We start from the raw sequence: 57,671 nt of genomic DNA on the forward strand, positions 1-57,671 counted from the left end.
AGCAGTTTTAGCCGCTGGCTTGGCAGCTGGTTTGGCAGCTGGTTTGGCAGCAGCAGTTTTGGCAGCTGGCTTGGCGGCGGGTTTGGCAGCAGCGGTTTTAGCCGCTGGCTTAGCGGCTGGTTTGGCAGCGCTGGCAGCAACTTTTTTCGCTGCTGGTTTAGCGGCCGCTTTTGCAGGCGCCTTGGCGGCTACTGCTTTGCTGGCTGGCTTTTTCGCCGCGCTGGCGGCAACGGCTTTAGCCGGAGCACGGGTGCTCAGCACTTTGCCTACAGCTTCCTTCACACGACCAACACCCTGAGCCAGTTTCAGGCTCTCGGAAGCATCACGCTTGAGTTGGGAAATGTAGGTGCGGGTTTCGGATTGACGATCCTTGAGGGCATCGAGCAAGTCCTCAAGTTCTTTGACAGCGTCCTTGGCCTTGGCTTGTGCCTTGGCTTTGCCAGCGGTCGCTGCGCCTTGGAGTTTGGTACGGGATTTGTGCAGTTTTTCCTGAGCTTTGCCGCGTTGTTTTTCAAGCTTGGCGAGCAACTTCTCAGCATCAGCCAAGGCTTGTGAACAAGCGCTTTCCAAATGTTCGAGCAGGCTGCCCGAAAGTTGTTGGAGCAAATGCAACGGGGTATTTACAGGCTTCTGTTTGGCCGACATGGTTTACCTCCTGGCTGACGTGGGTGCGGCTCATACTAGCCCTCTGCTCTTACCGCCGCTAGGGCATGTTGACAGTATCGATTGGCTTGCGTTGCACCGCACGAAAATTCTTATTGATATAACGAAAAACCACGCCACTTTTTAAGCATTCACACTGGCATAATCCATCGCACTTTCGGCTGGAGAACGCCCCATGTCGCGTTACCTTTTTTTAGTGTTGAGCGTGGCGCTTTCAGTGGCCAACGCGAGCGAGAAACCCCCGTCCAAAGATGACCACGACCTGGCCTATAGCCTGGGCGCGAGCCTGGGCGAACGCCTGCGCCAGGAGATGCCGGGGCTGCAGGTCGAAGCGCTGATCGAGGGCCTCAAACAAGCCTACCAAGGCAAGCCTCTGGCCCTGGACGACACGCGTATCGAACAGGTCCTTGCCCAGCACCAAGCGCAAAACGCGCCAGACAATCGCCCCCCACAAAGTGAAAAGGCACTCGCGGCCGAGCAACAATTTTTAGCGGCAGAAAAAGCCAAAAGTGGTGTGCGCGAATTGGCAGACGGCATCCTGCTGACCGAACTGAGCCCCGGCAGCGGCAAAAAGCCTGCGGCCGATGATCGTGTGCAAGTGAATTACGTTGGGCGACTACCTGACGGAACAGTCTTCGACAAGAGCACGCAACCTCAGTGGTTTCGTCTGGACAGTGTGATCAGCGGCTGGCGTAGTGCGCTGCAACAGATGCCGGTGGGCGCGAAATGGCGGCTGGTCATTCCATCCGACCAGGCCTATGGCGCTGATGGCGCCGGCGAGTTGATTCCGCCTTATACGCCCCTGGTATTCGAGATCGAATTGCTCGGCGCGGGTGCCTGACCCCCAACGAAAAACGGTGCGCAATGCGCACCGTTTTTTTGTGTAGCCACGAGTCAGGCTTTAGCCGTCAACTCTTCCTTGTGGGCGTTGTGCAGCACTTCGATCAGGCAATCTTCCAGCTCGAAACGCTCATGCAACAAACCGCCCAACTCTTTGAATTTTTCTGCAACACACTTGCCGGCATCACACAGGTCGTTGAAGGCCAGCAGCTTCTCGGTGATGACGTCGATGCGCGGGTAAATCGTTTCCGCCAAGTCCAGGCCTCGTTGATCGTCGAAGGCCTCGGCCTCTTTGGTCAACTGCTCGTAGACACCGAAGTGCCCCGCCGAGACGTAGTCCACCAGTACACCGCAGAACTCCTGCAATGGCTTGCGGTTCTCACCTAGCGCTTCGGGCTTGGCACCGAGAGCATCAAAGGCTCGAACCAGTTCGTGACGCGCTTTCAACCAACCATCGATCAGTTTGTGCACCCCACCCCAGCGTTCCTGAGCATTCTGACAACTTTCCAGCATGATGATCTCTCTTCCCTATAGGGGCGCCGCCCGCTGCCCGCGCAGCACTTCAAGGTTAAAGCGGCAACCGGGCAAAGGTGCATCGAACAGTCTGTTTCAATAACGCGTGCGGGCCAGATTATGCCCGCATGACTATGGCATCAAGGTACGCAGGAGAGAAAGTTCATACAAGTGTTTAATCCCTTCCTACAACCCGTGGGCACCTGTCAGTGCCGTGCAAGACCAAAACGCTGGCTCAGCAACAAGCGCGAGAACTGCGCTACACCCAGGATCAGCATGGCCACGAAGAACAGCAGGCTCCACTCGGGAATGCTCAGGTCGAACAGCGTCCAGTTGATTTCCACGCAGTCGACAGTGCCTTTGAAGATCAGGGCCAGCGTCTCCCTCAGCGACAGATGCTCGACCATGTATTGAAGACCGGGCCAACAGGTAGGCAGCTCTTGCGCCGGCGTATTTTGCAGCAGCACCTGGCGTATCGCGGTGAAAGCCCCCAGCAAGGCACAGCCCGTACTCGCCAGCCAATACAGGTAGATCCCGGACCGCCTGGGCCCATGAATCGCCGCCACCAGATTGATCAGCGTGAAGCCGGCCACCAGTATTCGTTGCACCTGACACAGGAAACAAGGACGTAAAAGCGCGGCGTATTCCAGGTAAAAGGACGCGCCCAGCGTCAGCGCACCAGCCAGAAACGCCAGGAGGAACAGGAAGCGTGAGGGGGCCAAAGACATTGTTTATCCGCAACGCAAGAGATAGGTAGTTACGGTAGAGGAAAGGCCTTACCCCTTTCAATACGCGCCGGAGCAGACGATTCCGCGAGAGCGTAGGGATATCCCGTCAGAAGGTGAGCGATTAAACGCCCGTCTGCGTAGGAGTTTACTACAAGCCGTATTGACTACAGCTATCAGGAGGGATTGAAGGGTTGGCCGCCAGACAATTCTGAGCCAACCCCGGTGCTGATTCCTACGTCAGACCCGTACCGGTACCGGCAGCGGTGCCGCCAGCAAACGCTTGTCCAACAAGCCCAGGCCTTCCTGGAACAATTGGTTGCTGCGCTCGGTGTCGCCCAACTGCGCCAGCAGGCGCGCCAGCTCGGCACAGGCTTCGGGATTGCGCTGCACCTGCAAGCTGCTTTCCAGGTAGTCCCGTGCCTTGCCCCACAAGCTGTTTTGCAGGCACAGCCGCCCGAGGGTCAGCAACAGGCTGGCATCGCCCGGATGGTCCTTGAGCCAGCCTTCGGCAAACTTCAACTGCTTCGCCGGATCGCTGCCACGCAGCAGGCCGTAGAGTCTGATCAGATGGCTGTCGTACGCGCGCTTGAGGGCGCCGCGCAGCACTTCTTCGGCCTTGGCGTCCGCGCCCAGTTGGCGCAGTTGCTCGGCGTAAGCCAGCACCAATTGCGGCTCCTGGCGCTGGGCAGACGTCAGTTGCTGCCACGCCCGCTCAAGGGATTGCTGGCCAGCCTCGCCTTGCTCTTCGCGCTGGGCAGCCAGGCTCAGGTTCTCGCCCCAGGCACGACGCTCCAGATCAGCCAGCTCGGCAGGCGGCAGCACCTTGTCCTTGCGCAGCTCTGGCAGCAGCCGGATCACCGAAGACCAATCTCCACGTTGTTGATACAGACGCTGTAGTTGGCGCAGTACCTGAACGTTATGGGGATGACGCTCATGCATGGCCTGCAAGGTGACCAGGGCGCCATCGGTGTCGCCTCGGTCCATCTGCAACTGCGCATGACTCAAGGCCACCGCCAGCTCGGCCTGGGGCTGGCGCTCAAGCGCCCGCTCCAGCAGGCTGTCCGCCTCTTCATAACGTCCCTGCTCATTGGCCGCGCGGGCAGCGCCGAGGTAATACAGCAATGGCTGGCGTTCCGCCTCGGCAGCGCGGTGCAAGTGACGCTCGGCACTGGCCCAACGCCCTTCGGCGAGGTCCATCTGGCCCTGTTCAATGGCAACCTGGACCCGACGGCTGCGGTTGCGCCGCGACCACGGGTTGACCACGCCACCCGAGGTCAGCACCAGGCCCAGCAGCGCCCTGACCAGGTAGATCGCCAGGCCGATAACAAACAGCGCCACCAGCGTGGACCACAGCCCGGACTCGTAATGCAGTACATGGGGATAGGTAATCAGCACGTAACCGGTGTGTTTCGAAATGCCCACAGCCAGTGCCAGGGCGATCGCAATCGCCAGCACCAGGATCACATAGAAACGCTTCATCGGCTTTACTCCTGGGTCGCCGGCTTGCCAGCAGAAGCCTTGGCTTCTTCGGCAGACAGGTGGCGACGGTCAAGGTAAGCCTGCACGGCGGCCAGGCTCGCGGCCAGGTCCGGCGTCACCACGGAGACGGCCTTGGGCTCGAGCTCGGCAATGCGCGCCAGCATGGTTTTGCTTTGCGGGTTGTCTTGATTGAAGTTGTCCTGCAAGACGCTCCGCGCCTCGCCCAGGGAGCGGCTGTACACCGCCGGCTCGCCATTGAGCGCCGCCCATTGCGCCTGCTCCAGCGCCAGGTTCAGGGCCAGGCGCACCTGGTTCAGGCCTTGGCCTGCCAAGAGCGGGCGAATATTGTCGTCCGGGTTGAAGTCGATGCGGAAATACCGCGAGATCTGCTCCCACCACTGGCTCCAGCGGCTGTCCGTATCGGTGGTCGGACGGCCTTCATTGGCCGCTTCCGGGAGTTGGTATTCCGGAGCGATAGCCGCCAGTTGCACGACCTGATCACGCAATGCAGCCAGTTGCAGGTACAACCCGGTACGGTCCGGCTGTTCGACGTTGCGCAACGCAGCGAGGCTCTTGGCCAACTGCTCGCGGGCAGCGTACGAGCCCGGGTCACTTTGTTCACGCAGGATTTCGTCAGCACCCTGGACCAGCGCCTGAGCACTGTTGATGTCCTGCAAGGCGGAAAGGCGCAGGCTGGCCAGGCGGATCAGGTGCTCGGCCTCGGCCAGGCGCCAGTCCTGGCGGCTGGCACCGAGCACGGTTTCCAGGCGCTGGCTCAGACGCTGTTGATCACCCTGCAATTGCGCCACCAGCCGGCGGCGCTCTTCCAGTTCATCGGCGCCCGGCAGTTGCCCCAGGCGTGCCGACAACTGCTGCTGGCCCTGCTTGAGGCTCTGGGATTGGTCGTCCAGGGTTTGTACTTGGCCCAGCTGTTGCTGGCTGCTCGCCTGCAGTGCGCGGACCTGCCAGATCCCCCAGCCACCGGCGGCAACGCCAGCGGCACCGAGCAACAAGGCCACGATGGCCAGGCCGTTGCCACGGCGCGGAGCGGTGACCGGTGTCTCAACAGGCGCATCAAGCGCGGGCTGAGCTTCATCTTTAGGCAAGGCTGTTTCGCTCACGTATCCATCCTTTGCGTATTAGAGAGTGGGAACGGAAAGACTCCGTAACGCCACTAACAAAGCCGCGGCACTGGCGCCACGACAATCCACAACTTCTTGCGCGCCAGCGGCACGCGCCATTTCGGCGACTCGCGGGCTGGGCACGAACAGCGGCAGCTGTGCCACCAGGGCCCAATCAGTGCCGGCCACGGCTTGCAGGTGTAAAAAACCCTGCCCACTGCTGACCACCACGCCGTTCAAGCGTTCCACGTTTATGCGTTGGGTCAGGGTTGCACTGTCGTAATCCGGCAGGAAACGGCGATACAACTCCAGATAGTCGACACTAGCACCTTGCTCGCGTAAACGCTCAGCCAGCAGCTCGCGCCCGCCCTCTCCCCGCAGGATCAGTACCCGGGCATCCGGCCGTGCGATAGCGTCGCGCAAGGCGGGCAGCTCAAGCAAGGCCTCACTGTCATCGCCCTGCTCGGGATAGCTGACATCGAGGCCGTGGTCGGCCAGCACCTGCGCCGTAGCAGCGCCGACGGTAAACCACGGCAACGCGGGTGGTTGTGGCCAGTGTTGAGCCAACAACTGCAAGCCCAGGCGCGCCGCCGGTTTGCTCACCACGATCACCGCACAATAGCGGCCCAGATCGCGAAACGCCGCGTGTTGCACCGGCGTGACGGGCAGCGCCTCGATCTCCAGCAGCGGCAGGCTGCTGCTGAAAATGCCTTCCTCGGATAACGTCACCGCCAGGGCTGCCGACTCCTCGGCAGGCCGCGTCAGCAGCACACGCCATTGCGTCACTGCGGGCCGGCCTCACCGTACACCGCTGCCAGAATGGCGCCGGCGCCTTTTTCCAGCAGCGCCTCGGCGACCTGGATGCCCAGGCGGGTTGCCTCGCTTTGTGGCCCGCGAATCTCGGCAGTGAGCAGCAACCCACCACTCGGGTCGCCCACCAGGCCACGCAACCAAAGGTTCTCGCCTTCCAGCACGGCATAACAGGCGATCGGCACCTGGCAACCGCCGTTGAGGTGCTTGTTCAGGGCCCGCTCGGCGGTGACGCGAATTTCAGTGTCGTGGTGATCCAGCGGCTTGAGCAGCGCATGAATTTCACGGTCGGCGGTGCGGCATTCGATACCTACGGCGCCCTGCCCGCCAGCTGGCAAGCTGTCTTCGACGCTGATGGCCGAGGTGATGCGGTCTTCAAAGCCCAGGCGGATCAGGCCGGCCGCCGCGAGGATGATCGCGTCATATTCACCGGCGTCCAGCTTGGCCAGGCGGGTATTGACGTTGCCCCGCAGGAAGCGGATTTGCAGGTCCGGCCGGCGGGTCAGCAACTGCGCCTGGCGACGCAGGCTGGAGGTGCCGACGACGCTGCCCAGCGGCAGTTCATCGAGGGAGGCGTAGGTGTTGGAAACGAAGGCATCACGCGGGTCCTCACGCTCGCAGATGCAAAACAGGCCCAGGCCTTCAGGGAAGTCCATGGGCACGTCTTTCATCGAATGCACGGCGATGTCCGCTTCGTTCTCCAGCAGAGCTGTTTCCAGCTCTTTGACGAACAGGCCCTTGCCGCCGATTTTCGACAGCGGCGAATCAAGCAGCTTGTCGCCGCGACTGACCATGGGCACCAAGGACACCGTGAGGCCGGGATGGGCTTGCTCAAGGCGTGCTTTGACGTACTCGGCCTGCCATAAGGCCAGGGCGCTTTTACGGGTGGCGATGCGGATTTCGCGAGAGGACATGGATCAATCCGTACTGAATAGATACGGCAGATAATAACAGCTCAGGCAAAGGCGCTTTGATTTGAATCAGCAAGTGCGGGGCCTCCCTGGCCACGTCGCACCGGGATATGGGCGGTGAAGCTCGCGTCAGCCCTCGGACTAAAGCTGCTGCATCATCTTGCGCACACCGGCGACATGGCGCCGGCTGACGATCAAGGCATCGCCATTGAGCCCCTTGAGGAACAGCTGAAAGTGGCCAAGCGGCGTGCGTTGCAGGCGCTCGATACGCTCGCGAGCCACCAGCGCATTGCGGTGGATGCGCACAAAACGGTCGCCAAACTCGTCTTCCAGGGCCTTGAGCGGCTCATCGAGCAGCACCTCACCGGCCTCGTGACGCAAGGTCACGTACTTGTGATCGGCGATGAAATAGACCACCTGGTCCAGGGGAATCAGCTCGATGCCCTTGCGGGTGCGGGCGCTGATATGGCTGCGCGGCCCGTTGCCGCCCTGGGCTGCGGGCTGGGTCAAGGCGGCGAGCTGGACCCGATTGGGACGCTCGGCCTTTTTCAAGGCGCGAAGCAATGCATCGGCATTGATCGGCTTGACCAGGAAGCTGACACCGCTGGCATCCAGCGCCTCGGAAGAGAACTCATCCTGGGAGGCGCACAGCACCACGGAAGGCGGCGATTCTCGCTCGCTCAGGCGGGCTGCAACCTGTAAGCCGTCAAGGCCGGGCATGCGGATGTCGAGCAAAACGACATCGGGCTTGAGGCTGTCTATAAGGGCCAAGGCTTCCTCGCCACTGGTGGCGCTCGGCTCAAGGACACTGTAACCCTCGAGTTCACTGACCAAACGGCTCAGTCGTTCGCGGGCTTGGGGTTCGTCATCAACGATCAGGACATTCATATTGCGCTGGATTCCTGCGTGAGTCTCGCACAAGGATAGCGTAGACAGGTGCGGTGACTTCCGTCACGGCGATCCACGCTAAGACTAGCGCGAGCGGCAAAAAGTGCCCCGAGAGTGGCACCAATATTTACCCGGACCTGTTCAATCGCGCCCAAAGCCTGCTGCTTTCGGGCATCGTCGTAGGGTTTGCTGATACACAATACGAACACCCCCTCTCTAATGGATAGCCTGGAGTTCGACCTCATCGCCTGGCATTGGTGCAGTGCACCTTCTGTCAGCGCGACGCTCTATCAGTGCAACTGTAGACGCTCGCGAAGACGATATTGCTCAATCGTCAAATATCGTTTCAATAAACACGCTTTGTTTATCCAAGGACCGCACGTTTTAAACCCCCATTCGGTCCTGGCTCCAGTCTCGTCCTGCGCGCGGCCGGGAGCAAGGCACTTAGCCATCCTGGAAACAAATAAAAATGCCGCACCCCGCCATCATCGCCTCCGGGGGCAACCCTGTTATTATCGGCGCCACACTTTCATGCCCTCTTTCCAGCAGATCACGAGCGAATCCATGAGCACCGACAAGACCAACCAGTCCTGGGGCGGCCGCTTCAGTGAACCCGTCGACGCCTTCGTCGCGCGCTTCACCGCCTCCGTCACCTTCGACCAGCGCCTCTACCGCCACGACATCATGGGCTCGATCGCCCACGCCACGATGCTGGCCAAGGTCGGCGTGCTGACCGACGCCGAGCGCGACAGCATCATCGACGGCCTCACCACCATCCGTGGCGAGATCGAAGCCGGCACCTTCGACTGGCGCGTCGACCTGGAAGACGTGCACATGAACATCGAGGCCCGCCTCACCGACCGCATCGGTGTGACCGGCAAAAAACTGCACACCGGTCGCAGCCGTAACGACCAGGTGGCCACCGATATCCGCCTGTGGCTGCGGGACGAGATCGACCTGATCCTGGCGGAAATCACCCGCCTGCAAAAAGGCCTGCTGGAGCAGGCAGAGCGTGAGTCCGGCACCATCATGCCCGGTTTCACCCACCTGCAAACCGCGCAGCCCGTGACCTTCGGCCACCACCTGCTGGCCTGGTTCGAAATGCTCAGCCGTGACTACGAGCGCCTGGTGGACTGCCGCAAGCGTGCCAACCGCATGCCCCTGGGCAGCGCTGCACTGGCCGGCACCACGTACCCGATCGACCGCGAATACACCGCACAACTGCTGGGTTTCGACGCCGTGGGCGGCAACTCCCTGGACGGCGTGTCGGACCGTGACTTCGCCATCGAATTCTGCGCCGCGGCCAGCATCGCGATGATGCACTTGTCGCGTTTCTCCGAAGAGCTGGTGCTGTGGACCAGTGCGCAATTCCAGTTCATCGACCTGCCAGACCGCTTCTGCACCGGCAGCTCGATCATGCCGCAAAAGAAGAACCCCGACGTGCCGGAACTGGTACGCGGCAAAAGCGGCCGTGTCTTCGGAGCGCTGATGGGCCTGTTGACCCTGATGAAAGGCCAGCCATTGGCCTACAACAAGGACAACCAGGAAGACAAGGAACCGCTGTTCGACGCCGCCGATACCCTGCGCGACTCGCTGCGGGCCTTTGCCGACATGATCCCGGCGATCAAGCCCAAGCACGCCATCATGCGTGAAGCGGCCTTGCGCGGTTTCTCCACCGCCACCGACCTGGCGGACTACCTGGTACGCCGTGGCCTGCCGTTCCGCGACTGCCACGAAATCGTCGGGCATGCCGTGAAATACGGTGTGGACAGTGGCAAGGACCTGGCGGAAATGAGCCTGGAGGAACTGCGCCAGTTCAGCGACCAGATCGAACAGGACGTGTTTGCGGTATTGACCCTGGAAGGGTCGGTGAATGCCCGTGACCATATCGGCGGGACTGCGCCGGCGCAGGTGAAGGCTGCCGTTGCTCGCGGCCAGGCCCTGCTCGCCAGCCGCTAACCCAAAGGTAAGTGCCCCGGCAAATAAGGGCGAACACTGAACCTGTGGCGAGGGAGCTTGCTCCCGCTGGACTGCGCAGCAGTCCCATTTTTGGGGCCGCTTCGCTGCCCAACGGGAGCAAGCTCCCTCGCCACAAAAGCAGTCTTTATTTCTTGGCAGCAATCATCGCCATAAACGCCGGCATCGCCGCCTCCTTGTCCGCCGCCACCCGCTGGGCATTCGGCAGCGCCTGCAAGCGCGCCAACAAGTCCTTGGCCTTCGGCAACTCAGCCAGCAAGTCCAGCCCGAACAGCTTCCCGGCCACGGCACAGGCCAGGTCCACGCTGTACACAAAATACAAATCCGCAATCGTGAAGCTGTCCCCCGCCACATACGGCGCGAACTTGCCGTGTCGCCCCAACGATGCGATCCCCAGCAATAACTCCGTCCTGGATTTTTCCTTGATCGCCTCCGGCACCGGCATTCCGAAAAACGCTTCGGCGAAGCACGCCCGGGCTGGCAGCTCGATGTACAACTCAATTTCCCTGCACAACGCCAGCACCTGAGCGCGCTGGAACGCATCGCTCGGCAGCAGCGAACGGCCGCCCTGGGTCTGTTCGAGGTATTCGAGGATCACGCTGGTTTCGTTGATGAACCCTTGCTCGACACCCAGCACCGGCACCTTGCCCCGCGGGCTCACGGCCAGGGCTTCAGGGGTCTGGCCTGCGTAGAACGGCACCTCTTCGAAGGGCAGCCCTTTCTCCAGCAGCGCCAGTTTGACCATGTTGTAGTAGTTGCTGACCGAAAATCCATAAAGCTTGAGCATCACAAAGCCTCCAGGCCGTGTAGGGGGTTGGCAGCAATGGTTATAGATCGGGATGCCAGGCCTGACCAGCAGCATCACCCGAGTGAATGGGGGTAGACTGGCGCCCTTTCCTCCAGGAGCCTGCCATGAGCGAGCCAACCGATATCGACAACGACGAAGAAGAGTTCGCCGAGACCACCTTGATTGAAGCGATCGAAAACCAGATCGAAAGCGACACCCCCCCCGCTGCCAAAGCCACGTTCAACAAGTTGACCCTGGTGGGCTACGAGCGCGAAGACATCTTGCAAATGATGGCCCACGTCCTCGCCATCGAAATCGACGCGCTGCTCGAAGAAGACCGCGCCTTCAATACCGAATGGTATGAAACTGCCTTGCGTGCACTGCCAGAGCTGCCGCCCGAGAAGCAATAACACCCAAAATTCCAGGCCGATGCTGCCCTTGTGGGAGCTGGCTTGCCTGCGATGGCATCACCTCTGGGCAACCGTTAAACCGAGTCGCCAGCATCGCAGGCAAGCCAGCTCCCACAACCGACTGGACAGCTCGCCAAAGTGCGTTCACCTTATGGCTGCTAACGTCTAAAAATTCCTAGAAAGTCTGGAGTCCTTATGTCGTATACCCCTGAGTTGGTTGCCGAACTGGAAATCCTTGCACTCTTCAACCTGGGCAGCTCCCAGGAAGGTCTGAAAGTTCATCAGACTGCCGCTCCCACTGCCATTGCCGCTGCCCGGCGCCTTTACGAAAAAGACCTGATCGACCAGCCAGACGGTGGTTACCTCACCAGCCTCGGCCGGGATGCTGCCGAACACGCACAAGGCCTGCTGACTATTCTGACAACCAGCAAAGAAGCCGCCTGACACCTCGTATCGCCCACGGAATCCTCTTTTCACGGATTCCGCGGGCATTTCTGCGCCCGGGATAAAATTCCGGCGTCAAAAACAAAATCCCGCTAAACCTCCTACGCTACTGGCTGTAAACTCCCACACGGCCGCCCACGTCGGGCCCTGCGAGCCACCGAGTTCGACATGACCCGCACCCACGAAATCCGCCCCGACCTGGACGAAGGCATCGACCGCAAGGTGCTGGCCCAGTTGCGCGCGCGGTTTCTGGCCCTGAACGAGGGCCGTATGGCCCGGGCCGTCGAAGGGCTGACGCCGCGCCAGCAAAGCGTACTGACGCTGCTACCGCTGTTTTTCCACGTCAATCACCCGCTGCTGCCAGGCTATGTATCGGGCAGCACGCCGGCCGGCCTGTCGAATTTTGAACCCGACACGCAAGCCTTGGCCGAGGCCCAGCGCCTGACCCGTACGTTCTCCTACAAGCCCCGGCACGGCAACCCGCCGCGCCCGATTCATGGCTTGTTCCTGATGGGCAGCCTGGGCACGCTGGCCCAGGCCGACCAAAGTGATATGGACGTGTGGGTTTGCCACGCCGCCGACCTCAGCGAGAGCGAGCTGACCGAGCTGCGCAAAAAATGCCAATTGCTGGAAACCTGGGCCCTGAGCATGGGCGCCGAGGCGCATTTTTTTCTGATCGAGCCCACGCGGTTTATCCAGGGCGAGCGCGACACTCAACTGAGCTCCGAAGACTGCGGCACCAGCCAGCATTACCTGCTGCTGGACGAGTTCTACCGCACCGCCATCTGGCTGGCCGGGCGTACGCCGATCTGGTGGCTGGTGCCGGTGTACGAAGAAACCCGCTACGCCGAGTTCACCCATGCGCTGATCTCCAAGCGTTTTATCCGCGCCGACGAAACCCTCGACCTGGGCCACCTGGCCCACATCCCGCCCGGTGAATTTATCGGCGCCGGCCTGTGGCAGCTGTTCAAAGGCATCGAATCGCCCTACAAATCCGTACTTAAACTCCTGCTGACCGAGGTCTACGCCAGCGAACACCCGAAGGTGCAGTGCCTGAGCCTGCGCTTCAAACGCGCGGTGTTTGCCAACCAGATGGACCTGGACGAGCTGGACCCGTACATCGTGGTCTACCGCCGGATCGAGGAATACCTCAAGGCCCGCAACGAGCCGGAACGCCTGGAACTGGTGCGGCGCGCCCTGTACCTGAAGGTCAACCGCAAGCTCAGCGCCGGCCAGCGCACCGCCAGCTGGCAGCGCTTGCTGCTGGAACGCCTGGCCAATGAGTGGGGTTGGGACCAGCGTCAGTTGGCTCTGCTGGACAGCCGCAGCCAGTGGAAAGTCCGCCAGGTGGCGTCCGAGCGTCGTGCCCTGGTCAACGAGCTTAATTACAGCTATCGCTTCCTGACCCAGTTTGCCCGCACCGAACAGACCGTCAGCCTGATCAACAAGCGCGACCTGAATGTGCTCGGCCGGCGCCTGTACGCCGCGTTCGAGCGCAAGGCCGGCAAGGTCGAGTTCATCAACCCCGGCATCGCCCCGGACCTGGCCGAAGACACCCTGACCCTGGTGCAATCGCCCAACCGCAAAGAGCCCGGCCAGCACCATTGGGGGCTCTACAACGGCAGCCTCACCGCCCTGGAATGGGAACACTTTGCGCCGATCAAGCGCAGCCGCGACCTGCTGGAAATGCTCACCTGGTGCCACCGCAACGGCGTGATCGACAGCAGCACCCGCCTGGCGCTGCACCCCGGCACCAGTGACATGACCGAGTTCGAGCTGTTCAACCTCTTGGGCAGCCTGCAACAGACCGTCGTGCTGCCGTTGGCCAGCGTGGATGAAGAGCGCCTGCTGCGCTCGGCGGTGCCCGAGGAAGTGCTGTTGCTGATCAACGTCGGCGTCGACCCGCTCAAGCACCACCGCGACCTGAACATCCTGATGACCACCGAGCGCACCGACTCCCTGAGTTACGCGGGCGTGCGGGAAAACCTGGTGCTGACCCTGGACCAGGTCACGGTCAACAGCTGGAACGAGGTGATGGTCAGCCGCTACGACGGCCCTCACGCGCTGCTCGACTGCCTGCGGGACTACCTGAATCAACTGCCGGCCAATCATTTGCCGAGATTGCGCGTGCGCTGCTTCTGCCACAACCGCGCGCAGTTCATTGCCCAGCGGGTGGAAGAGATCTTCGACACCGCGCAACACCTGCTGCTGGGTCAGGAAAACCATCGCTACCTGGTGCAGGTGCAACAGCACTACCACGTGATGGAGCTGACGCCCGGCCAAGCCAACCATGTGTCACTGGCAACCCAGGACGCGCTGATCGCCTACCTCAGCGAAGAACTGGCCAGCTACAGCCCGCTGCACCTGGACAGCATGGCCCTGGAAGACCACGACCTGGCGCTGCTGCTGCCCATGGGCCTGCCCGACTGCGTGCAGGTGTTCTACCGGATCAACGACGGGTTTGCCGAGCTGTACGTACTGGATGAGTTCAACGCGCTCTGGCAGCAGCGCCTGCCGTTTCACGACGAGCAGAGCCTGTTGGTGCCGTTGCAGCGTTTTCTGCAATCGATCATTTATCGCCGCGACGCCCTGCTGCCGCTGGACCCGCAACAGCCCCTCGGCGCGGTGCAAATTCTGTATTACCAACTGTTGCCGTCAGGCAGCGGCCGCGCCCGCCGGGCAGAACCGCGCCCTGCGCCGCAAACCCCGGCCAACAAACCGTTCTACGACGTGCAGGCGATTATCGGCAAGGCAGCGCCAGGCCAGGTGGGGATCACCTTGTACTGCAATCAACGGGAGTTTTCCGAGCTGGAATTTGGCGACCAACTGTTTGCGGTGGTCGCCCAGGAAATCGTCGGGCAACGTCGGGAGGCCGAGCGGTACCGCTGCTACATCACCGACCTGGACCTGTCCGGCCTGCTCGGTGATGTTCAAAGCCCGAGCAATCTGTACTTGCGCTACAAGGCTGATCTGGAGCTGGCGCTCAATGAAGCGCTGAACCAGGTTTAAAGCCGGCCGGCTTAAAGAGAGAACGCGCCGCCGTCTTTGGGCTGGCCTTCAACGCTGAGCAGTTCAAGCTTGAGGGTCTTGCCACCCGGTGCTGGCCAGTCGATGTGCTGGCCGACTTGCAGGCCCAGCAGAGCGCTGCCCACCGGCGCCAGGATCGAGATTTTGCCTTCGTCGGCATTCGCGTCCTTGGGGTAGACCAGGGTCAGGTGATAGTCCTTGCCACTGCCTTGTTCACGGCAATGCACACTGGAGTTCATGGTCACGACAGTTGCAGGCACTTCATCGTGGCCAACCACTTCTTCGGCGCGGTCGAGTTCGTGTTGCAGGGCTTCAACGCCCGGCGACGCCTCGCCGACACGGTCGATCAGTTGCTCAAGACGCTGCACGTCAAGACGGGTGAGGATGATGGAAGGTGCGGTCATGATTCAGGCAGACTCCTTTTTTCTGCACAAAAAAGCAAAACCCCGCCAGGAAAAGGCGGGGTTCTCACGGACCTCGATGAGTTGAGGTGTATCCGGACACTACCACAGCACAATAAATAAACAAGACGGCCTCAGGTGGCGGCCTTGCGCTGCTCGGCCCGGGCGACGATCACGCGGCGCCGCGCATCATCGGCAGAGCGCCATTCACGGATGTCTTCCACGTGGCGGAAGCAACCGAGGCAGACTTTGTGCTCATCCAGCCGACATAAACTGATACAAGGTGACGGCACCGCCGGGCTGACATTGCTGAATAGCGGCTTGGGCGGGCGTACGGGGGCGGGCTGCGTCACGATCAGATCTCGTCGAAGTCCAGCTCGACGCCGGCTTGTTCCTGGGTGAGGCGCGCGAGCATTTCGCTCAGCAGCTCATCGGTGGTGTCATGGGTCCAGCGATTTTCCTCTTCGTCGTAATCGAAGTGAAAACCACCGGAACGCGCCGCCAGCCAGAGCTGACGCAACGGTTCCTGGCGACTGAAAATCAGTTGGGTGCCATTTTCAAACTTGACGGTCAGCACACCGGCCGAGTTCTCCAGGTCCACATCCAGGCCGCTGTCGTCGAAAATATCCTCCAGCGCTTGCTGGGTCGAATCCACCAGGTCGTGAAAACGGGCTTCGGTCAAACTCATTGTGGGAACCTCGAAAAGTGTCTGGTCTCGCTCAAGCGCCGCACAATACGGTCGCGCCGTGATGATTGCAAAGGATACCGATTTCATTACCCGCAGCCGTGCGAAATATCCTCAAGTGAGGTAAGCACAATCGCGACAAACTCGGCAAAGCCCCGCCGGACGGGTATTGCGGCGCATAGGCAATCTGGCGGGTGGTCGGTATACTCGGGCGCAATTAATGCATATTCAAGGATTTCGCCATGAAGCGCCTGATCTCTTCCCTTGCTGCGCTCGTCGCGGTCGCTTGCCTCGTTAGTGCCTGTGGTCAAAAAGGCCCGCTGTACCTGCCCGATGACAGCAAAGACCCGAATGAACAGGCGCAATCGTCGCAAACCAAAGCGCACAAGCACGACACCTACTAAGGGAACATCATGGACGCTTTTAACTACCGGGACGGCGAGCTGTTCGCGGAAGGTGTCGCGCTGTCCGCCATTGCCGAGCGCTTTGGTACCCCGACCTACGTGTACTCCCGTGCCCACATCGAAGCCCAATACCGCTCCTTTGCCGATGCGCTGGAAGGCACGCCGAGCCTGGTGTGCTTCGCGGTAAAGGCCAACTCCAACCTGGGCGTACTGAATGTCCTGGCGCGTTTGGGCGCTGGTTTCGACATCGTGTCCCGGGGCGAGCTTGAGCGTGTACTGGCCGCGGGCGGCAAGGCTGACAAGATCGTGTTCTCGGGCGTCGGCAAGAGCCGCGAAGACATGCGCCGCGCCCTGGAAGTGGGCGTGCATTGCTTCAACGTCGAATCCACCGACGAGCTGGAGCGCCTGCAAGTGGTGGCCGCCGAGATGGGCGTTCGCGCGCCGATCTCCCTGCGGGTCAACCCGGACGTAGACGCCGGCACTCACCCGTACATTTCCACCGGTCTCAAAGAGAACAAGTTCGGCATCGCCATTGCTGACGCCGAGGACGTGTACATCCGCGCCGCCCAACTGCCAAACCTGGAAGTCCTGGGCGTCGACTGCCATATCGGCTCGCAACTCACCAGCCTGCCTCCGTTCCTCGACGCCCTCGACCGCCTGCTGGCGCTGATCGACCGCCTCGGCGAGTGCGGCATCTACCTGCACCACATCGACCTCGGTGGCGGCGTGGGCGTGCGCTATCGCGATGAAGAGCCGCCACTGGTTTCGGACTACATCAAGGCCGTGCGCGAGCGCACCGAAGGCCGCGACCTGACGCTGATGTTCGAGCCAGGCCGCTACATCGTCGCCAACGCCGGCGTGCTGCTGACCCAGGTCGAGTACCTCAAGCACACCGAGCACAAGGATTTCGCCATTGTCGACGCGGCAATGAACGACCTGATCCGCCCGGCGCTGTACCAGGCCTGGATGGACGTGACCGCCGTCAAGCCACGCGCTGGCGAAGCTCGCACCTACGATGTCGTCGGCCCGATCTGCGAGACCGGCGACTTCCTGGCCAAGGAACGTCAGCTGGCCCTGGAAGAAGGCGACCTGCTGGCCGTGCATTCGGCCGGTGCCTACGGGTTTGTCATGAGTTCCAACTACAACACCCGCGGGCGTACCGCCGAGGTGCTGGTGGACGGTGATCAAGCGTTTGAAGTGCGTCGCCGCGAGACGGTAGCCGAGTTGTTTGCTGGCGAAAGCCTGCTGCCGGAGTAAGGTCATGCTGCTGCGTTTTACCAAGATGCACGGGCTGGGCAATGACTTCATGGTCCTCGACCTGGTCAGCCAGCACGCGCACATCCTGCCCAAGCACGCCAAACAATGGGGTGACCGGCACACCGGTGTCGGTTTCGACCAGTTGCTGCTGGTGGAAGCACCGAGCAACCCGGAAGTGGATTTCCGTTACCGGATCTTCAACTCCGACGGTTCTGAAGTGGAACAGTGCGGCAACGGTGCCCGCTGTTTCGCCCGCTTTGTGCTGGACAAGCGCCTGACCGCCAAGCGGCAGATACGCGTCGAGACCAAAAGCGGCATCATCGAGCTGGATATTCGCAGCGACGGCCAGATTGGCGTCAACATGGGCGCGCCACGGCTGGTGCCGGCGGACATTCCGTTCCAGGCCACCGAGCAGGCCACCAGCTATGCGGTGGACGTGGACGGCAAGACCGTCAACCTGGCCGCAGTGTCCATGGGCAACCCCCATGCGGTGCTGCGGGTGGATGACATCAACAGCGCACCGGTTCACGAACTGGGGCCGAAGATCGAAAACCACCCGCGCTTTCCGGCGCGGGTTAATGTGGGTTTCCTGCAGGTCATCGACCGTTCCCGTGCGCAGTTGCGCGTCTGGGAACGCGGTGCCGGCGAAACCCAGGCCTGCGGCACCGGCGCTTGCGCCGCGGCCGTCGCTGCGATCAGCCAGGGGTGGATGGATTCGCCCCTGCTGATCGATCTGCCCGGCGGACGTCTGTCCATCGAATGGGCAGGCCCCGGCCACCCGGTGAAAATGACCGGCCCGGCCACCCGCGTCTACGAAGGACAGGTCCGTCTATGAGTGAGCACATCTAATGACTGATAAGCCTCAAGTACCCGCGCAAGCATCCCCAAGCGAAAGTCTGGAGGCCGCAGCTGTTGCGGCGTATCTGGAGGCTAATCCGGACTTCTTCGTCGAACACGAAGAACTGCTGCCGGCCCTGCGTATTCCCCACCAGCGCGGCGACACCGTGTCGCTGGTGGAGCGGCAGATGAAGATCCTGCGCGAGCGCAATATCGAGATGCGCCATCGGCTTTCGCAGCTGATGGACGTGGCCCGCGACAACGACCGCCTGTTCGACAAGACCCGCCGCCTGGTCCTGACCCTGATGGACGCGGCCAGCCTGGAAGAAGCGGTGATTGCCGTCGAAGACAGCCTGCGCCAGGACTTCCAGGTGCCCTTTGTGAGCCTGATCCTGTTCAGCGACAACCCGATGCCGGTGGGTCGCTGGGTCAGCGGCAGCGAAGCCCAGACCGCCATTGGCGGCCTGCTGTCCGAAGGCAAGACCATCAGCGGCACCCTGCGTGAGCATGAGTTGGACTTCCTGTTTGGTGCCGAACAGCGCCAGCAGATCGGCTCCACGGCCGTGGTCGCCCTCAGCCATCAAGGGCTGCATGGCGTGCTGGCCATCGCCAGCCGTGACCCGCAGCACTACAAAAGCTCGGTGGGCACGCTGTTCCTGAGCTACATCGCCGAAGTGCTGGGCCGCGTCCTGCCACGGTTCACCAGCGCATTGCGCGCGGTGCGCTAGCCATGGAACGACAACTGGACGCCTACTGCGCTCACCTGCGCAGCGAGCGCCAGGTGTCGCCGCATACCCTGGAAGCCTACCGACGGGACCTGAACAAGGTCCTGGCGTTCTGCCAGAAACAACAGATCGGCAGCTGGAAGGCCCTGGATATCCAGGGTTTGCGCAGCCTGATCGCCCGCCTGCACCAGCAAGGTCAGTCCTCCCGCAGCCTGGCGCGCCTGCTGTCGGCGGTGCGCGGCCTCTATCACTACCTGAACCGCGAAGGCCTGTGCGACCACGACCCGGCCAACGGCCTGGCGCCACCCAAGGGCGAACGACGCCTGCCCAAGACCCTGGACACGGATCGTGCCCTGCAATTGCTCGACGGTGCCGTGGAGGATGACTTCCTGGCCCATCGCGACCAGGCGATCCTCGAGCTGTTTTATTCCTCGGGCCTGCGCCTGTCGGAGCTGACCGGGCTTAACCTGGATCAACTGGACCTGGCGGATGGCCTGGTGCAGGTGCTCGGCAAAGGCAGCAAGACCCGCGTATTGCCCGTGGGCAAGAAGGCCCGCGAGGCCCTGCTGCTGTGGCTGCCGCTGCGGGCCCTGGCCAACCCGGCGGATGACGCCGTGTTTATCAGCCAGCAAGGCCGGCGCCTGGGGCCACGGGCCATTCAGGTACGGGTCAAGGCCGCCGGCGAGCGCGAGCTGGGGCAGAACCTGCACCCCCACATGCTGCGGCACTCCTTTGCCAGCCACTTGCTGGAGTCGTCCCAGGACCTGCGCGCCGTGCAGGAACTGCTTGGCCACTCCGACATCAAGACCACCCAGATCTACACCCACCTGGACTTCCAGCATTTGGCAACGGTGTACGACAGCGCCCATCCACGGGCCAAACGCATTAAGGGCAGTGACTCATGAGCATCAAGCTGATCACCTTCGACCTGGACGATACGCTCTGGGATAACGTGCCGGTCATCATCAGCGCCGAGGCGTCGATGCGCGAGTGGCTGGCGACCCATGCCACCAAGGTGGGCGACTTGCCCCTGGAGAAGTTCGCCAGCCTTCGCCAGCAGGTGCTGGAGCGCCATCCGGAGCTTAAATATCGCATCAGCGTGTTGCGCCACAAGGTGCTGCAACACGCTTTCGAGGAGGCTGGATATCCGCTGCCGGAAGCGGCGCAGATGGCGGATGTGTGCTTTGAAGCGTTCATCCACGCGCGCCACCAGCTCACGGTGTTTCCCGAAGCCGAGCCGATGCTGCAAGCGTTGCGCCGCGACTATCTGCTGGGCGTGATCACCAACGGCAACGCCGATGTGCAACGTGTGGGGCTGGCGGATTACTTCCACTTCGCCCTGCGGGCTGAAGACATTGGCATCGCCAAGCCGGATGCGCGGCTGTTCCAGGAGGCCTTGCAGCGCGGTGGCGTTGAGCCGGGCGCGGCGGTGCACGTGGGGGATCATCCCGGTGATGACATTGCCGGTGCGCAGCAGGCGGGGTTGCGGGCGGTGTGGTTTAACCCGGCGGGCAAGGCCTGGGAAGCCGAAAAACGCCCGGATGCCGAGATTCGCAGCCTGACCGAGTTGCCAGAACTCCTCGCCCGCTGGAACGCATAACCTGATGATGAAGGGCTTTTGTGGCGAGGGAGCTTGCTCCCGTTGGGCTGCGAAGCGGCCCCTGAACCAGCCACGACGGCCTTTCTGAAAGACCGCGTCGACCCAACCAGGGGGCGCTTCGCGCCCCAACGGGAGCAAGCTCCCTCGCCACACACGCTCTTCACCCTTGGATGAGTATTAGCCCCAACCGTTTTGTTTCACCCATGAAAAAGCCCGCAGCGACGGCGGGCTTTTTCAGCGAGCAGACAACAGGCCTTAGATAGGCCGGCTGCCGTACTTGTTATCAGGCTTCTTCGGTGGATCTGCCACCACGTTAGCCTCGACTTCCTGCACTTTGCCGCCTTTAGCGAGGAATTCTTCCATCGCACGGGCCAGCGCATCGCGCTCTTTGTTCTTGGCTTCTACGCTTGGCAGCTCGTCAACCGACACCGCAGCCTTGGCCTTGCCTTTGGCTGCCGGGGCCGGTGCATCGTCGCCACCGTCGTCGTCAGCCACGTCTTCGGCAGCCGCCTCAAGACCTTCTTCGGTTTCGTCGTCGTCGCCTACTTCGAGGTCGTCGTTTTCCAGATCATCGTCGCTCATGTTCTACCTCATGACTTGCGAAAAGCAGATTAGTTATAGCCCAGCTTCGCCACCTGTCGACGACAGCCGGAAAAAAATCAACATCCACCGGATAACCAGTGGCCTATGCCCCATCACCGTGCAAGGTGGCGAGGACTTTACGAGCACCGCCATGATCACGGTGCTCGCCCAGATAAACACCTTGCCAGGTCCCCATCGCCAAGCGGCCGGCCCTTACCGGCAAACTCAGCTGGCAGCCCAACAGACTGGCCTTGAAGTGCGCCGGCAGATCATCCGGACCTTCGTCGTTGTGTTCATATCCCGCCGTACCTTGCGGCACCAGCGCATTGAAGAAACGTTCGAAGTCACGGCGAACCGCCGGGTCGGCATTCTCGTTGACCGTCAACGAGGCCGAGGTGTGCTGCAGCCACAAATGCAACAGTCCCACCCGACAGGCCTTCAATTCAGGCAGGCCGGCGAGCAACTCTTCCGTCACCAGATGAAAGCCCCGGGGCTTGGCCCGCAGGGTTATCAGGGTCTGTTGCCACATACAGTTCTCCGCCCATCGGCGCGCATTCTAGCGCGCTCAGGAAAAAAACAAAGTGCCGAATACGCCTACATGCCTGTAAGACATTCGCACGCCGAAAAGTGCGGTGTGGATCCCATCACAAAGTCGCTGAAAAACCCATACACCTTTAGCCACAGACAAACCCCAGACAAAAAAATGCCCGGCAAGCCGGGCATCTTTTTTTCGCGTACTTACAAGTTGTAGCCGCGTTCGTTGTGTTGCGCCAGGTCGAGGCCCACAGCCTCTTCCTCATCAGTCACCCGCAGGCCCATCACAGCGTCCAGCACCTTGAGGATGATAAAGGTCACGATCGCCGTGTAGATGACGGTGAAGCCGACGCCTTTGCACTGGATCCAGACTTGTGCCGCGATGTCGGTGGTGGTGGCGTTGAAGCCGCCCATCGCCGGTGCCGCGAACACGCCGGTCAGGATCGCGCCGAGGATACCGCCGATACCGTGTACGCCGAAGGCGTCCAGGGAGTCGTCGTAGCCCAGTTTGCGTTTCAGGGTAGTGGCGCAGAAGAAGCACACCACACCGGCCGCCAGACCGATCACCAGGGCGCCCATCGGGCCCACGGTGCCAGCAGCTGGGGTGATTGCCACCAGGCCAGCAACCACACCCGAGGCGATGCCCAGGGCGCTTGGCTTACCGTGGGTGACCCACTCGGCGAACATCCAGCCCAGCGCTGCAGCAGCGGTAGCGATCTGGGTCACCAGCATCGCCATACCGGCAGTGCCGTTGGCCGCAGCAGCGGAACCGGCGTTGAAGCCGAACCAGCCGACCCACAGCATGGCCGCGCCCACCAGGGTGTAACCCAGGTTGTGGGGTGCCATTGGCGTGGTCGGGAAGCCTTTACGCTTGCCGAGTACCAGGCACGCTACCAGGCCGGCCACACCGGCGTTGATGTGCACCACGGTGCCGCCTGCGAAGTCCAGCACGCCCCAGTCGCCCAGCAACGAACCCGGACCGCCCCACACCATGTGGGCAATCGGTGCGTAGACCAGGGTGAACCAGATGCCCATGAAGATCAGCATCGCGGAGAACTTCATCCGCTCGGCGAAGGCACCGACGATCAGCGCCGGGGTGATGATCGCGAAGGTCATCTGGAAGGTAATGAACACCGACTCAGGGAACAACGCCGCCGGGCCGGTGATGCTGGCCGGGGTCACACCCGAGAGGAACAGTTTGGACAAGCCACCTACAAACGAGTTGAGGTTGACGACGCCTGCTTCCATACCGGTCGTGTCGAACGCCAGGCTATAGCCGTAGACGAACCACAGGATGGAGATCAGGCCGGTGATGGCAAAGCACTGCATCATCACGGAAAGAATGTTTTTGGAGCGAACCATGCCGCCGTAGAACAGCGCGAGGCCTGGAATGGTCATGAACAGTACAAGCGCGGTGGACGTGAGCATCCACGCGGTGTCGCCGGAATTGAGGACTGGGGCAGGTACTGGGTCCGCCGCCATGGCCAGGGCCGGCATTACGAGGGACAACAGGGCTCCTAGCCCTGCGAATTTACGCAGAGTCATATTGTTTTCTCCTGGGGCGTTGGGGTTTGGCGGCTTAGATTGCGTCGGTATCGGTTTCGCCGGTACGGATGCGAATAGCCTGTTCCAGATTGACCACGAAGATCTTGCCGTCACCGATTTTGCCGGTGTTGGCGGCCTTGGTTATCGCCTCGATAACCCGGTCAAGATCCTTGTCGTCAATGGCGACATCAATCTTCACCTTTGGCAGAAAATCGACCACGTATTCCGCGCCGCGATACAGCTCGGTGTGACCCTTCTGCCGACCGAAGCCTTTGACCTCAGTAACGGTAATGCCCTGCACGCCGATCTCGGACAGTGACTCGCGTACATCGTCCAACTTGAACGGCTTGATGATGGCAGTGACTAGCTTCATGAAAACTCTCTCCCGAATTGGTGGACTTGCCCCAGGAAAACAAACCCGTCTCAAGTCTAAGCGCAGTGCCTGGCTTTGTAACGCTTCGTCGCCTTGGCATTTGCCATTGCAACGCTCGCTAACCACTGGTGACGAAACACCTACCCCGCTCCGTCGGCGCACTGCATCGTCACAGCGACTGCATCAGTGCATGGGTCATGATCGTCTAAGCAGAAAGCTTGCCAGCTCCGTAAAAATCACTGAAATCAGTCCTTTGTTCGCTTGTGCCCGCCTACCGGGCGCCGTTGCCACGAAGATACGCACGAAAACAGTGCGCGACCGCCCGGCCCCATGCGCGAAAAGCGTGCGTGGGCGGCGGTGAAAAAGACTATAGACGCTGCGTGATACACTGCCGGCCAACAGATTTTCCGGACTATTCACCATGCTCGCGCCCAAAGACCTCCTCGACGCCCTGAGCGGCCACGCCTCCCGCCTGTTCAGCAGCGATACACCGCTGCCGCGCAATGAAATTGAAAGCCAGTTCAAGGCACTGCTGCAGAGCGGTTTCAGCAAGTTGGACCTGGTAAGCCGGGAAGAATTTGACAGCCAGATGGTGGTGTTGGCGCGCACTCGGGCGCGGTTGGAAAGCCTTGAGGCCAAGGTGGCGGAGCTGGAAGCACGCTTGACGCCGGCCGCCGAATAAACCGGCCCGGACGGGGCAGGTTTCGCCTGGCCCCGTTAAGCCGTTGCCACCGTCAGCTCACCCGCTGATAACCGCCGACAACGCCCTTCTTCGACAATACCCACTGCCACAGCTGGATATCCCGCGCGCGAAACGCCCCTGCACATGACAGCAGGTAATAGCGCCACATCCGGTAAAAGCGCGGGCCAAATGTCTCGGCGAACTCCGGCCACGCCTGTTCGAAGTTTTCGCACCAGGCCATCAGTGTCTTGTCGTAGTCGGCGCCAAAGTTGTGCAGGTCCTCGGCCACAAATAACCCGTCCATGGCATCACCAATCTGCCCGATCGAGGGCAAATCACCATTCGGAAAGATGTATTTGTCGATCCACGGGTCCGGCGTGCTGTTGCGCTGGTTTTTGCCGATGGTGTGCAACAGGAACAGCCCGTCGTCTTTAAGGCAGCGGTTGGCCACCTCCATATACGCCCGATGGTTCTTGCGGCCCACATGCTCAAACATGCCGACGCTGGCGATATGGTCGAATTGCTCGTCGACGTCCCGGTAGTCCTGCAGACGAAACTCGATCGGAAGGTGTGAATACTTGGCGCGCCCCCACTCTGCCTGCTCTTTGGATATGGTCACGCCAACACACTCCACACCGTAGTGCTCGGCGGCATGGCTCATGAAACTGCCCCAGCCACAGCCGATATCCAGCACGCGCATGCCCGGTTTCAGGCCGAGTTTTTTACAGATGAGGTCCAGCTTGGCGAACTGCGCCTGCTCCAGGGTGGTGGCGTCTTTCCAGTAACCGCAGGTGTACGTCATGCGCGAGTCGAGCATGCGCGCGTAGAAATCGTTGCCCAAGTCGTAGTGGGCTTCGCCGACTTTCCAGGCGCGCTTCTTGTTTTGCAGGTTCAGCCATCGGGAGCTGAACGCATGAAACAACAAGGTGGCCGGGTTGGCCTGGTCGATCACCCGGGAACGCATGAGCCGGTAGAAAAACTCATCCAGCGCCTCGGCGTCCCAGCCGCCGTCCATGTAATCTTCGCCAAGACCAAGGTTGCCCTTGGCCAGGGCCAGGTCGAGCGTGCCACCGTGATGCAGTCGCATATCCGCAGCCGACGGGCCGTTGACCTCGATCTGCGCCTGCGCCAGCAGCTCCCTTACGAAGCGCGCCCCCTGAGACATCTCATCAGAACCGGAAAAAGAATGACGCGTTTTGTTAAGCACAATTGCTCTCCAGAAATAGCGTTGCCTTTGATTCATACACTGCGAGAAATCTGGCCATGGAAGCGTCTGGCAAGGCCCTTTGGGCGTCACTGGGAGCGCAGGCGTGGAACAGATGTAACAAATCTTATCCAGCCAATTTTTAAAGATATAATGAATTAATATTATGAAAACCATGCAAAATTGGAATGCAAGATGGACATCCGGGCACTCCGTTATTTCGTAGAAGTCGTGGACCAGCAGAGCTTCACCAAAGCGGCGGTAAAGCTGCACCTGACCCAGCCAACGGTCAGCAAAATGGTGCAGCAACTGGAGTCGAGCCTTGGCCTGAAGTTGCTGGACCGCATGGGAAAACGCTTCACCCTGACGGACGCCGGAGAGATTGTGCGCAAGCGCGCCAAGGAAATGATCGCCCTGCACGATGAGATGACCGTGGAGCTGCAAGACCTGCAGCAGGTCGGACGCGGCGCCCTGCGCATGGGGCTTTCGCCCTCCACCCACCTCGCCCTGGCACCGATCTTTGCGGAGTACCACGCCCGCTACCCGAAGATCGAACTGAAACTGTTCGAAATCGGCGGCAACACCACCATTCAGGACCTGCGCCAAGGCACCCTGGAGTTCGGCACCATTTTGGACTCCCCGCGCGTGGCAGACATCTGGTCCGAATTTGAATCAATGCCCCTGTTTGAATCGCCACTGTGTTTGCTCGCGCCCCATGACTCGCCCTGGCAAGGCCGCAGCTCGGTGGAGCTGAGCGAGCTGCACGCCAGCGAATTCATCTTTTACGATGACACCTTCACCCTTAACCAATTTGTACTCGATGCCTGTGCCCAGGCCGGTTTTGAGCCGCGCATCAGCGGCCGCAGCAGCCAATGGGACTTTATCGCCTCCCTGGTGCGGCTGGGGGTGGGCATCACCCTGCTGCCCCGGGCGTTCTGCGAAACCCTCGATGCGAGCCAGTTCAGCATCGCGGAAATCCAGTCGCCCGCGCTTAACTGGAGGCTGATGCTGGCGTGGCGTCGGCAGTGCAAGCTGTCGTTTGCGGCGCAGGCGTGGTTGACGTTGGCGAAGGAGTTTCTGTGCGTGCCGCCGTCCGACCACTAGCACGATACGTTCTGTAAAACCTCGCCGCCGCGCTTCACCAGCACTGAACTACCCTTGAAAAACCGCAGGAAGCGGCCACTCATTTCAAGGATCGAGCATGTCCCTCGCCATCGTCCACAGCCGCGCTCAGATTGGCGTTGAAGCCCCCGCCGTCACCGTCGAGGTGCACATGGCCAATGGCTTGCCATCGCTGACGCTGGTGGGCTTGCCGGAAACGGCGGTCAAGGAAAGCAAAGACCGCGTGCGCAGCGCCATTCTCAATTCCGCGCTGCAATACCCGTCCCGCCGCATCACCCTCAACCTAGCGCCCGCCGACCTGCCCAAGGACGGCGGGCGTTTTGATTTGGCGATTGCCCTGGGGATTCTCGCCGCCAGCGTGCAGGTGCCGACGCTGACCCTCGATAACGTGGAATGCCTGGGCGAATTGGCGTTGTCCGGCGACGTGCGTGCGGTGAAAGGGGTATTGCCGGCCGCCCTGGCAGCGCGCAAGGCCGGGCGCACCTTGATCGTGCCTCGGGCCAATGCGGAAGAGGCGTGCCTTGCCTCGGGGTTGAAGGTGATTGCGGTGGATCACCTGCTGCAAGTGGTGGCGCACCTGAATGGTCATGTGCCGATCGAGCCTTTCGTTTCCAGTGGCCTGATGTATTTGAACAAACCCTACCCCGACCTGAGTGAAGTGCAGGGCCAACTGGCGGCCAAGCGTGCGCTGTTGATTGCTGCGGCGGGCGCCCACAACCTGTTGCTCAGCGGGCCGCCGGGCACGGGCAAGACCTTGCTCGCCAGCCGTCTACCGGGATTGTTACCCCCCTTGAGTGAACACGAAGCACTGGAGGTGGCGGCGATTCAGTCGGTGGTCAGCCTGGCGCCACTGAGCCATTGGCCGCACCGGCCGTTTCGACAGCCGCACCATTCGGCATCCGGCCCGGCGCTGGTGGGCGGCGGCTCGAAACCGCAGCCGGGGGAAATCACCCTGGCCCATCACGGTGTGTTGTTTCTTGATGAGTTGCCGGAGTTTGATCGCAAGGTTTTGGAGGTGCTGCGTGAACCACTGGAATCCGGGCATATCGTGATTGCCCGCGCCCGCGACCGGGTGAGTTTCCCGGCGCGCTTTCAGCTGGTGGCGGCGATGAACCCCTGCCCTTGCGGCTACGTGGGCGAGCCGAGCGGACGCTGTCGCTGCACGCCGGAGCAGATCCAGCGCTACCGCAACAAACTCTCGGGGCCGCTGCTGGACCGGATTGACCTGCACGTGACCGTCGCCCGGGAAAGCACCGCGCTCAACCCGGGCGAACGGTCCGGGGATGACACCGCCAGCGCCTCCCTGCTCGTCGCCGACGCCAGGGAGCGCCAACAACGGCGCCAGGGCTGCGCCAACGCCTTTCTCGACCTGCCTGGGCTGCGCCAGCACTGCTCGCTGACCAAAGCCGATGAAGGCTGGCTGGAGCGCGCGTGCGAGCGGCTGACGCTGTCGCTGCGGGCGGCCCATCGTCTGCTGAAAGTCGCCCGCACCCTGGCAGACCTGGAACAGGCCGACGCGATCCGCCGCGAGCACCTGGCCGAGGCCCTGCAATACCGCCCGACAAGCCCGTCCGTATAAGCCCATACGGCTTCGCGCAAAACCAGGAACCGCCCCAGACCAATGTCAGATTGACGGCGACATCAAATTGACATTAAGGTCGCCATCTAAATCAGGGAGCGGTTACAGGCATCACGCCTGTCATTTTGCGCGAATGAGCATATGGAGTCTGGATGCGCGGGGCACTGTTACGCAGCGGTAAAAGCGGATCTTTCACAGCCCTGGGCGAAACCGGTCAACCGGTGTATCGCGCAGCGTTGCAGTTGCGCGAAGCGATTCGCCGCAAAGACCCGGAACTGGTCAAGCACCTGGCCGTTCCCCAGAGCGACGAACTCGGCAACCAGATCGACTGGTACAGCGACATCCAAGGCGACGTGATTCCCTGGAGCAGCGCCACCGAAGAAGAACGTGCGCCCGCACGGGAACAGCTCGAGGCCCTGAAAACCTCCCTGAAGGAACTCAGCCAACGCTTTATCGGCCCTGAAGGCGATGCCCAGACCGGCGATAAAGCCGTGTTCGGCAAGTTGCTCAAGCGCGTTATCCATTTCCCCGACGAAAACTTCGTGTACCTGGTGCAAGGCAAACCCGTGCTGACCTTTTGGGGTTTCGAGCATGCGAATGCCGACGCCAATCGTGACCCGCTGATGTGCCTTTACCCCCAACCCGGCGCACCGCTGGACTTCCAACTGCCGCCGGCCGAGCCTGTCGCGCCTGCCTTCACACCATTGGCCCCGGTTATCGCGCGTCCCTGGTGGCGCCGCTGGTGGTGGTGGCTGCTGCTGCCATTGTTGCTGCTGCTTCTGTTGCTGCTGCTCAGCCTGCGCGGGTGCATTCCCGGCGTGGTGCTGACCGTCCCGGGCATCACCTCGACTGAGCATCAAACACCGGATGCCGAAGCCCCGGTAGCCGTTGTCGCGGGCGTGAACGGTACGGCCATCGCCGACGGCGGCGTGCCCGTCAACGGCGCTGTAGAGGTGCCCGCAGCCGGTAACGCGGACGCCGCAAACGCGGCAGAACCCGTCGCCAAGGCAACCGAAACCGAAGCCCCGACACCTCCCGCCGAAGCGCCAAAAACACCGGCCACCGAGCAGCCCGCAACGCCCGACTCCCCGGCCACGCCCCAACCCCCCGGCGCTGCGCTGAGTATTCCGCCGACCGCAGCCGATGGCGCCGCCGACTTCCTCAATGGCCAGTACCGCGCCGGTGCCGGTATCCAGGACCGCAAGACCGGCAAGCCACTGCGCCTCGAATATCAATTCAAGGACGGCAAGGGCGAAGTCACCGTGCACCGCGCCAATGGCGTGAACTGCACCGGCCCGGTCTCGGCGGCGATGAAAGGCGGCAGCCTGTCGATCGACAGCCAGGGCCAGGCCGTGTGCGGCGACGGCAGCACCTACGACATGCCAAAGGTCGATTGTCGGCAGGGCGCGACCCGTATCGCGGACTGCACCGGCGGTTATGGAAATGACAAATTCCCCATGTCCATGCGGCAAACGGGCGAATAAGACTGGAAGACCCTGACAATGCTGCCTGAAGTCACCCAATTCGAAGATACGGTCACCCTCGTCAGTGACACCGGCATCCAGTTCATGGATTTTGCCCTGCGCCTGGACCCCCGCAAGGAACCGGCCGGCGAGTTCGCCCCCATTAACCTGGGCATCTGCCGCCTGCTCTACAACGAAGAGAAAGACTTCTACTTCTACGAGCCTGAGCCCGGGAAGATCGAAAAAGCCAAGCCGGTGTTCAGCCTCGACATGCGAAGCAGCCTGGAGCTGCTGGACGGCATCTGGCTGCCGATTCCGTTCTTCCGGTTCATGCCGCCCTACCGTTTCGACAACGGCCCGGTCAACTGGTCACGCATGCGCCTGGTCAAGTTGCCCACCCCGGACATCGACGGCAACACCCACCGGCTGACGCTGGCGTTCGACAGCCGCATCATGCAAAAGCGCAACGGCACCGCCTACCTGGCGCCGAACGAAGAAGACGTCAGCGCCGGCGTGGCCTTCAAGCTGGCAACCAACCCCGCCGAGCTGCAGGAGTTCCTCGCCCTGCCGTGGGTCAATGAATGGCTGCAAGAGTTGTTCAGCGAAGGCAACGCGCAACGCACCCGTGATGAGTTGGACGCCGACGTGCGCGCCCACCATCACCTGGCGCACTACCTCAACGTATTGAGCCTGCTGGCCAAACCTTCGCCGTCTCAGCAAAGCCAGCTGAGGGCCAAGGTCGAGATTCCCGAAATCAAAGTGGTGACCAATGGCAGCAAGGCCCTGGACGAGAAAATCCTCGTCGACCTGGTGCTGGACGTTGGCAACTCGCGCACCTGCGGCATCCTGATCGAGAACCACGGCCAGGCCGGCTCCGGGCTCAAGCAAAACTACGTGCTCGAATTGCGCGACTTGATTACCCCGGAACACACCTACAACGAGCCCTTTGAAAGCCGTGTCGAATTTGCCCAGGCCTATTTCGGCAAAGACCACTGCTCGGTCAAAAGCGGCCGGCACGATGCGTTCCAATGGGCGACCATCGCCCGGGTCGGCAGTGAGGCCGGGCGCCTGGCCAGCCGGCGCCGGGGCACCGAAGGTTCCACCGGCCTGTCGAGCCCCAAACGCTACCTGTGGGATGAAAACCCCTACAGCCATGGCTGGCGTTTCAACGCAGCCTACGTCAAGACCGACAACGAGCCCTACGCCACCGCGGCACCGTTCTCACATCTGATCAACGAAACCGGCGAAGCACTGTACAGCCTCGACGAAGACGATCGGTTGCCGGTGTTCATGCCGCGATACTCGCGCAGCTCGCTGATGACGTTCATGCTCGCCGAAGTCGTGGCCCAGGCCCTTTCGCAAATCAACAGCCCGGCCCAGCGCTCACGCCAGGGCCACACGCGCAAACCGCGCCAGCTCAACAGCATTACCCTGACCGTGCCACCGGGCATGCCCCAGGCCGAGCGCAGCATTCTCAATGAACGCCTGTTGCAAGCCATCGGCCTGGTGTGGAAAAGCCTTGGCTGGCATGACAGCGAAGACAGCCCCCACGAAGATGGCAGCACTGCGCCCACCACACCGATTCCAAGTATTCGCGTGGAATGGGACGAGGCGTCCTGCGGACAGTTGGTGTACCTGTACACCGAGGTCAACGAAAACTTTGCCGGCCACCCGGAAGAATTCTTCGCCACCCTCGCCCGTCCGGACAAGGAAGACCGTGAGCGGGTTACCCTCGCGACGATCGACATCGGCGGCGGCACCACCGACCTGGTGATCACCGATTACCGCCTCGACCGCGCCGGCAACACCAGCACCGGCAGCAACGTGCACATCGTGCCGGAGCAACGCTTTCGTGACGGTTTCAAGGTGGCCGGTGATGACATCGTGCTCGACGTGATCCAGGACTTCATCCTGCCCAGCTTCGAAAAAGCCTTGCAGGCGGCCGGGGTCAAATCCGCCGACTCGCTGATGTCGCGGCTGTGCGGCGCCGAAAACGTCGACGCCAAGGACGTGATCCTGCGCCAGCAGCTCAACCTGCAGGTCTTCACTCCGCTGGCCCTCGCGCTGCTCAAGGAATACGAACACTACGACCCCCAGACCCAGGTCGAGCTCAATACCCGCACCTACCGCGAACTGCTGGGCGACACCGCCATCAGCCCGTCCGTGCTGGAATACGTGCACAGCGCCGTGCGCCGGGACGTCGGGGCGCAGAACGGGTTTGACCTGTACGCCACGCCCATCAGCTTCGATCTGCAGCAGCTCCACGCCGCGTTCCTCAACGATCAGATCAACATCACCAAGATCCTCGGGGCGCTGTGTGAAGTGGTCGCCCATTACCCCTGCGACGTGTTGCTGCTGACCGGCCGTCCATCGCGCCTGCCGGGCATCCAGGCGTTCATTCGCAAGGTCTTGCCGCTGCCCCCGGGACGCATCCTGGCCCTGCAGAATTACCGCACCGGCGGCTGGTACCCGTTCCACAAGAACGGCCGTATCGACGATCCGAAAAGTACGGCATCGGTGGGGGCCATGCTCTGCCTGCTGTGCGCCAACCACAGCGTGCCGAACTTCTATTTCCGCGCCTCGGCGCTCAAGCCGTACTCCACCGTCAAACACATCGGGATCATCGATCAGAACAACGTGATCAAGGATGCCGACGTGCTCTACCGCGACATCGAAACCGAACCCGATAGCTACAAGATCAAGTTGCCGCTGATCGGTACCGGTGACGAAGCCGATACCCCGCAACTGGAAATGCGCGGCGACCTGCGCCTGGGCTTTCGTCAATTGGCGGCGGACCGCTGGGCCGCCTCGCCGCTCTACACCTTGTGCTTCACCAAGGCGGGTCGCGACAAGTTTTCCCGCGCGGTAGGTGAAGACGGCGCGGCACCCCTGCTCAAGGTGCGGTTTGAGGTCAAGGCCGGCGACAAGCACACCCGCAAGCAAGGCCTGGTCAGCGACCGGCTGGTGGTGCAAGGCATCGAATCCAATAGCAGCAATGTCAGCTTCAACCCGCGCAGCGACCTCGCACTGGAACTCAACACCATGCTCGACGCCGGCCTGCGCGAGACCAAATATTGGCTCGACAGCGGAAGTGTGAAACGCAAATGAATGACCTGACCCCCGAGCAAATTCAGCTTTCCGCCCGCTGGGCCGCTGTTCATGACGGTGCCGGCCAGGCGCTGGAATGGATCAGCCAGACCCGCGGCAACGCTCCGCGCCTGGACAGCGAGGCGGATAACCTCAACGTGCGCCTGCACCGCGCGCGCAACCTGGCCCAGAGCCTGGGGCGCGTGGCGACAACGCCGATGACCGTCGGGTTTTTCGGGCTGTCCCAGGCCGGCAAGTCCTACTTGATTTCGGCGCTCGCCGCCGGGAAAAACGGCAAGCTGGAAACCGAATTCGGCGGCCGTGAGGTGGACTTCATCAAGCACATCAACCCGGTCGGCAATGGCAAGGAGGCCACCGGGCTGGTAACACGCTTCAGCCGCCGGGCCACGCGCAGCGAAGACGACCAGTTCCCGGTCGAGCTGAAGCTGTTCCGGGAAATCGAGCTGGCGAAGATTCTGGCCAACTCCTGGTTCAAGGACTTCGACCTTGAGCGCATCAATTACCAGATCGACGAAGAACGCATTCAACGCGTGCTTGCGCCGTTCGAAGGGCGGGAAAACGCAGCGCTGCAAAAAGGGGTCAATGCCGACGACATCGTTTCGCTCTGGGATTACATGCGCGAGACCGCCCCCAACTCGGTAAAAAAACTCGAACACGCTTACTGGCCGAAAGTGCTGCAACTGGCGCCGCGCCTGAACTTCCAGGAACGCGCCGAGCTGTTCGCGATTCTCTGGGGCGAACAAAGCGAGCTGACCCGCGTCTACCAGCAACTGGCGGGGGCCCTGCACAAGCTCGGCTTGCCCGAGACCGTGTTTGCGCCATTGCACGCGCTGGTCAGCTTCGACGGCGATCGCTACAGCCAAAGCGACAACATCATGAACGTCGACATCCTCGAGCGCTTCGGCACCTCGCAGGACCTGCCGATCACTGTACGGCCACTGATCGACGAGCGCCTGCAAAACAGCCTGGGCATCCCGGTCTCGCAACTCGCGGCCCTGACGGTGGAGATGACCTTCCGGTTAATCGAAGCGCCAGCGGACGGCATCGTCAACCAGGTCGACCTGTTGGACTTCCCCGGCTACCGGGGCCGCAAGAGCCTGATGCAGATCGCCGACTCGTCCAGCCCCGAGTCCAGCGGTAAAGACAACTCGGTCTCGCAACTGATCTTGCGCGGCAAAGTCGCCTACCTGTTCGAACGCTACACCGACCTTCAGGAAATGAATGCGCTGGTGGTCTGCACCGCCTCCCATAAACAAAGCGACGTCAACGACGTCGGGCCGGTGCTCACCCGCTGGATCGACAAGACCCAAGGCTCGACACCGGCCTCGCGCAGCAAGCGCGAACCCGGGTTGATCTGGGCCGTGACCATGCTCGACTACCGCGTCTCCAGCGGCCTCAACCAGGAGCGCGACCAGGACGACGAAGGCTGGAGCGGCATGGTCAAGCTGACCATGCTCGAGCGTTTCGGCAGCCTGCCATGGATGAACGACTGGGCGGGCGCACCGTTTCAGAACACTTACCTGGTGCGCAAGCCGCGCTTGAACACCGGGTTCATCCAGCAAGATCAAAGCGGCCCGGAAACCGGAATCAACCCGGACAACCAGGCACGTATCAACGCCCTCGGCGACAGCTTCGCGAGTAACGCGCTGGTGGGTCGGCACATTAAAAACCCGAGCCAAGCCTGGGCTGAAATGCTCAAGTTGGACGATGGCGGCATCCGCTATTTCAGCAGCAGTTTCCAGGATGTGGCCAACATCGAGTTCAAGCTGCAGCGCATTCGTGAACAGCTGGATGAATGCATCGAAAGCCTGACGGACCACGGTCTGAGCATGTGGTACCACGCCGACGGCGACGGCGCCGCGGCGGCCAAAAAAATCCAGGCCCAGAAAATCCTCACCGGCCTGCACCCCCGTGCCAAAGTGCTCGGCGAGTTTATCCACCAGCTCGACGTGCCCGGCGAACACATTCGCAACCTGTACCTGAGTGGCGTCTACGAGGATGCCGAGGCCACCCCGCCACACGCCGAGCAGCCGGCCACAGCCACCGCCAGCACCAGCCTGTATGGCGACAGCGCCGGGTTTGATTTCGACTTCGGCGATAGCTTCGCTGAAGACGCACCCGCCCCCCACTCCGCGTCCGGCGCCCCGGTCGACAAACCGGTACCGGAGCTGCAAAGCAATGAGCATCGCTTCGCCAAAGCCGCGTTCAAAGCCTGGATCGCGCACCTGCGCGAGCTGACGACCCGCCAGAACCTGCTGAGCCTGCTGGGCCTGGAGCGGTCGCTGATCGAGGCGGTGGTGGACGAGTTGATCACCGCCGGTTATCGCCATGACCTGCCGGGCCAACTCAGCCGCGCGGTGCTCAAGCGGGCCCAGAGTGGCGCGCGCCGCGACCAGTTGGTGGAGCGTCAGGTGCTGGAAGTGCAACTGGTGCTGCGCGACTTCGTGGCGTGGTTCGGCTACATCCAGAAGCCCGTCAGCCAACGGCCGAACAGCCGCGCCGGGGCCAAGGCGCCGCTGTTTTCGTTTTACGCCGATGTCGCCCCCGGCCAACTGCCGCAGCTGCCGCCGCAACCGGCGAACCAGGCGCAACGGTTCCTCGGTGACTGGCTCTCGGGCCTGGCCTATATCACCGTGGAAAACGCCGGCCATGGCGCCGGACGTGAAATCACCCTTGAACAGAATGAACGGCTGGGCGATGTGCTCCACGCCTTCACAGCGAGATAAGTAATGCCCATTCGTGTAGATCTGCTTGCGTTAGAACCCAATGTGCCGGGTCAGGCGCGGCTGGTGGTGAAAAAATGGACCGGGGCCCAGGAGCAGTTGGAGTTTTCCATCCAGCGCAACCAGGACCACTTTTACCTCCAGGACCGTCAGCAGTGGAGCAACAGCCCGTTCTGGTTCAAGGTCACCCGCTTCAGTGCCGTCGACGAAGCACTGGAAACCCCGGTGGGCCCGGATGTGCTGAACCCGCTGCTGGAAGGCAGCGGCAATTCCAATTTCCAGATCGAACTGCGCGAACAGGGCCTGGACCACAGCGACCGTGGTGTGGTGCGCCCGGGCCTGGGCCTGCTGCCCTCGACGGCCGGCGGGCAGACTCGCTCCACTTACGATGCGACCACCCTGCAAGTACCCGAGGCCGAGCCGGAAATCCCCGAACTGCCGGAAATGGTGCTGGATCTGCCGCCGGCGGAGCCCGAGCCCGAACCCGAACCCATGGTGGCGACGCGGGAACCTGAACCTGTGTATGTCGCGCCGCCAAAGCGCAGCAACGCCGTCCTGATCGGCGCGATCATTGCCGTCGTCATCGCACTGCTGGCGGCCGTGGCGGCCTGGGTGTGGCTGCGCAACTCAGCGCCTGCACCAGCACCGGCACCCGTCGTGGCTGCACCGGTCGCCGAAGCCCAACCCTGCGATGTGGCCAACATGAACAGCCAGCCGGAACTGACCTTCGTCCAGGGCTGCATCAAGGCGGCCCCGGCCAGCGCGCAACTGCTGGAAATCATCGAAGCCGCCAAGGCCAACAAGCACTGTGGCGTCGCCCAGCGCCTGTACGCCAACCGCGCCCAAGGCGGTGACATGTTGATCGCCAACGCCTACGCCCGCGAATACGATCCCAAGTACCTCAAAGCCAGCGAGTGCTTCCAGAAACCGGACAACGCCACCGCCGCGTACTGGTACGAAACCATTCTTGGCCATGAGCCGGATAACGCCGAAGCCAAGCAGCGTTTCGAGGAGTTGCAAAAGTGAGCACGCCTACGTCCCTGAACCGCTGGGCGCTGGGCGCCGCCGCCCTGCTGGCCCTGAGCATCAGCTCGCTGGCCTGCGCCGACGACAAGCCGCTGATCCAGGAAGGCAAGAAAACCCTGTTCCAGCGCGTGTTGACCACCCCCGGCTGCAAACTCAGCCCGGCAGCAGGCGGTGCACCCGGCGCGACGCAACCGACCTTCAGCCGCTTCTACGTGTATGAACGTGCGCAAGCGGCGAACGCCGAATGGCTGAAAGTCGGCCCCGACAGCTATGGCAAAACCATTGGCTGGTTGCCGGCCGCCTGTACCACCGACTGGAAGATGCAACTGACCCTGGCCTTCACCAACCCGGCCAACCGTGACCGTCTGCTGTTTTTCAAAGAACGCGCCACCGTCGAAGGCATCCTGGATGCGCCAGACCCGGTGAGCAAAGTCGCACCGTTACGCGCCGCCCTCAAACAAGGCAAGCCGGCGCCCGGCGTACTGGCTGAAGAGCCGGCCTACTTTGTCGACCTGCAGAAGCAGTTCTATTTGCTGCCGGTACTCAGTGGCGAAGAAGTGATGACCGAAGGCGGCTTTCGCACGCGCCTGCTGAACGTTGCCTCGGTCAGCAAGGCCGATGATGCCGGCAGCCAGAACACGGCCGGCACCGGCAACGCCGACCCGGCCGCCGCCAACGCCACCAGCCAGTTGAAGGAGTTCAGTGCGGCAGTGGTGTTTGTCATCGACTCGACCATCTCCATGGACCCGTATATCGACCGCACCCGCGAGGCGATCCGCAAGGTCTACCAACAGATCGAAGCGCAGAACCTCGGCAAGCAGGTGAAATTCGGCCTGGTCGCCTTCCGCTCCAGCACCAAGGCAGTGCCGGGCCTGGACTACGTCAGCAAAATGTACGCCGACCCGAATCAGGTCAAGGACAGTGCCGACTTCCTCGCCAAGGTCGCCGACCTCAAGCAGGCCAAGGTCTCCAGCAGCAGCTTCGATGAAGATGCGTTCGCCGGCGTGATGCACAGCATCGACAAGGTCGACTGGACCCAATTCGGCGCGCGCTACGTGGTGCTGATCACCGACGCCGGTGCCATCGAGGGCGACAACAAGCTTTCGCAAACCGGCCTCAGCGCTTCACAGGTTCGCCTCGAAGCGGCCAACCCGGGCGTGGCGATCTACACCCTGCACCTGAAAACACCGGCGGGCATCAAGGACCACGCCAAGGCCGAGGCGCAGTACCAGAACCTCTCGACCTACCCCGGCACCAACACCTCGCTGTACTACCCGGTAAACGCCGGTGACTTACAAGAGTTCGGGCGAAAGGTTGACTCCCTGGCCGCCGCCATCACCTCCCAGGTGAAGGCCGCCTATCTGGGCGAAGACGCCATCGGCAGCGCGCTGAACGCCAAGGCCGAGCCGGGCGACAAGAAGATGCTCGAAGACGCCGCACTGATCGGCCACGCGATGCAGCTGGCCTACCTCGGCGAGAAGACCAACAGCAAGGCGCCCCCCGTCTTCAAGGCCTGGATCACCGACCGCGACCTGATCAAGCAAAACATCCCGACCACCGATGTTCGGGTGTTGCTGACCAAATCCCAGCTCAGCGACTTGAGCGCGGTGATGAAGCAGATTCTCGACGCGGCCAACGAAGGCCTGATTTCGCCAACCGAAATGTTTGACCGCCTGCGCTCGGTGGCGGCGACCATGGGCGCCGACCCCAATCAGCTCAAGCAGAACAGCAACGCCAAGCTGGCGGACATGGGCGTGCTGGGTGAATACCTTGAGGGCCTGCCGTACCAGAGTGAAGTGCTGAACCTGGATGAAGAAACCTGGAAGAGCTGGGATGGCCTGGCTCAGGAAAAATTCATCCGCACGCTGAACACCAAGCTGCGCCATTACCAGCGCTACAACGCCGATGTCGACCGCTGGGTCGCCCTCGCCAAAAACAGCGACGCCCGGGACAACGTGTACCCGGTGCCCCTGGAAATGATGCCGTAAGCCCATGCCGATTCTTGATATCGACAACCTGCTGGTGCGCCGTGGCGACGGTGCGCAAGCGCATCAGGTGCGCCTGCCACGCTTGCAGGTGGGCGCCGGGGAAATCCTCGCGATCACCGGCGAGAGCGGCTGCGGCAAGAGCACCTTGCTCGAAGCCCTCGGCCTGCTGCTGGCACCGGTGGAGCTCGGGCGTTTTCAGCTCTGCCCGAGTGCGGCAGGCGCACAGCCGCTGGATATCGCCCGGTTACTTGGCAACAACGATCAACCGGCGCTGGCCGCCGTGCGTTCGCGGCACCTGGGGTTCATTTTGCAGAGCGGCGGCTTGCTGCCGTTTCTCAGTGTGCGCGACAACATCTGCCTGCCGCGCCGGCTGCTTGGCATGCCGCTGCACAGCGCGCACATCGACCACGCAGTCGACGTATTGCGCCTGGGCGGGCTGCTCGAAAAACGCCCACAGGCATTGTCCATCGGTGAGCGGCAACGGGTCGCCTGCGTACGTGCCATCGCCCATGAGCCGCCGCTGTTATTGGCCGACGAACCCACCGCAGCACTCGACCCACACAGCGCGCGGCGCTTGTTTGAATTGCTGCTGAGCCTGGTGGCCAACCTGGGTTTGAGCGCGCTGGTGGTGTCCCATGACTGGGCACTGCTGAAGGATTTTGGCTTGCCGCGCCTGGGTGCGGTCAGCCGTCAGGGAGAAACACGGTTTGAACCGATGGATTGACCGCCTGCACCTGCTTGGCAAGCTCGCCCTGGAAGACCTCTGGCACGACCGCAAAGTGTCCCTGTGCATCGCCGCCTCGCTGGTAGCGGTGATCGCGCCGTTGCTGCTGCTGTTCGGCCTCAAGCATGGCGTGGTCAGCCAGTTGCAGGAGGAGTTGTTGCGGGACCCGCGCAACCTCGAAATCAAAATGCTCAGCAGCGGCAACTACGACAACGCCTGGGTCGACGCGCTGCGCCAGCGTCCCGAAACCGGTTTTGCCATTGGCCAGACCCGTACGCTGAACACCCAGGCCGACCTGTTTGTGGGGATGCAACGGTTTGTCGAGGGCGCCGAGATCATCCCGACCGAGACCGGTGACCCGCAGCTGGGCGCGGGAGCACTGACGCCCACCGGCAACCAGGTGATCCTCAGCGAGCGGGCCGCGCAGCGCCTGCAGGTCAAGGCCGGCGACAGCGTGCGCCTGCGGGCCGAGCGCCGGCTGGAGGGGCGCAACGAGCGCGGCGAGCTGAACCTCAGCGTGCTGGCCGTTCTCGACAGCGCGCGCTTCGGGCGGGCCGCCGGGTTCGTCGCACCGCCGCTGCTGCTGAGCCTGGAACACTTTCGCGACGGATATCAGGTCACCGCTTTCGGCGTCGACACCGGCAAATCCCTGGCTGACCTGCAACCGCTGTACGCCCGCGCCAGGGTATATGCCCGCGACATCGACCAGGTCGCCCCGCTGGAGCGCTGGCTGAACGCGCAACGGATTGAAACCTCCAGTCGCCTGGCTGATATCGATAATGTGAAAGCCATCAACCACGTGCTCGGGCTGATCTTCAGCGTCATCGCCCTGGCGGCGCTGATCGGCTGCGTGGCGTCGATGGTCGGCGCGTTCCTGGCGAACATCGATCGCAAACGTAAAAGCCTTGCGGTGCTGCGCCTGCTGGGGTTCAACCGCCCGGCCGTGGCCGGTTTCGTGGTGCTGCAAGCCTTGCTGTTGAGCCTGGCCGGTTACCTCGGCGGGCTGCTGTTTTATTTCGTTGGCAGTCAGCTGTTCGACCATTTGCTGGGCAGCAGCCAGGCCACCGGCACCTTCGTGTGCCACATCACTGTCGGGCACGGCCTTGCGGCTCTGCTGCTGACCTTTTTGGTCGCGGGCCTGGTGGCCGTCATCGGCGCCGTGCGCGCGATCAGCATTGAACCTGCGGAGAGTCTGCGTGAGCTATAAACGTTTTGCCTGGCTATTGCCCCTGAGCCTCGGCCTGGGCTACACGCTTGACGCCTCGGCTGCAGGCTGGGACGAGAAATACTACAACCCGATGCCTGCGGAAAATGACGTGGTATTGCCGATGCCCTGCGATGGCTCGATGGTGTTCCGCAAGGTGTTCATTCCCGTCACCGGGCCGCTCGACGACTACCCGATCAGCATCGGCCAGGACGGCGCGGAATACGGCTACGTGGAGCAGACTCGCCCGACGTTCATTGCCGGCAGCTTCACCGCCGCCAAGGGTGACAAGTCGCGTTACTACCTGCTGGCCAAGTACGAAATGAGCGAGCTGCAATACGCCGCCCTCACCGAGACGACCTGCCCCACCGCGTCGACCAAAATGCGCCTGCCGCAGGTCTCGATCAGTTGGGTGCAGGCGGTCGACGCCGCCGACAAATACAACCTGTGGCTGCGCAAAAATGCCGCCGACACGTTGCCCAAGGAAGACGGCGCGCTGGGTTTCCTGCGCCTGCCCACGGAGACCGAATGGGAGTTTGCCGCCCGCGGCGGGCTGGCCGTCAGCGCCGCCGAATTCCGCGATACACGCTACCCGATGCCGGACGGCCTGAATGCCTACGAGTGGTTTGCCGGATCGCAGTCGTCCAACGGCAAGCTGCAACTGACCGGTCTGCAAAAGCCCAACCCGCTGGGCCTGCACGACATGCTCGGCAACGCCGACGAGATGATGTTCGAGCCGTTTCGCCTGAACAAACTCGACCGCCAGCACGGCCAGGCCGGCGGCTACGTCGTACGCGGCGGCAACTACCTGACCGCCCAGGCCGACCTGCGCACTGCCCAGCGCAAGGAAGAATCGTATTACAACGCCGATGGCCAGGTGAAAAACAAAACCACCGGGCTACGCCTGGCGCTGGTGTCGCCGACCCTGACCTCACGCGAGCGAGTCGCCAGCATCGAAAGCAGTTGGAAGAAACTCGGTACCGGCGCCAACGCAACGGCCGCCCCAGGCACTGCGCAAGCCCTGAGTTCCCTGGCCTCGGGCGTCGAAGACAAAGCCCTCAAGGAAAAACTCCAGGCCCTGGAAACCCAACTGCGCGCCAGCAACCAGCAGCAGGAAGAAACCCGCGACCAGGCGATCCGCGCCAGCCTCAACCTCGGCGCCTTCCTGTGCACCAAGATGCTCGATGACGGCCAGTACGTGGACTTCCTGCAAAAGAACTACGCGCTCAATTGCGAAGCCGCCGAGAAAGACCCGAGCTGCGACATGCGCAAAGGCAAGCTCGACGAACAGAAAGACCGCCTGCACAAACTCAGCCGTTACTACGCCAGCAGCCTAGTGGAGTCGGGCACTTTGTACGGCCAGCCACTGCTCGAAGCGCAAGTGCCGGTGATGGAAGAGATCATCTCGCGCAACAAACAGCTGCAAGACCTTAAACCGTACCTGCGCACCCACTGGGCCAACCAGAAGACCTTCCTGCAAAAGCAGAAGATCGACACAGACGCCTGGCTGAAAAGCTGCAAGTCCGTCACTCAATAAAAACCTTCAACACCGCTATCAGGAGCAACACCATGCCACGCAGCCTCTGGACTCGTTTCAAGCTACAGATCGCCGTCATCCTCACCGGTAGCCTGTTGCTGGGCGGTTGCGCAAGCACCGGCAGTTCGATGGTCGAGACCAACAAGACCGACCCACGCCTGACCCAAGGCAGTGACGCGCAGTTCTTCAGCAAATCCGGTTACCAGGCCTGCGCCGTGGGTGCCGGTATCGGCATCCTCAGCTGCGCGCTGTCCAACAGCAGCAACAAGGCCGTGTGCGCCGTGGCGGCCGGTATCACCGCGTGTGGCGTGGCGATGGGCGCCAACTACTACCTGGACCAGCGTCGCAGCGAATACTCCAACACCGGCCAGCGCCTGACCAAGATGAACAATGACGTGCAACAAGATACCCAGAACGTCATCGCCCGCACCGCCACCGCCCAGCAAGTGATCAACGACGACCAGACGCGCATCGCCCAGATCAAGCAGGCCATGGCCAGCGGCAAAATCAACAAAGCCAAGGCCCAGACCGACATTGCCGAGATCGACAACAACATCGCGATCATGCGCAAAGACCTGGCCAACATGCGCAACAAGGCCAGCGAATACGCCAAAGTGGCCCAGCAGGAACGCCAGGACGGTGCCGGCCCGGAGATCAAGCAAGTCGACGCCAGCATTGCGAAAATGAACGAGAAAGTGGCCGCACTGCAAAAAGAAGTCGACGGCCTTTACACCCAACGCTCCGCAATCACCCTGGGCTGAGAAACCAACCATGAGCACTGTTAAACACTGGCTCGGGTTGACGGCCATTCTGGCCCTCGCCGGGTGTGCAACGCCTCCCGGCAGCTGCGACGCGGGCAATCGTGACAGCAGCATGCTGACCAAGATGAATTGCGATTACTCCGGCGGCTACAGCGATCAGATCAAGCAGAAAGAAGCCGCGCTGACCGCCTCCCGCGAAGAGAATGCGATGTTCCATCAGGTCTACGAAAACATCGCCGCACAGCAGGCCAACACCCGCCGCGACCTGGCCACCCAGCAACAAGCCCAGGCGCAGTTGAACCAGTCACTGGGGCAATTGCTGGCCACCCTGAAAAAGCGCCGCGCCAACCAGGGCGCCGTGCAGCAGCAGGTCGCCAGCCTTGAGCAGCAACTCAAGGCCAATCAAGCCCAGGCCCCCGCGGGCTCAGCCACACCGGCGCAACTGGCAGCCAAGCAGGAGCAGTTGAAAGCCTTGCAGAAAAAGGTCAACCAGCTGCAATTCAGCCTCGGCTACGAAGAGTAAGACCGCGCCTTCGCCACTTTGCAGGCATCTCACGGGATGCCTGCTCCATTTTCAGGAATCGCCTTCATGCAACGGGTCATCAGGGACACACACGCCGTCCCGGACGGAACAAGCGCGCAGCAAAGCAAAGTCGCGCTCATCCAGAAACACCTTCCGCCGGTGGCTGCGAGTCTGTTTGCGATCCCGCGCACGGGCGCCGATGGCATCGTCGAGTGGTGGACTGAACTCGGCGGCCAGCCGACCCCCTACGCCGACCTGGACAAGGACAGCCAGCGACGCCTGCTGCAAACCTTTCAACAGCGCCAGGACGCCATCCGCCAACTCGCCGATGAGTTGAGAAAACGCGATCAGCCCGATACCGCCCATCAGCTGGAATCGCTGATGGGCGAACCGATTCCGGGCGACCTCTACAGCCTCAACGGCGAGCCGCTGGTGATCCGCTGGGACACGCCGCGAGCGCCAAAAGTCATGCCGCCGCCGCTGGTCCCGCCGGCAGCAGCGGTGGCCCCGGTGGCCGCCGGCTCAAAGGGATGGCGCCTGGCTGCACTGTTGCTCGGTCTGTTGCTGTTGCTACTGCTGTTGCTCGCGCTGTGGGCCTGGTGGTTCTGGCGACCGGCGCCGGTGGTCGAACCCGTGGCCCCGTCGCCCATCGTCGAACCGGCAAAAGTGGTCGCCCCGGACCCCGAGCCGGAGCCGGAGCCCGTTGTGGTACCGGAGCCAGAACCCGAACCTGCGCCACCGCCACCGCCGCCGCCCAAGCCGGAGCCTGTGGCCAAGCCCGCCCCGCCGCCGTCCCTGGACAACTACGCCTGCCGCAAAGGTGCCGCAAAAGTCGAGACACCGCAGTTCGTGGTGGTACTCGACACTTCCGGCTCGATGATGTTGAACATCAAGGCCGTGAAGGCTGACGAGGACTGGTTCTTCGGCAACTCCCTCAACCGCTACACCGACGTTCGCCGGGCGCAACAGATTTTCCAGCCGCCCAACCGAATGGACGTGGCCGCCGATTCCCTGAACGGCATGATCAAGGCGCTGGACCCGAAAATCGATATGCGCCTGATTACCTTCGCCGGTTGCGAGAGCACCCCGGACCACGGGGTCTTCCGGTTTGGTGATCGCCCTCGCTTGATGTCCGGCATTCGCGGGCTGGTAGGCAACGACGGCACACCCTTGGCCGCGAGCCTGGAAAAAGCCGCCAGCACGGTGGATGGGCGTAATCGTGATGCAATGATCGTGATGTTCATTGACGGTGAAGACGGCTGCCAGCAGGACGCTTGCGCGGTGTCGCGACGTGTCGCCCAGCAGCAGCCGCGACTGCGGGTCAACGTGGTGAACATAGGTGTCGCCGGAGCATCGCGCTGCATCGCCGAAAATACCGGCGGGCGTACCTACGCCAGCACCGATGCGGCTGAACTGGCCAAAGTGCTGAAACTGGCCACCAAGGAAGTCTCCAGCAGCGCGGATTGCAAGTAGGTCTCTATACCGCCATTCAGCGGAAGCGGTCGACTTCCTGGCGCAAGCCCGCCGCCAGGGTCTCCAGTTCCTTGGCGGTAATCGCCAGGTTCGACACCACTTCCCGCTGCTCGCTGTTGGCCAGGGCAATGCTCTGCAAGTTGCTGCTCAGCAGGGTCGCCGTGCTGCTCTGCTCCTGGGTGGCGGTGGTAATCGCCGCAAACTGCTGGCCCGCCGAGCGGCTTTGCTCGTCGATCCGCGCCAGGGCCGAAGCCACGTCAGCATTGCGTGCCAGGCCTTCCTGCATCAGCACGTTGCCTTGCTCCATGGTGCTGATGGCGTTGCCGGTTTCCTGCTGGATACTCTGGATCATCACGGAAATCTCGTCCGTGGCCTGACGGGTGCGCGACGCAAGGTTGCGTACTTCGTCGGCGACCACCGCAAACCCGCGCCCTTGCTCACCGGCCCGTGCGGCTTCAATGGCGGCGTTGAGCGCCAGCAGGTTGGTCTGTTCGGCAATCGCGGTGATCACCCCGACGATTCCGCCGATTTCCTGGGAGCGCTGGCCCAGGGTGTTGATCACTGTGGCCGTGCTGTTCAGCGCGGTGGCGATGTGTTCCAGGGACGAAGACGCCTCTTGCATCGAGGTGCGGCCGATCTTGGTCTGCGCCGCGTTGTCCTGGGCCAGGCGCTCGGTGTTGCCCATGTTGTCGGCGATGTTCAGCGAGGTGGCGCTGAACTCTTCCACCGCGCCGGCCATGCTGGTGATTTCGCCGGACTGTTGTTCCATGCCCTCATACGCACCGCCGGACAAACCCGACAGCGCCTGGGCACGGCTGTTGACGTCTTCAGCCGCCTTGCGAATGTGGGACACCATGGTCGACAGCGCTTCGCCCATCTGGTTGAAACTGCGGGCCAACTGGCCAATCTCGTCGTGGCTGGAAACGTTCAGCCGCGCGCTCAAATCACCAGCACCCAGCGCTTCCGCCTGGCGCACCAAGTCGCCCAATGGCTGCAACTTGCTGCGCAGCAGCCAGACCGCCGCGCCCACCGCCAGCAGCATCGCCAGCACGCTGCCGATCACCAGGCGTATGCCCACCGACCAGGTCACCGCCCGAATTTCGGCTTTCGGCATGCTCGCCACCACCGTCCACGGGCCGCCTTCAAACGGCACCGCGACGCTGTAGAAGTCTTCGCTCTTGTCGCTCCAGAAACGCCCGCTGCCGGGCTTGGCGGCCAACTCGAGCATCACCGTAATCGACTGATCCAGCGCCTGCACACCCGCCGGCGGCACCAGCCAATGCTTCTGTTCATCCAGCAGCGCCAGGGAGCCGGTCTGGCCGATGCGGAAGCGCTTGAGGTTCTCGAACTGGGCGTTCTGGGCGTCGGTGTAGTCGAAGCCGACAAACAGCACCGCAATCACTTTGCCGCTGGCGTCGCGCACCGGGCTGTATTGGGTCATGTAGGAACGATCGAACAACACCGCACGGCCAACGTAGCCCTGCCCGCCGAGCAGACGTTGATAGGCCGGGTGCTGGTGATCCAGCGCCGTACCGATGGCGCGGCTGCCGTCCTGCTTGGTCAGGGAGGTGCTGACGCGGATAAAATCCTCGCCGCTGCGCACGAACAAGGTCGCCACGCCACCGGACATCTGCTTGAACTCATCAACTTCAGCGAAGTTGTTGTTCAGCACTTCCTCACCCAGGTACAGGCCTGGGGTCTGCACGCCCGCGACGGTGACCGGTTCTCCCGGACGTACGGCCAAGCCGGCGCTGAAGCGCTTCTCAAACAGCCCGCTCAAACGCTGGGTACTTTCGCGCAAGGTGCTGTGGAAGGTATTGAGTTGGTCAGCCAGCAACCGGGCCTCGCTGGCCAGGTGTTCCTCGCGGGTGTCGAGGTTGGCGGAGTCCAGCGAACGCAGGGCGAACACTGTGCTGCCGCTGATGACGACAGCCAGTATCACGGCGAGGGCGAGCCCCAGTTGAGAGGCGATCCGGGCGCGAGGTTGGGACATGAAGGCTCCTGGCCGAGGCCAGGATCATCCTGATCTCATAGCGCTGCTCGGCAAAATTCTAATAGGGGAAACGGTGTAGAACGGTAGTTCCAACAACCCTACTTCGGCGGGCCGACTCAATACTTGAGCGATTCGCAGGGGTATCACGCAAACGATTGCTGCGCCGCGGCGCAATTCCTTCAATCGAGGCGCTTGACCTGGGGCAACTCCATTGCCTGGACCTCACCCTGGAGAAAATCTGCCAGCCGGCGCAAACGCTCGCCCCCCGGACGGGTTTTCGGCCACACCAAATAGTAATTTTCCCCACTGGCCACGGCGGTAGGCCAGGGCAGACTCAAGCGGCCCTGGGCCACGTCTTCGGCCACCATCAGCAAGTCGCCCATGGACACGCCATAACCCCGGGCCGCGGCAATCATGCCCAACTCCAAGGTGTCGAACACTTGCCCGCCCCTGAGCGAAACCTGGGATGACAGGCCCATGCGCTCCAGCCAGTAGCGCCAGTCACGCCGGTCGGGCGTGGGGTGCAGCAATTCGGCCGTGGCCAGCCGCGTGACATCCCAGGGCCCGTCGCTCAACAGGTTCGGCGCGCCCACCGGGATCAGCATTTCCGCAAACAGGTAGCTGGCTTCCCAGTCGAGCGGGAAATGGCCATTGCTCAGCAACACCGCGCAATCGAACGGCTCCTGGTTGAAATCCACCTCATCGATGCTCATCCACGCGCTGGTCAGTTGCACTTCATTGCCCGGCTGCAAATGCCGGAAGCGACTGAGCCGCGCCAGCAGCCAGCGCATGGTCAGGGTGGACGGCGCCTTCATGCGCAGAATGTCGTCCTCCGCGTTCAACGTATGGCAGGCGCGCTCCAGGGCCGCAAACCCTTCACGCACTCCCGGCAGCAACAGGCGGGCCGCCTCGGTGAGTTGCAAGGTGCGGCCGCTGCGCAGGAACAGGCGGCAGGCAAAATGCTCTTCCAGGGTCCGAATGTGCCGGCTCACCGCGCTTTGGGTAATCGATAATTCTTCCGCCGCCCGCGTGAACGAGTTGTAGCGGGACGCGGCTTCAAACGCGCGCAAGGCGTAAAGAGGAGGAAGACGACGAGACATGGCGAAAGCTCCGACGGCGCAATATCGAAACCCTACCAGAATCACTCAGGCATGAGTTTTAATCATGTGAACCATCGCATTTATCCCTTTGTGTAAAGCGCTGTGAGCGCCGAGAATCAACCCTTCCACTCTTCCCTGACTTTTTGAGCGTGATGATCATGCAGCATCCGGCACGTACCGAACTCTGGGCCATTCTGCGGCTGTCAGGGCCGCTGATTGCCTCTCAGTTGGCCCACATGCTGATGGTGCTGACCGACACCCTGATGATGGCCCGCCTGAGCCCCGAGGCCCTGGCCGGCGGCGGCCTGGGTGCGGCAAGCTATTCGTTCGTGGCGATCTTCTGCATCGGCGTGATCGCGGCCGTGGGTACGCTGGTCGCCATCCGTCAGGGCGCGGGCGACATTGAAGGCGCCACCCGGCTGACCCAGGCCGGGCTATGGCTGGCCTGGTTGATGGCGCTGGTGGCCGGCGTGCTGCTGTGGAACCTCAAGCCAGTGCTGCTGATGTTTGGCCAGACCGAAACCAACGTCGACTCCGCCGGCCAGTTCCTGACCATCCTGCCGTTCGCCCTGCCCGGCTACCTGACGTTCATGGCCCTGCGCGGCTTCACCAGCGCCATCGGCAAAGCCAAGCCGGTGATGGTCATCAGCCTGGGCGGCACGGTGATCAACTACCTGCTCAACCACGCACTGATCGAAGGCATGTTCGGCCTGCCAAAACTCGGGCTGGTGGGCATTGGCCTGGTCACGGCCATCGTCGCCAACTGCATGGCCCTGGCGCTGGTCTGGTACATCAAATACAACCGCGCCTACGACGCCTACCCGCTCGGCAAGGGGCTGTTGCGGCCCAACCTGCAGTATCTGCGGGAGCTGTGGCGCCTGGGCCTGCCGATTGGCGGCACCTACGCGGTGGAGGTCGGTTTGTTTGCCTTCGCGGCGCTGTGCATGGGCACCATGGGCAGCACCCAATTGGCGGCGCACCAGATCGCCCTGCAGATTGTGTCGGTGGCGTTCATGGTGCCGGCAGGGATGTCTTACGCGATCACCATGCGCATCGGCCAGCATTACGGTGCCGGGAACCTGCTGGAAGCGCGGCTCGCCGGGCGGGTCGGGATCGGCTTCGGCGCCCTGGTGATGCTGTGCTTTGCCGTGGTGCTGTGGCTGTTCTCGCACCAATTGATCGGCTGGTTCCTCGACCAGCATGACCCGGCATTTCGCGACGTGATCAACCTCGCGGTCAGCCTGCTGGCGGTGGCGGCGTGGTTTGAACTGTTCGACGGTGTGCAGACCATCGCCATGGGCTGCATTCGCGGGCTCAAGGATGCCAAGACCACGTTCCTGGTCGGGCTGGGCTGCTATTGGCTGATCGGCGCACCGGCTGCCTGGCTGATGGCGTTCAATCTTGGTTGGGGGCCGACGGGCGTGTGGTGGGGCCTGGCCCTGGGCCTGGCGTGCGCGGCAGTCAGCCTGACCTGGGCGTTTGAACGGAAGATGAAGCGGATGATTCGCCAGGAGCCTGAAACCCACCGCGGGTTTCAAGCCGCACAGCCTGAGTAACGGCTGTACTCGGTCAGTGTAGGAGTTGGCTTATGTGGGAGCCGGGCTTGCCCGCGATACAGGCACCTCGGTAGGTCAGACACACCGCGGTGATGCTATCGCAGGCAAGCCAGCTCCCACAAAAGCTGGTTCCCATATTTTTGATCGGGTTTACAACATCAGATCACGCCGCCCACCAACTGCTGGCTGTCACCAAAGGTCAGGTAGTCCACCAATTCCACCAACGGCAACGGCTTGCTGATCAGATAACCCTGGGCCTGATCGCAGCCGAACAACCGCAGCAACGCCAATTGCTCTGCGGTTTCCACGCCCTCGGCCACCACTTCCAGATTCAGGTTGTGGGCCAGGTTGATCATGGCGTGGACCAGCTTGCGGTTTTCTTCGCGCTCTTCCATGCCGCCGACGAAGCTTTTGTCGATCTTGAGCAAGGCAATCGGCAGGCTGTTGAGGTGCACGAACGACGAAAAGCCGGTGCCAAAGTCATCCAGGGAAAAGCGCACGCCCAGGCGGCCGAGGGCATCCATGGTCTGCTTGACCAAATCGCTGCGGCGCATCACGGCGGTTTCCGTCAGTTCAAACTCCAGCCACTGGGCTTCCACGCCACGCTCGGCAATCAGCCGGCTGAGGGTGCTGAGCAATTGGCTGTCCTGGAACTGGCGGAACGACAGGTTGACCGCCATGTGCAGCGGCGCAATTCCGCGCTCGCGCAGGTCTTGCATGTCGCGCAGGGCCCGGGAAATCACCCAGTAACCCAAGGGCACGATCAAGCCGCTCTGCTCGGCCAGCGGCACGAACTCGCTCGGCGGCAACAGCCCGCGCTCGCCATGGCGCCAGCGCACCAGCGCTTCAAGGCCGACGATATGACCGTCATCCAGGTCCAGGCGCGGTTGGTAATGCAGTTCCAACTCGTCACGGCGCAACGCCCGGCGCAGTTCGCTTTCAAGGTCGGCGAGGCTGCGGGCGTTACGGTTGATGCGTTCGTTGAAGATATGAAAGGTGCAGCCCTGGGTGCTTTTCGCTTGCTGCATGGCGATGTGGGCGTGCCACATCAGCGGGTCGGCGCCGGCCTTGGCGCGGGCATGGGCCACACCGAGGCTGCAGCCGATCAGCAGGCTTTCGCCATCCACCCAATACGGCTCGACCATGGCTTCGACAATGCGCTCGGCCATCCACTCGGCGCGCTGGGGCGCGCGGCGGGTGTCGATCAGCAGGGCGAATTCATCGCTGCCCAGGCGTGCCAGTTGATCACCGGCCTCCAGCTGGCTTTTAAGCCGCGAGACCACTTGCAGGATCAGCCGGTCGCCGGCCTGGTGGCCGAGGGCGTCGTTGGCGTGGCGAAAGTTGTCGAGGTCGAGGTGGCCGAGGGCGACGCCGCGGCCTTCGTTTTCCGCCAGGCGGGCGGTCAGCAGGGTCTGGAAACCCTGGCGGTTGGCGATGCCGGTCAGTGGGTCTTGCTCAGCCAGGCGTTGCAGGGTGTTTTCCAGCACACCGCGCTCGCGCACATGCCGCAGGCAACGGCGCAATGTATCGACATCCAATGCATTCAGGATCAGCCAATCGCTGACGCCGAGGGGCGAAACCAAAGGTTCCTCTTCCAACAACAACACCGTTGGCAAGCGGCAACGACCGGGGCCGGGCTGAAGGTTGGCCGTGGTCAACAACACCGCACTGTGATCGTCGTCGAACAGATTGCTCACAGACTCCCAGTTTGGTGCGCTGATCAGCACAGCTCCGTCGCCCATCGGCGCCAGGCACTCGCGCAATAACGCTGCCCACGCTGGCTCATCGGCCAGTAGCAGCAAACGCAAGGGTTCGACAGGCGTAGACAAGCTAGCTCCCTAGACTCTGCAAAATTTCGTTGGCGGCGAGCATTATGACGCGCGACCCGATAATGACCAATGATATGGGTTATCAAATACGCACAGTGCAGCTTTAGACCGAACAATAGTCCTAAATACCCTGCACATCCTGCGGCAAAGTAACAAAACCGGCAAATTTAGATCGAGTGGTACGTCACACTGTCGTTCAGAGGCAGCAGAATCTTGCCAGCCTGTTAAAATGCCCGCCCTTTTGATCAATGACTTCCTGAATTTCGTATGTCCCGACTCAATCCCCGGCAGCAAGAAGCCGTGAACTACGTCGGCGGCCCTCTATTGGTGCTCGCCGGTGCCGGTTCCGGCAAGACCAGCGTGATCACCCGCAAGATCGCGCACCTGATCCAGAGCTGCGGCATCCGCGCCCAGTACATCGTCGCCATGACCTTTACCAACAAGGCGGCGCGGGAAATGAAAGAGCGCGTCGGCACCCTGCTCAAGGGTGGCGAAGGCCGTGGCCTCACCGTGTGTACCTTCCACAACCTGGGGCTGAACATCATCCGCAAGGAGCATGTGCGGCTGGGCTACAAGCCGGGCTTCTCGATCTTTGACGAAACGGACGTCAAGGCGCTGATGACCGACATCATGCAGAAGGAATACGCGGGCGACGACGGCGTCGACGAGATCAAGAACATGATCGGCTCGTGGAAGAACGACCTGATCCTGCCCGCCGAAGCCCTGGAGGCCGCGCGCAATCCCAAGGAACAGACCGCCGCCATCGTCTACACCCACTACCAGCGCACGCTCAAGGCGTTCAACGCGGTGGACTTCGACGACCTGATCCTGCTGCCGGTGAAGCTGTTCCAGGAACACGCCGACATTCTCGAAAAATGGCAGAACAAAGTCCGCTACCTGCTGGTGGACGAATACCAGGACACCAACGCCAGCCAATACCTGCTGGTGAAGCTGCTGATCGGCACGCGCAACCAGTTCACCGTGGTCGGCGACGACGACCAGTCGATCTACGCCTGGCGCGGCGCCCGCCCGGAAAACCTGATGTTGCTCAAGGACGACTACCCGTCCCTGAAAGTGGTGATGCTGGAGCAGAACTACCGCTCCACCAGCCGCATCCTGCGTTGCGCCAACGTGCTGATCTCCAACAACCCCCACGAGTTTGAAAAACAACTGTGGAGCGAGATGGGCCACGGCGACGAGATCCGTGTGATCCGCTGCCGCAACGAAGACGCCGAAGCCGAGCGCGTAGCCGTCGAGCTGCTGACGCTGCACCTGCGTACCGACCGGCCCTACAGCGATTTCGCGATCCTGTACCGCGGCAACTACCAGGCCAAGCTGATCGAGCTGAAGCTGCAGCACCACCAGATTCCGTATCGCCTGTCGGGCGGCAACAGCTTCTTCGGACGCCAGGAAGTGAAAGACCTGATGGCCTACTTCCGGCTGATCGTGAACCCGGACGACGACAACGCCTTCCTGCGGGTGATCAACGTCCCACGCCGGGAGATCGGTTCGACCACCCTGGAAAAGCTCGGCAACTACGCCACCGAACGCAAGATCTCGATGTATGCCGCCACCGACGAAATCGGCCTGGGCGAGCACCTGGACACCCGCTTCACCGATCGCCTGGCGCGCTTCAAGCGCTTCATGGACAAGGTACGCGAGCAGTGTTCCGGCGAAGACCCCATCAGCGCCCTGCGCAGCATGGTCATGGACATCGACTACGAGAACTGGCTGCGCACCAACAGCTCCAGCGACAAGGCTGCCGATTACCGCATGGGCAACGTATGGTTTCTGATCGAGGCGTTGAAAAACACCCTGGAGAAGGACGAAGAAGGCGAGATGACCGTCGAGGACGCCATCGGCAAGCTGGTCCTGCGGGACATGCTTGAACGCCAGCAGGAAGAAGAAGACGGCGCCGAAGGTGTGCAGATGATGACGTTGCATGCCTCCAAGGGCCTGGAATTCCCTTACGTGTTCATCATGGGCATGGAAGAAGAAATCCTCCCGCACCGCTCCAGTATCGAAGCCGACACCATCGAAGAAGAACGGCGCCTGGCCTACGTGGGCATTACCCGCGCGCGTCAGACCCTGGCCTTCACCTTTGCCGCCAAGCGCAAGCAATATGGCGAGATCATCGATTGTGCCCCCAGCCGGTTCCTCGACGAACTGCCGCCGGACGACCTGGCGTGGGAAGGCAACGACGACACACCGACCGAAGTCAAAGCCGTTCGCGGCAACACCGCCCTGGCGGATATACGCGCGATGTTAAAGCGCTAGAATCGACTACTTTTTAATCTACTTTCGGCGCCTGTTGCGCCAACAGAGGAAGCTTTCGTGGAAGCACTGCACAAGAAAATTCGCGAAGAAGGCATCGTGCTTTCCGATCAGGTACTCAAGGTCGACGCCTTTCTGAACCACCAGATCGACCCGGCGCTGATGAAACTGATCGGCGACGAATTTGCTGCGTTGTTCAAGGACTCGGGGATCACCAAGATCGTCACCATCGAAGCCTCGGGCATTGCGCCGGCGATCATGACCGGCCTGAACCTGGGCGTGCCGGTGATTTTCGCACGCAAGCAGCAGTCCCTGACCCTGACCGAAAACCTGCTGTCGGCGACGGTGTATTCCTTCACCAAGAAAACCGAAAGCACCGTGGCGATTTCCCCGCGCCACCTGACCAGCAGCGACCGCGTGCTGATCATTGACGACTTCCTGGCCAATGGTAAGGCGTCCCAGGCGCTGATTTCGATCATCAAACAGGCCGGCGCGACCGTCGCCGGTTTGGGGATCGTGATCGAGAAGTCGTTCCAGGGCGGCCGTGCAGAGCTGGATGCCCAGGGTTATCGGGTTGAATCCCTGGCGCGGGTGCAGTCGTTGGCGGGTGGCGTGGTTACCTTCATCGAGTAATCGACGCCCCACATACTGTAGGAGCGAGCTTGCTCGCGAAGAACGTTAACGATAACGCTGGCATTCTGGATGAACGCGTTGTCTGGACGTTTTTCGCGAGCAAGCTCGCTCCTACAGTGACGTCGCTTGAAGCCCTGCCAACAATAGCCGCTGATACAAGTCTTCCTTCAACCCCTCCGGCTTATCCAGGCGCATCCGCACCAAGTGCTCGGGAAACGCCTCCGGCTCCGGTGCGTCCAGCGCCGCCTTGCCCAGCTCCAGAATCTCCGTCAGCTTGAATTTGCTCTTGAGCCAGTTCAACGCCCGCAACAAATCCCGCTCTTCCTCGGTGAAATCACAACCCAGCGGATACTCTGGGAACAACCGTGGATGCCGCGCCTGAATGCCCTGCAAACGCTCCGGGGTGTTATCGGCAAAGCGCGGATCCAGTTGGAAATCCTTCGGCAACTTCCCGGCTTTTTGTGCCTGTTCGATCAAGTCGTCCTGGAAGCGCGAGTCGCTGATATTCAGCAGCCTTTCAATCACTTTGGCATCGGTCTGCCCGCGCAAATCCGCGATCCCGTATTCGGTGATAACAATGTCCCGCAGGTGCCGGGGAATGGTGCAGTGGCCGTATTCCCAGACGATATTGGAACTGACGTCACCACCCGATTCGCGCCAGCTGCGCAGGATCAGGATCGAGCGCGCGCCTTCCAGCGCATGGCCCTGGGCGACAAAGTTGTATTGCCCGCCCACGCCGCTGAGCACGCGACCGTCTTCCAATTGGTCGGCCACGCCCGCACCCAACAGGGTCACGGTAAACGCGCTGTTGATAAACCGCGCATCCAGGCGCTGCAAACGCTTGAGTTCTTCTTGCCCGTACAGCTCGTTGATGTAGCTGATGCGGGTCATGTTGAATTCCAGGCGCTTGCTCTGTGGCAAGTCCCGCAGGCGCTCGTAGAAACTGCGCGGCCCGAGGAAGAAGCCGCCATGCACCGAGATTCCGTCGGTCTGTGCCGCTTCGTCCAGGGTCCCGGCGTTGGCCCGCTCCTGGGTCGCCACGTCCGGGTACACCTTGCGCCGCACAATCCCGGCATCGGCCAGCACCAGCAGGCCGTTGACGAACATTTCGCTGCAGCCGTACAGGCCACGGGCGAACGGTGCGACGCCGCCTTCATGACTGATCAGCGGTGCCCATTGGTACACGTCCAGATCCGTCAGCAACAGGCGATACGCCTCGTTATCTGCCTGGCGCGCCAGCAAGGCGGCGGTCAGTGCGTCGCCCATGGAACCGATGCCGATCTGCAAGGTGCCACCGTCACGCACCAGGGTGCTGGCGTGCAGACCGATAAAGTGGTCCTGGAAACCCACCGGCATGTTCGGCGTGGAGAACAGCGTGGTGCTGTCCTTCTCGTCGATCAGGAAATCGAATGCGTCCATGCCCAGCTCGGCGTCACCGGGCATGTAGGGCAAATCACTGTGAACCTGGCCCACCACCAAAATGGTCTCACCGGCCTCGCGGCGCTTGGCGATCATCGGCAACAGGTCCAGGGTGATGTCGGGGTTGCAGCTCAGGCTCAGGCGGTCCGGGTGTTCGGGGCTGCTGGCCACCAGTTGCGCCACGAGGTTCAGGCCGGCGGCGTTGATATCACGGGCGGCGTGGCTGTAGTTGCTGCTGACGTAATCCTGCTGCGCCGAAAGGCTGTGGAGCAAACTGCCGGGCTGCATGAAGAACTGCTGCACGTGAATGTTGGGCGGCAGGTTGTCCTTGCGCAGGGCTGCGAGGAAATCCAGCTCGGGATAGTCACCAAAAACCCGTTCGATAAAGGGTTCCAGAAAGCGCTTCTGCAAACCATCGCCCAGGGTCGGGCGACCCAGGGCCAGGGCGGTGTAGATCGTCAGCGTCCGGTCCGGCAGCTTGGCGATACGCCGGTACAACGCATTGACGAACAGGTTGGGTTTGCCCAGGCCCAGGGGCATGCCCATGTGAATATGCGCCGGCAACCGTGCCAGTACGTCGTCGACCGCTTGCTCGATTGAACACAACTGCACCATCCGACTTCTCCCGAACATTCCATGAATTGGGGTTGGACCGAGCTTGCCGGGTCTTTGCTGCAAAGAACAGCCTAAACCGGCAAATCACGGGCACAAAAAAGCCGCTGGTCAGCGGCTTTTTTGGCGAAGATCGGTTTATTTCAGCCCCGACATCTTCTCGATCGCGCCTTTAAGCTCGGCATCCGAGCAATCGGCGCAGGTGCCTTTGGGCGGCATGGCGTTCAGGCCAGTGATGGCCTTGGCCAGCAAACCGTCGAGGCCGCCCTGGTGATCCGCACGGTCTTTCCAAGCCGCGGTGTCACCGATTTTCGGTGCGCCCAACAGGCCGGTACCGTGGCAAGCGTTGCAGTGTTTGGCGATCACGTCATCCGGCGATTTCGCGCCACCGCCGCCGCCCGCGGCCACGGCCACTTCCATCCCCTTGCACTCTTGCCCCTGGACGCACACCTGGCCGACCGGCTCCAGGCGCTTGGCAATTTCATCATTGGTCGCAGCTTGAGCGCTGACAGCCCATAGGGCCAGTACGGTTGCTGGTGCAGCCAGCATTTTCATAATTAGGTTCACGCGTTCACCCTCAATGGTGGCTATTCACGCCTGCGGCCACGGTTTCGCAGGCGGCGAAAGTATAACGGTTACCCCGCCCCGCCGAAACAACCCTATTAACCAAAGGGAGATTCAGCAGAGCGGATTGCTGCTACGGGCGTCTCTGCGACATAGGCAGGACGCCTCTTTTCTTAAAAGTTCGCGGGTGTGGCTGCGCTGATTAGTCGCGCCGGCACTTCGAACGGATTGCGAAAACGGTGCGGCTTGGTGCTTTCAAAGTAGTAGCTATCGCCGGCTTCGAGCACAAAAGTTTCAAGGCCCACTACCAACTCCAGGCGGCCTTCCACCAGGATCCCGGTTTCCTCGCCCTCATGGGTGAGCATCTCTTCGCCGGTATCAGCACCTGGCGGGTAGATCTCGTTGAGGAACGCAATCGCCCGGCTCGGGTGCGCGCGGCCCACCAGTTTCATGGTGACGGCGCCGTCGGAGATATCGATCAGCTCATTGGCTTTATAGACGATCTGGGTCGGTTTTTCCTGGAGGATCTCCTCGGAAAAAAACTCCACCATCGACATGGGAATGCCGCCCAGCACCTTGCGCAAGGAGCTGATGGAGGGGCTGACGCTGTTTTTTTCGATCATCGAAATGGTGCTGTTGGTGACGCCCGCGCGCTTGGCAAGCTCACGCTGGGAAAGACCTTTCAGTTTACGGATGGATTGCAGTCGTTCGCCGACGTCCAATGCAGGAGCCTCCTAGGATTCAGGCGTTGTTGTAATTGAGCGTTATCATGGCGACAGCGTTCAGTATTTACAACACTTTGGCCTAAATCCCGGGATCTGCCATTCGTGGGTGCCGCTCAAGCGCCGGAATAGAGCCGTGGCACCCGGCGAAGGTTGCAGAAGATCTGGTAGGGAATGGTGTCAGCAGCGGCGGCAACGTCACTGGCGAGGATGTTTTTGCCCCACAACTCGACCGTGGAGCCGAGCCCGGCCTGGGGCACGTCGGTCAGGTCGATACACAGCATGTCCATCGACACCCGGCCCAACAATTG

General features: G+C 61.9%; 52 protein-coding genes (1 of these 52 cut by a window edge). 28 read left to right on the top strand and 24 right to left on the bottom strand.

What is annotated here, in order from left to right; genetic code table 11:
- Nucleotides 1-645, bottom strand: a 645-nt coding sequence (locus tag HX855_RS17675; protein ID WP_178948011.1) for an AlgP family protein, incomplete at its 3' end; no start/stop codon positions are given.
- A gap of 193 nt (nucleotides 646-838) precedes the next feature.
- Between HX855_RS17675 and HX855_RS17680 the strand changes: the two genes are divergently transcribed.
- On the top strand, nucleotides 839-1,504 hold the full coding sequence (locus HX855_RS17680) for an FKBP-type peptidyl-prolyl cis-trans isomerase (protein WP_177086639.1): 666 nt from the start codon (nucleotides 839-841) through the stop codon (nucleotides 1,502-1,504).
- Nucleotides 1,505-1,557: 53 nt separating this feature from the next.
- Here HX855_RS17680 and rsd read toward each other — a convergent pair whose 3' ends face one another.
- From rsd to HX855_RS17710, 7 genes are all read right to left on the bottom strand, one after another.
- A complete protein-coding gene (rsd, locus tag HX855_RS17685) occupies nucleotides 1,558-2,016 on the bottom strand; it encodes a sigma D regulator (protein WP_169386855.1) in 459 nt (152 codons plus the stop codon).
- Between the two features lie 206 nt (nucleotides 2,017-2,222).
- A complete protein-coding gene (locus HX855_RS17690; protein WP_177086637.1) occupies nucleotides 2,223-2,744 on the bottom strand; it encodes a disulfide bond formation protein B in 522 nt (173 codons plus the stop codon).
- A gap of 237 nt (nucleotides 2,745-2,981) precedes the next feature.
- Nucleotides 2,982-4,223 (bottom strand): heme biosynthesis protein HemY, encoded by a 1,242-nt coding sequence (locus HX855_RS17695; RefSeq protein WP_177086635.1) that lies wholly within the window; start codon nucleotides 4,221-4,223, stop codon nucleotides 2,982-2,984.
- 5 nt (nucleotides 4,224-4,228) lie between these two features.
- Nucleotides 4,229-5,344, bottom strand: coding sequence for a uroporphyrinogen-III C-methyltransferase (locus tag HX855_RS33360; protein WP_177086632.1), 1,116 nt, complete (start codon nucleotides 5,342-5,344; stop codon nucleotides 4,229-4,231).
- Nucleotides 5,345-5,362: 18 nt separating this feature from the next.
- A complete protein-coding gene (locus HX855_RS33365; RefSeq protein ID WP_177086630.1) occupies nucleotides 5,363-6,130 on the bottom strand; it encodes a uroporphyrinogen-III synthase in 768 nt (255 codons plus the stop codon).
- Entirely contained in the window at nucleotides 6,127-7,068 is a 942-nt protein-coding gene (hemC, locus tag HX855_RS17705) for a hydroxymethylbilane synthase (protein WP_177086628.1), read from the bottom strand. Before hemC ends, HX855_RS33365 begins: the two co-directional genes overlap by 4 nt.
- Before the next feature lie 138 nt (nucleotides 7,069-7,206).
- Nucleotides 7,207-7,953: a LytTR family DNA-binding domain-containing protein gene (locus HX855_RS17710; RefSeq protein WP_177043751.1), complete on the bottom strand. Its 747-nt coding sequence runs from the start codon at nucleotides 7,951-7,953 to the stop codon at nucleotides 7,207-7,209.
- 564 nt (nucleotides 7,954-8,517) lie between these two features.
- Between HX855_RS17710 and argH the strand changes: the two genes are divergently transcribed.
- Nucleotides 8,518-9,912, top strand: a complete 1,395-nt coding sequence (gene argH / locus HX855_RS17715) for an argininosuccinate lyase (protein WP_177086626.1) — start codon at nucleotides 8,518-8,520, stop codon at nucleotides 9,910-9,912.
- A gap of 145 nt (nucleotides 9,913-10,057) precedes the next feature.
- Here argH and HX855_RS17720 read toward each other — a convergent pair whose 3' ends face one another.
- Complete coding sequence (locus HX855_RS17720; RefSeq protein ID WP_169386849.1) at nucleotides 10,058-10,717, bottom strand: glutathione S-transferase family protein; 660 nt, start codon at nucleotides 10,715-10,717, stop codon at nucleotides 10,058-10,060.
- Between the two features lie 125 nt (nucleotides 10,718-10,842).
- Between HX855_RS17720 and HX855_RS17725 the strand changes: the two genes are divergently transcribed.
- From HX855_RS17725 to HX855_RS17735, 3 genes are all read left to right on the top strand, one after another.
- Entirely contained in the window at nucleotides 10,843-11,127 is a 285-nt protein-coding gene (locus tag HX855_RS17725) for a hypothetical protein (RefSeq protein ID WP_177086624.1), read from the top strand.
- Between the two features lie 195 nt (nucleotides 11,128-11,322).
- Nucleotides 11,323-11,571: a TIGR02647 family protein gene (locus HX855_RS17730; RefSeq protein ID WP_088422100.1), complete on the top strand. Its 249-nt coding sequence runs from the start codon at nucleotides 11,323-11,325 to the stop codon at nucleotides 11,569-11,571.
- Between the two features lie 168 nt (nucleotides 11,572-11,739).
- Complete coding sequence (locus HX855_RS17735) at nucleotides 11,740-14,580, top strand: class I adenylate cyclase (protein WP_177086622.1); 2,841 nt, start codon at nucleotides 11,740-11,742, stop codon at nucleotides 14,578-14,580.
- 11 nt (nucleotides 14,581-14,591) lie between these two features.
- On the opposite strand, the gene rnk is transcribed toward HX855_RS17735, so the two are convergent.
- The 3 genes from rnk to cyaY all read right to left on the bottom strand — a co-directional run bounded on the left by rnk (nucleotide 14,592) and on the right by cyaY (nucleotide 15,687).
- The gene (gene rnk, locus HX855_RS17740; protein WP_010168013.1) at nucleotides 14,592-15,002 is read right to left on the bottom strand and encodes a nucleoside diphosphate kinase regulator; all 411 of its coding nucleotides are present in this window, start codon (nucleotides 15,000-15,002) and stop codon (nucleotides 14,592-14,594) included.
- A gap of 131 nt (nucleotides 15,003-15,133) precedes the next feature.
- On the bottom strand, nucleotides 15,134-15,352 hold the full coding sequence (locus HX855_RS17745; RefSeq protein WP_177086620.1) for a DUF1289 domain-containing protein: 219 nt from the start codon (nucleotides 15,350-15,352) through the stop codon (nucleotides 15,134-15,136).
- Nucleotides 15,353-15,354: 2 nt separating this feature from the next.
- Nucleotides 15,355-15,687 carry an iron donor protein CyaY gene (cyaY, locus tag HX855_RS17750; RefSeq protein ID WP_010168017.1) on the bottom strand — a complete coding sequence of 111 codons (333 nt, stop codon included), beginning with the start codon at nucleotides 15,685-15,687 and terminating at the stop codon, nucleotides 15,355-15,357.
- Nucleotides 15,688-15,926: 239 nt separating this feature from the next.
- Here cyaY and HX855_RS17755 point away from each other — a divergent pair, with 239 nt between their 5' ends.
- From HX855_RS17755 to HX855_RS17780, 6 genes are read left to right on the top strand one after another with little or no spacing between them, the layout of a single operon-like run.
- Nucleotides 15,927-16,088, top strand: a complete 162-nt coding sequence (locus HX855_RS17755) for a lipoprotein (RefSeq protein WP_003208801.1) — start codon at nucleotides 15,927-15,929, stop codon at nucleotides 16,086-16,088.
- Between the two features lie 9 nt (nucleotides 16,089-16,097).
- On the top strand, nucleotides 16,098-17,345 hold the full coding sequence (gene lysA, locus HX855_RS17760; RefSeq protein WP_177086618.1) for a diaminopimelate decarboxylase: 1,248 nt from the start codon (nucleotides 16,098-16,100) through the stop codon (nucleotides 17,343-17,345).
- Nucleotides 17,346-17,349: 4 nt separating this feature from the next.
- Nucleotides 17,350-18,180 carry a diaminopimelate epimerase gene (dapF, locus tag HX855_RS17765; protein ID WP_177086616.1) on the top strand — a complete coding sequence of 277 codons (831 nt, stop codon included), beginning with the start codon at nucleotides 17,350-17,352 and terminating at the stop codon, nucleotides 18,178-18,180.
- Nucleotides 18,181-18,193: 13 nt separating this feature from the next.
- The gene (locus HX855_RS17770) at nucleotides 18,194-18,910 is read left to right on the top strand and encodes a DUF484 family protein (protein WP_177086614.1); all 717 of its coding nucleotides are present in this window, start codon (nucleotides 18,194-18,196) and stop codon (nucleotides 18,908-18,910) included.
- A 2-nt stretch (nucleotides 18,911-18,912) separates the two neighbouring features.
- Nucleotides 18,913-19,812, top strand: coding sequence for a tyrosine recombinase XerC (gene xerC / locus HX855_RS17775; RefSeq protein ID WP_177086612.1), 900 nt, complete (start codon nucleotides 18,913-18,915; stop codon nucleotides 19,810-19,812).
- Nucleotides 19,809-20,507, top strand: coding sequence for an HAD family hydrolase (locus HX855_RS17780; protein ID WP_177086610.1), 699 nt, complete (start codon nucleotides 19,809-19,811; stop codon nucleotides 20,505-20,507). Before xerC ends, HX855_RS17780 begins: the two co-directional genes overlap by 4 nt.
- Nucleotides 20,508-20,762: 255 nt before the next feature.
- On the opposite strand, the gene sutA is transcribed toward HX855_RS17780, so the two are convergent.
- The 4 genes from sutA to glnK form a co-directional block, all read right to left on the bottom strand.
- The gene (gene sutA / locus HX855_RS17785; RefSeq protein ID WP_064454697.1) at nucleotides 20,763-21,089 is read right to left on the bottom strand and encodes a transcriptional regulator SutA; all 327 of its coding nucleotides are present in this window, start codon (nucleotides 21,087-21,089) and stop codon (nucleotides 20,763-20,765) included.
- Between the two features lie 103 nt (nucleotides 21,090-21,192).
- The gene (locus HX855_RS17790) at nucleotides 21,193-21,618 is read right to left on the bottom strand and encodes a secondary thiamine-phosphate synthase enzyme YjbQ (RefSeq protein ID WP_177086608.1); all 426 of its coding nucleotides are present in this window, start codon (nucleotides 21,616-21,618) and stop codon (nucleotides 21,193-21,195) included.
- 209 nt (nucleotides 21,619-21,827) lie between these two features.
- Nucleotides 21,828-23,168 carry an ammonium transporter gene (locus HX855_RS17795; protein WP_177086606.1) on the bottom strand — a complete coding sequence of 447 codons (1,341 nt, stop codon included), beginning with the start codon at nucleotides 23,166-23,168 and terminating at the stop codon, nucleotides 21,828-21,830.
- Between the two features lie 34 nt (nucleotides 23,169-23,202).
- Complete coding sequence (gene glnK / locus HX855_RS17800) at nucleotides 23,203-23,541, bottom strand: P-II family nitrogen regulator (RefSeq protein WP_002555808.1); 339 nt, start codon at nucleotides 23,539-23,541, stop codon at nucleotides 23,203-23,205.
- A 421-nt stretch (nucleotides 23,542-23,962) separates the two neighbouring features.
- Here glnK and HX855_RS17805 point away from each other — a divergent pair, with 421 nt between their 5' ends.
- The gene (locus HX855_RS17805) at nucleotides 23,963-24,223 is read left to right on the top strand and encodes an accessory factor UbiK family protein (protein WP_003208783.1); all 261 of its coding nucleotides are present in this window, start codon (nucleotides 23,963-23,965) and stop codon (nucleotides 24,221-24,223) included.
- A 52-nt stretch (nucleotides 24,224-24,275) separates the two neighbouring features.
- On the opposite strand, the gene cfa is transcribed toward HX855_RS17805, so the two are convergent.
- Nucleotides 24,276-25,388 carry a cyclopropane fatty acyl phospholipid synthase gene (gene cfa / locus HX855_RS17810; RefSeq protein ID WP_177086604.1) on the bottom strand — a complete coding sequence of 371 codons (1,113 nt, stop codon included), beginning with the start codon at nucleotides 25,386-25,388 and terminating at the stop codon, nucleotides 24,276-24,278.
- Nucleotides 25,389-25,622: 234 nt separating this feature from the next.
- Between cfa and HX855_RS17815 the strand changes: the two genes are divergently transcribed.
- The 13 genes from HX855_RS17815 (at nucleotide 25,623) to HX855_RS17875 (ending at nucleotide 44,658) form a co-directional block, all read left to right on the top strand.
- Complete coding sequence (locus HX855_RS17815) at nucleotides 25,623-26,531, top strand: LysR family transcriptional regulator (RefSeq protein ID WP_177086601.1); 909 nt, start codon at nucleotides 25,623-25,625, stop codon at nucleotides 26,529-26,531.
- Nucleotides 26,532-26,628: 97 nt separating this feature from the next.
- A complete protein-coding gene (locus HX855_RS17820; RefSeq protein ID WP_177086599.1) occupies nucleotides 26,629-28,128 on the top strand; it encodes a YifB family Mg chelatase-like AAA ATPase in 1,500 nt (499 codons plus the stop codon).
- Nucleotides 28,129-28,280: 152 nt separating this feature from the next.
- Nucleotides 28,281-29,612 (top strand): SrfA family protein, encoded by a 1,332-nt coding sequence (locus tag HX855_RS17825; RefSeq protein ID WP_177086597.1) that lies wholly within the window; start codon nucleotides 28,281-28,283, stop codon nucleotides 29,610-29,612.
- A gap of 18 nt (nucleotides 29,613-29,630) precedes the next feature.
- Complete coding sequence (locus HX855_RS17830) at nucleotides 29,631-32,699, top strand: virulence factor SrfB (protein ID WP_177086595.1); 3,069 nt, start codon at nucleotides 29,631-29,633, stop codon at nucleotides 32,697-32,699.
- Entirely contained in the window at nucleotides 32,696-35,425 is a 2,730-nt protein-coding gene (locus tag HX855_RS17835) for a putative virulence factor (RefSeq protein WP_177086594.1), read from the top strand. The genes HX855_RS17830 and HX855_RS17835 overlap by 4 nt, the downstream gene beginning before the upstream one ends.
- Before the next feature lie 3 nt (nucleotides 35,426-35,428).
- Nucleotides 35,429-36,448, top strand: a complete 1,020-nt coding sequence (locus HX855_RS17840) for a hypothetical protein (protein WP_177086591.1) — start codon at nucleotides 35,429-35,431, stop codon at nucleotides 36,446-36,448.
- Between the two features lie 14 nt (nucleotides 36,449-36,462).
- Nucleotides 36,463-38,436: a vWA domain-containing protein gene (locus tag HX855_RS17845; RefSeq protein WP_177087108.1), complete on the top strand. Its 1,974-nt coding sequence runs from the start codon at nucleotides 36,463-36,465 to the stop codon at nucleotides 38,434-38,436.
- Nucleotides 38,437-38,446: 10 nt separating this feature from the next.
- The gene (locus HX855_RS17850) at nucleotides 38,447-39,160 is read left to right on the top strand and encodes an ABC transporter ATP-binding protein (protein WP_177087106.1); all 714 of its coding nucleotides are present in this window, start codon (nucleotides 38,447-38,449) and stop codon (nucleotides 39,158-39,160) included.
- Nucleotides 39,144-40,367: an ABC transporter permease gene (locus HX855_RS17855; protein WP_177086589.1), complete on the top strand. Its 1,224-nt coding sequence runs from the start codon at nucleotides 39,144-39,146 to the stop codon at nucleotides 40,365-40,367. The genes HX855_RS17850 and HX855_RS17855 overlap by 17 nt, the downstream gene beginning before the upstream one ends.
- Nucleotides 40,357-41,901: an SUMF1/EgtB/PvdO family nonheme iron enzyme gene (locus HX855_RS17860; protein WP_177086587.1), complete on the top strand. Its 1,545-nt coding sequence runs from the start codon at nucleotides 40,357-40,359 to the stop codon at nucleotides 41,899-41,901. Before HX855_RS17855 ends, HX855_RS17860 begins: the two co-directional genes overlap by 11 nt.
- Nucleotides 41,902-41,933: 32 nt before the next feature.
- Nucleotides 41,934-42,662: a hypothetical protein gene (locus HX855_RS17865; RefSeq protein WP_177086577.1), complete on the top strand. Its 729-nt coding sequence runs from the start codon at nucleotides 41,934-41,936 to the stop codon at nucleotides 42,660-42,662.
- A 10-nt stretch (nucleotides 42,663-42,672) separates the two neighbouring features.
- Nucleotides 42,673-43,185: a hypothetical protein gene (locus HX855_RS17870; RefSeq protein WP_177086575.1), complete on the top strand. Its 513-nt coding sequence runs from the start codon at nucleotides 42,673-42,675 to the stop codon at nucleotides 43,183-43,185.
- Nucleotides 43,186-43,251: 66 nt separating this feature from the next.
- Complete coding sequence (locus HX855_RS17875) at nucleotides 43,252-44,658, top strand: VWA domain-containing protein (protein WP_177086573.1); 1,407 nt, start codon at nucleotides 43,252-43,254, stop codon at nucleotides 44,656-44,658.
- Between the two features lie 16 nt (nucleotides 44,659-44,674).
- Here the strand turns inward: HX855_RS17875 and HX855_RS17880 are convergent, their stop codons facing one another.
- Complete coding sequence (locus tag HX855_RS17880; protein ID WP_177086571.1) at nucleotides 44,675-46,651, bottom strand: methyl-accepting chemotaxis protein; 1,977 nt, start codon at nucleotides 46,649-46,651, stop codon at nucleotides 44,675-44,677.
- A gap of 179 nt (nucleotides 46,652-46,830) precedes the next feature.
- Nucleotides 46,831-47,751 carry a LysR substrate-binding domain-containing protein gene (locus tag HX855_RS17885; protein ID WP_177086568.1) on the bottom strand — a complete coding sequence of 307 codons (921 nt, stop codon included), beginning with the start codon at nucleotides 47,749-47,751 and terminating at the stop codon, nucleotides 46,831-46,833.
- Nucleotides 47,752-47,903: 152 nt separating this feature from the next.
- On the opposite strand from HX855_RS17885, the gene HX855_RS17890 reads away from it, so the two are divergent.
- Nucleotides 47,904-49,307: a NorM family multidrug efflux MATE transporter gene (locus HX855_RS17890; RefSeq protein WP_177086566.1), complete on the top strand. Its 1,404-nt coding sequence runs from the start codon at nucleotides 47,904-47,906 to the stop codon at nucleotides 49,305-49,307.
- Between the two features lie 158 nt (nucleotides 49,308-49,465).
- On the opposite strand, the gene HX855_RS17895 is transcribed toward HX855_RS17890, so the two are convergent.
- The gene (locus HX855_RS17895) at nucleotides 49,466-51,136 is read right to left on the bottom strand and encodes a bifunctional diguanylate cyclase/phosphodiesterase (RefSeq protein ID WP_177086564.1); all 1,671 of its coding nucleotides are present in this window, start codon (nucleotides 51,134-51,136) and stop codon (nucleotides 49,466-49,468) included.
- A gap of 267 nt (nucleotides 51,137-51,403) precedes the next feature.
- Here HX855_RS17895 and rep point away from each other — a divergent pair, with 267 nt between their 5' ends.
- Both rep and HX855_RS17905 read left to right on the top strand, forming a co-directional pair.
- Entirely contained in the window at nucleotides 51,404-53,413 is a 2,010-nt protein-coding gene (rep, locus tag HX855_RS17900) for a DNA helicase Rep (RefSeq protein WP_177086562.1), read from the top strand.
- A gap of 57 nt (nucleotides 53,414-53,470) precedes the next feature.
- Complete coding sequence (locus tag HX855_RS17905; RefSeq protein ID WP_008439415.1) at nucleotides 53,471-54,043, top strand: xanthine phosphoribosyltransferase; 573 nt, start codon at nucleotides 53,471-53,473, stop codon at nucleotides 54,041-54,043.
- A gap of 111 nt (nucleotides 54,044-54,154) precedes the next feature.
- Here HX855_RS17905 and HX855_RS17910 read toward each other — a convergent pair whose 3' ends face one another.
- From HX855_RS17910 to alr, 4 genes are all read right to left on the bottom strand, one after another.
- Nucleotides 54,155-56,077 (bottom strand): acetyl-CoA hydrolase/transferase family protein, encoded by a 1,923-nt coding sequence (locus HX855_RS17910; protein ID WP_177086560.1) that lies wholly within the window; start codon nucleotides 56,075-56,077, stop codon nucleotides 54,155-54,157.
- 135 nt (nucleotides 56,078-56,212) lie between these two features.
- Complete coding sequence (locus tag HX855_RS17915) at nucleotides 56,213-56,629, bottom strand: cytochrome c5 family protein (protein ID WP_003208757.1); 417 nt, start codon at nucleotides 56,627-56,629, stop codon at nucleotides 56,213-56,215.
- A 182-nt stretch (nucleotides 56,630-56,811) separates the two neighbouring features.
- Nucleotides 56,812-57,360: a cupin domain-containing protein gene (locus HX855_RS17920; protein WP_003208755.1), complete on the bottom strand. Its 549-nt coding sequence runs from the start codon at nucleotides 57,358-57,360 to the stop codon at nucleotides 56,812-56,814.
- Nucleotides 57,361-57,476: 116 nt separating this feature from the next.
- On the bottom strand, nucleotides 57,477-57,671 hold the 3' end of the coding sequence (gene alr / locus HX855_RS17925) for an alanine racemase (RefSeq protein WP_177086558.1). It continues 882 nt past the right edge of the window; 195 of the gene's 1,077 nt are visible here — the last part of the coding sequence; the start codon falls outside the window, past its right edge — the gene reads right to left on this strand; its stop codon occupies nucleotides 57,477-57,479.

The organism is Pseudomonas sp. IPO3778, assembly GCF_013386825.1.
Lineage (GTDB): Bacteria > Pseudomonadota > Gammaproteobacteria > Pseudomonadales > Pseudomonadaceae > Aquipseudomonas.

Coding starts and splice junctions, on each gene's coding strand:
- sutA (WP_064454697.1), bottom strand. CDS start 21,089: ATGAGCGACGATGATCTGGAAAACGACGACCTCGAAGTAGGCGACGAC.
- HX855_RS17890 (WP_177086566.1), top strand. CDS start 47,904: ATGATCATGCAGCATCCGGCACGTACCGAACTCTGGGCCATTCTGCGG.
- HX855_RS17915 (WP_003208757.1), bottom strand. CDS start 56,629: ATGAAAATGCTGGCTGCACCAGCAACCGTACTGGCCCTATGGGCTGTC.
- HX855_RS17710 (WP_177043751.1), bottom strand. CDS start 7,953: ATGAATGTCCTGATCGTTGATGACGAACCCCAAGCCCGCGAACGACTG.
- cyaY (WP_010168017.1), bottom strand. CDS start 15,687: ATGAGTTTGACCGAAGCCCGTTTTCACGACCTGGTGGATTCGACCCAG.
- hemC (WP_177086628.1), bottom strand. CDS start 7,068: ATGTCCTCTCGCGAAATCCGCATCGCCACCCGTAAAAGCGCCCTGGCC.
- HX855_RS17690 (WP_177086637.1), bottom strand. CDS start 2,744: ATGTCTTTGGCCCCCTCACGCTTCCTGTTCCTCCTGGCGTTTCTGGCT.
- HX855_RS17820 (WP_177086599.1), top strand. CDS start 26,629: ATGTCCCTCGCCATCGTCCACAGCCGCGCTCAGATTGGCGTTGAAGCC.
- HX855_RS17780 (WP_177086610.1), top strand. CDS start 19,809: ATGAGCATCAAGCTGATCACCTTCGACCTGGACGATACGCTCTGGGAT.
- HX855_RS17695 (WP_177086635.1), bottom strand. CDS start 4,223: ATGAAGCGTTTCTATGTGATCCTGGTGCTGGCGATTGCGATCGCCCTG.
- HX855_RS17755 (WP_003208801.1), top strand. CDS start 15,927: ATGAAGCGCCTGATCTCTTCCCTTGCTGCGCTCGTCGCGGTCGCTTGC.
- cfa (WP_177086604.1), bottom strand. CDS start 25,388: ATGTCTCAGGGGGCGCGCTTCGTAAGGGAGCTGCTGGCGCAGGCGCAG.
- HX855_RS17720 (WP_169386849.1), bottom strand. CDS start 10,717: ATGCTCAAGCTTTATGGATTTTCGGTCAGCAACTACTACAACATGGTC.
- HX855_RS17680 (WP_177086639.1), top strand. CDS start 839: ATGTCGCGTTACCTTTTTTTAGTGTTGAGCGTGGCGCTTTCAGTGGCC.
- HX855_RS17725 (WP_177086624.1), top strand. CDS start 10,843: ATGAGCGAGCCAACCGATATCGACAACGACGAAGAAGAGTTCGCCGAG.
- HX855_RS17835 (WP_177086594.1), top strand. CDS start 32,696: ATGAATGACCTGACCCCCGAGCAAATTCAGCTTTCCGCCCGCTGGGCC.
- HX855_RS17770 (WP_177086614.1), top strand. CDS start 18,194: ATGACTGATAAGCCTCAAGTACCCGCGCAAGCATCCCCAAGCGAAAGT.
- HX855_RS17885 (WP_177086568.1), bottom strand. CDS start 47,751: ATGTCTCGTCGTCTTCCTCCTCTTTACGCCTTGCGCGCGTTTGAAGCC.
- HX855_RS17805 (WP_003208783.1), top strand. CDS start 23,963: ATGCTCGCGCCCAAAGACCTCCTCGACGCCCTGAGCGGCCACGCCTCC.
- HX855_RS17790 (WP_177086608.1), bottom strand. CDS start 21,618: ATGTGGCAACAGACCCTGATAACCCTGCGGGCCAAGCCCCGGGGCTTT.
- HX855_RS17880 (WP_177086571.1), bottom strand. CDS start 46,651: ATGTCCCAACCTCGCGCCCGGATCGCCTCTCAACTGGGGCTCGCCCTC.
- glnK (WP_002555808.1), bottom strand. CDS start 23,541: ATGAAGCTAGTCACTGCCATCATCAAGCCGTTCAAGTTGGACGATGTA.
- xerC (WP_177086612.1), top strand. CDS start 18,913: ATGGAACGACAACTGGACGCCTACTGCGCTCACCTGCGCAGCGAGCGC.
- lysA (WP_177086618.1), top strand. CDS start 16,098: ATGGACGCTTTTAACTACCGGGACGGCGAGCTGTTCGCGGAAGGTGTC.
- HX855_RS17825 (WP_177086597.1), top strand. CDS start 28,281: ATGCGCGGGGCACTGTTACGCAGCGGTAAAAGCGGATCTTTCACAGCC.
- rsd (WP_169386855.1), bottom strand. CDS start 2,016: ATGCTGGAAAGTTGTCAGAATGCTCAGGAACGCTGGGGTGGGGTGCAC.
- HX855_RS17815 (WP_177086601.1), top strand. CDS start 25,623: ATGGACATCCGGGCACTCCGTTATTTCGTAGAAGTCGTGGACCAGCAG.
- HX855_RS17735 (WP_177086622.1), top strand. CDS start 11,740: ATGACCCGCACCCACGAAATCCGCCCCGACCTGGACGAAGGCATCGAC.
- HX855_RS17910 (WP_177086560.1), bottom strand. CDS start 56,077: ATGGTGCAGTTGTGTTCAATCGAGCAAGCGGTCGACGACGTACTGGCA.
- dapF (WP_177086616.1), top strand. CDS start 17,350: ATGCTGCTGCGTTTTACCAAGATGCACGGGCTGGGCAATGACTTCATG.
- HX855_RS17730 (WP_088422100.1), top strand. CDS start 11,323: ATGTCGTATACCCCTGAGTTGGTTGCCGAACTGGAAATCCTTGCACTC.
- HX855_RS17875 (WP_177086573.1), top strand. CDS start 43,252: ATGCAACGGGTCATCAGGGACACACACGCCGTCCCGGACGGAACAAGC.
- rep (WP_177086562.1), top strand. CDS start 51,404: ATGTCCCGACTCAATCCCCGGCAGCAAGAAGCCGTGAACTACGTCGGC.
- HX855_RS17795 (WP_177086606.1), bottom strand. CDS start 23,168: ATGACTCTGCGTAAATTCGCAGGGCTAGGAGCCCTGTTGTCCCTCGTA.
- HX855_RS17870 (WP_177086575.1), top strand. CDS start 42,673: ATGAGCACTGTTAAACACTGGCTCGGGTTGACGGCCATTCTGGCCCTC.
- rnk (WP_010168013.1), bottom strand. CDS start 15,002: ATGACCGCACCTTCCATCATCCTCACCCGTCTTGACGTGCAGCGTCTT.
- argH (WP_177086626.1), top strand. CDS start 8,518: ATGAGCACCGACAAGACCAACCAGTCCTGGGGCGGCCGCTTCAGTGAA.
- HX855_RS17830 (WP_177086595.1), top strand. CDS start 29,631: ATGCTGCCTGAAGTCACCCAATTCGAAGATACGGTCACCCTCGTCAGT.
- HX855_RS17840 (WP_177086591.1), top strand. CDS start 35,429: ATGCCCATTCGTGTAGATCTGCTTGCGTTAGAACCCAATGTGCCGGGT.
- HX855_RS17865 (WP_177086577.1), top strand. CDS start 41,934: ATGCCACGCAGCCTCTGGACTCGTTTCAAGCTACAGATCGCCGTCATC.